The 51,638-nt window shown below is 62.8% G+C and carries 51 protein-coding genes and 1 tRNA gene; 38 read left to right on the plus strand and 14 right to left on the minus strand.

What is annotated here, in order from left to right; all coding sequences use genetic code 11:
• The coding region (locus F3J17_RS33885; RefSeq protein WP_167069871.1) for a DUF3619 family protein at positions 1-222 on the minus strand (222 nt) is incomplete at its 3' end.
• Positions 219-782: an RNA polymerase sigma factor gene (locus tag F3J17_RS33890; protein ID WP_167069951.1), complete on the minus strand. Its 564-nt coding sequence runs from the start codon at positions 780-782 to the stop codon at positions 219-221. The genes F3J17_RS33890 and F3J17_RS33885, both read right to left, overlap by 4 nt.
• Positions 783-1,312: 530 nt before the next feature.
• Between F3J17_RS33890 and F3J17_RS33895 the strand changes: the two genes are divergently transcribed.
• From F3J17_RS33895 to F3J17_RS33920, 6 genes are all read left to right on the plus strand, one after another.
• Positions 1,313-3,088, plus strand: a complete 1,776-nt coding sequence (locus F3J17_RS33895) for an acetolactate synthase 3 catalytic subunit (RefSeq protein ID WP_167069953.1) — start codon at positions 1,313-1,315, stop codon at positions 3,086-3,088.
• Positions 3,089-3,216: 128 nt separating this feature from the next.
• A complete protein-coding gene (ilvN, locus tag F3J17_RS33900) occupies positions 3,217-3,708 on the plus strand; it encodes an acetolactate synthase small subunit (RefSeq protein WP_027795483.1) in 492 nt (163 codons plus the stop codon).
• A gap of 124 nt (positions 3,709-3,832) precedes the next feature.
• Positions 3,833-4,849, plus strand: coding sequence for a ketol-acid reductoisomerase (ilvC, locus tag F3J17_RS33905; protein ID WP_167069873.1), 1,017 nt, complete (start codon positions 3,833-3,835; stop codon positions 4,847-4,849).
• Positions 4,850-4,997: 148 nt separating this feature from the next.
• Positions 4,998-5,651, plus strand: a complete 654-nt coding sequence (locus F3J17_RS33910; protein ID WP_167069875.1) for a phosphatidylserine decarboxylase — start codon at positions 4,998-5,000, stop codon at positions 5,649-5,651.
• Positions 5,652-5,662: 11 nt separating this feature from the next.
• Positions 5,663-6,538, plus strand: a complete 876-nt coding sequence (gene pssA, locus F3J17_RS33915; protein ID WP_167069877.1) for a CDP-diacylglycerol--serine O-phosphatidyltransferase — start codon at positions 5,663-5,665, stop codon at positions 6,536-6,538.
• A 314-nt stretch (positions 6,539-6,852) separates the two neighbouring features.
• Positions 6,853-8,400 carry a 2-isopropylmalate synthase gene (locus tag F3J17_RS33920; RefSeq protein ID WP_167069879.1) on the plus strand — a complete coding sequence of 516 codons (1,548 nt, stop codon included), beginning with the start codon at positions 6,853-6,855 and terminating at the stop codon, positions 8,398-8,400.
• Positions 8,401-8,493: 93 nt separating this feature from the next.
• On the opposite strand, the gene F3J17_RS33925 is transcribed toward F3J17_RS33920, so the two are convergent.
• Positions 8,494-9,006, minus strand: coding sequence for a hypothetical protein (locus tag F3J17_RS33925; protein WP_167069881.1), 513 nt, complete (start codon positions 9,004-9,006; stop codon positions 8,494-8,496).
• Between the two features lie 195 nt (positions 9,007-9,201).
• Between F3J17_RS33925 and F3J17_RS33930 the strand changes: the two genes are divergently transcribed.
• From F3J17_RS33930 to F3J17_RS34065, 28 genes are all read left to right on the plus strand, one after another.
• Positions 9,202-10,494: a branched-chain amino acid ABC transporter substrate-binding protein gene (locus tag F3J17_RS33930; protein WP_167069883.1), complete on the plus strand. Its 1,293-nt coding sequence runs from the start codon at positions 9,202-9,204 to the stop codon at positions 10,492-10,494.
• A 130-nt stretch (positions 10,495-10,624) separates the two neighbouring features.
• Entirely contained in the window at positions 10,625-10,894 is a 270-nt protein-coding gene (gene rpsO, locus F3J17_RS33935) for a 30S ribosomal protein S15 (protein WP_027795476.1), read from the plus strand.
• Positions 10,895-11,273: 379 nt separating this feature from the next.
• Positions 11,274-13,412 (plus strand): polyribonucleotide nucleotidyltransferase, encoded by a 2,139-nt coding sequence (pnp, locus tag F3J17_RS33940; protein ID WP_167069885.1) that lies wholly within the window; start codon positions 11,274-11,276, stop codon positions 13,410-13,412.
• Between the two features lie 140 nt (positions 13,413-13,552).
• Complete coding sequence (locus F3J17_RS33945) at positions 13,553-14,569, plus strand: NAD(P)H-quinone oxidoreductase (protein WP_167069887.1); 1,017 nt, start codon at positions 13,553-13,555, stop codon at positions 14,567-14,569.
• Positions 14,570-14,724: 155 nt separating this feature from the next.
• The gene (gene tpiA / locus F3J17_RS33950) at positions 14,725-15,507 is read left to right on the plus strand and encodes a triose-phosphate isomerase (protein ID WP_167069889.1); all 783 of its coding nucleotides are present in this window, start codon (positions 14,725-14,727) and stop codon (positions 15,505-15,507) included.
• Positions 15,508-15,601: 94 nt separating this feature from the next.
• Positions 15,602-16,027, plus strand: coding sequence for a preprotein translocase subunit SecG (gene secG / locus F3J17_RS33955; RefSeq protein ID WP_167069955.1), 426 nt, complete (start codon positions 15,602-15,604; stop codon positions 16,025-16,027).
• A gap of 110 nt (positions 16,028-16,137) precedes the next feature.
• A tRNA-Leu gene (locus F3J17_RS33960) sits at positions 16,138-16,222 on the plus strand.
• A 166-nt stretch (positions 16,223-16,388) separates the two neighbouring features.
• A complete protein-coding gene (gene ndhC, locus F3J17_RS33965) occupies positions 16,389-16,748 on the plus strand; it encodes an NADH-quinone oxidoreductase subunit A (RefSeq protein ID WP_027819583.1) in 360 nt (119 codons plus the stop codon).
• Between the two features lie 72 nt (positions 16,749-16,820).
• Complete coding sequence (locus tag F3J17_RS33970; protein ID WP_027819582.1) at positions 16,821-17,300, plus strand: NADH-quinone oxidoreductase subunit B; 480 nt, start codon at positions 16,821-16,823, stop codon at positions 17,298-17,300.
• A 23-nt stretch (positions 17,301-17,323) separates the two neighbouring features.
• Positions 17,324-17,929 carry an NADH-quinone oxidoreductase subunit C gene (locus F3J17_RS33975; protein ID WP_167069891.1) on the plus strand — a complete coding sequence of 202 codons (606 nt, stop codon included), beginning with the start codon at positions 17,324-17,326 and terminating at the stop codon, positions 17,927-17,929.
• 9 nt (positions 17,930-17,938) lie between these two features.
• Positions 17,939-19,192 carry an NADH-quinone oxidoreductase subunit D gene (locus F3J17_RS33980; RefSeq protein ID WP_167069893.1) on the plus strand — a complete coding sequence of 418 codons (1,254 nt, stop codon included), beginning with the start codon at positions 17,939-17,941 and terminating at the stop codon, positions 19,190-19,192.
• A gap of 153 nt (positions 19,193-19,345) precedes the next feature.
• On the plus strand, positions 19,346-19,831 hold the full coding sequence (gene nuoE, locus F3J17_RS33985; protein WP_167069895.1) for an NADH-quinone oxidoreductase subunit NuoE: 486 nt from the start codon (positions 19,346-19,348) through the stop codon (positions 19,829-19,831).
• On the plus strand, positions 19,828-21,156 hold the full coding sequence (gene nuoF / locus F3J17_RS33990) for an NADH-quinone oxidoreductase subunit NuoF (RefSeq protein ID WP_167069897.1): 1,329 nt from the start codon (positions 19,828-19,830) through the stop codon (positions 21,154-21,156). The genes nuoE and nuoF overlap by 4 nt, the downstream gene beginning before the upstream one ends.
• Positions 21,157-21,251: 95 nt before the next feature.
• A complete protein-coding gene (gene nuoG, locus F3J17_RS33995) occupies positions 21,252-23,585 on the plus strand; it encodes an NADH-quinone oxidoreductase subunit NuoG (protein ID WP_167069899.1) in 2,334 nt (777 codons plus the stop codon).
• Complete coding sequence (gene nuoH / locus F3J17_RS34000) at positions 23,586-24,650, plus strand: NADH-quinone oxidoreductase subunit NuoH (protein WP_167069901.1); 1,065 nt, start codon at positions 23,586-23,588, stop codon at positions 24,648-24,650.
• A gap of 14 nt (positions 24,651-24,664) precedes the next feature.
• The gene (gene nuoI / locus F3J17_RS34005) at positions 24,665-25,153 is read left to right on the plus strand and encodes an NADH-quinone oxidoreductase subunit NuoI (protein ID WP_027819575.1); all 489 of its coding nucleotides are present in this window, start codon (positions 24,665-24,667) and stop codon (positions 25,151-25,153) included.
• 174 nt (positions 25,154-25,327) lie between these two features.
• The gene (locus F3J17_RS34010) at positions 25,328-26,041 is read left to right on the plus strand and encodes an NADH-quinone oxidoreductase subunit J (protein WP_167069903.1); all 714 of its coding nucleotides are present in this window, start codon (positions 25,328-25,330) and stop codon (positions 26,039-26,041) included.
• 13 nt (positions 26,042-26,054) lie between these two features.
• Positions 26,055-26,360, plus strand: coding sequence for an NADH-quinone oxidoreductase subunit NuoK (gene nuoK, locus F3J17_RS34015; protein ID WP_006052894.1), 306 nt, complete (start codon positions 26,055-26,057; stop codon positions 26,358-26,360).
• Between the two features lie 11 nt (positions 26,361-26,371).
• Entirely contained in the window at positions 26,372-28,429 is a 2,058-nt protein-coding gene (gene nuoL, locus F3J17_RS34020) for an NADH-quinone oxidoreductase subunit L (protein WP_167069905.1), read from the plus strand.
• 13 nt (positions 28,430-28,442) lie between these two features.
• Positions 28,443-29,942: an NADH-quinone oxidoreductase subunit M gene (locus F3J17_RS34025; RefSeq protein ID WP_167069907.1), complete on the plus strand. Its 1,500-nt coding sequence runs from the start codon at positions 28,443-28,445 to the stop codon at positions 29,940-29,942.
• A 24-nt stretch (positions 29,943-29,966) separates the two neighbouring features.
• Positions 29,967-31,439: an NADH-quinone oxidoreductase subunit NuoN gene (gene nuoN / locus F3J17_RS34030; protein ID WP_167069908.1), complete on the plus strand. Its 1,473-nt coding sequence runs from the start codon at positions 29,967-29,969 to the stop codon at positions 31,437-31,439.
• The gene (locus tag F3J17_RS34035) at positions 31,439-31,741 is read left to right on the plus strand and encodes a DUF2818 family protein (protein WP_167069910.1); all 303 of its coding nucleotides are present in this window, start codon (positions 31,439-31,441) and stop codon (positions 31,739-31,741) included. Before nuoN ends, F3J17_RS34035 begins: the two co-directional genes overlap by 1 nt.
• Positions 31,742-31,866: 125 nt before the next feature.
• Positions 31,867-32,454: an NUDIX hydrolase gene (locus F3J17_RS34040; protein ID WP_167069912.1), complete on the plus strand. Its 588-nt coding sequence runs from the start codon at positions 31,867-31,869 to the stop codon at positions 32,452-32,454.
• A gap of 233 nt (positions 32,455-32,687) precedes the next feature.
• Positions 32,688-33,158: a DUF1178 family protein gene (locus F3J17_RS34045; protein WP_167069914.1), complete on the plus strand. Its 471-nt coding sequence runs from the start codon at positions 32,688-32,690 to the stop codon at positions 33,156-33,158.
• Positions 33,159-33,222: 64 nt separating this feature from the next.
• Positions 33,223-34,431, plus strand: coding sequence for an acyl-CoA dehydrogenase family protein (locus F3J17_RS34050; protein WP_167069916.1), 1,209 nt, complete (start codon positions 33,223-33,225; stop codon positions 34,429-34,431).
• 11 nt (positions 34,432-34,442) lie between these two features.
• Positions 34,443-35,564: an acyl-CoA dehydrogenase gene (locus F3J17_RS34055; protein ID WP_167069918.1), complete on the plus strand. Its 1,122-nt coding sequence runs from the start codon at positions 34,443-34,445 to the stop codon at positions 35,562-35,564.
• Between the two features lie 43 nt (positions 35,565-35,607).
• Entirely contained in the window at positions 35,608-36,069 is a 462-nt protein-coding gene (locus tag F3J17_RS34060; RefSeq protein ID WP_167069920.1) for a MaoC family dehydratase, read from the plus strand.
• 19 nt (positions 36,070-36,088) lie between these two features.
• Complete coding sequence (locus F3J17_RS34065) at positions 36,089-36,562, plus strand: MaoC family dehydratase (RefSeq protein WP_167069922.1); 474 nt, start codon at positions 36,089-36,091, stop codon at positions 36,560-36,562.
• An 82-nt stretch (positions 36,563-36,644) separates the two neighbouring features.
• On the opposite strand, the gene F3J17_RS34070 is transcribed toward F3J17_RS34065, so the two are convergent.
• Positions 36,645-37,361 carry a glutathione binding-like protein gene (locus F3J17_RS34070; protein WP_167069924.1) on the minus strand — a complete coding sequence of 239 codons (717 nt, stop codon included), beginning with the start codon at positions 37,359-37,361 and terminating at the stop codon, positions 36,645-36,647.
• Between the two features lie 202 nt (positions 37,362-37,563).
• On the opposite strand from F3J17_RS34070, the gene F3J17_RS34075 reads away from it, so the two are divergent.
• Positions 37,564-38,133, plus strand: a complete 570-nt coding sequence (locus F3J17_RS34075) for a hypothetical protein (RefSeq protein WP_167069926.1) — start codon at positions 37,564-37,566, stop codon at positions 38,131-38,133.
• Between the two features lie 18 nt (positions 38,134-38,151).
• Here the strand turns inward: F3J17_RS34075 and F3J17_RS34080 are convergent, their stop codons facing one another.
• The 4 genes from F3J17_RS34080 to F3J17_RS34095 all read right to left on the minus strand — a co-directional run bounded on the left by F3J17_RS34080 (position 38,152) and on the right by F3J17_RS34095 (position 42,173).
• Positions 38,152-39,411 carry an acyl-CoA dehydrogenase family protein gene (locus tag F3J17_RS34080; RefSeq protein ID WP_167069928.1) on the minus strand — a complete coding sequence of 420 codons (1,260 nt, stop codon included), beginning with the start codon at positions 39,409-39,411 and terminating at the stop codon, positions 38,152-38,154.
• A 76-nt stretch (positions 39,412-39,487) separates the two neighbouring features.
• Positions 39,488-40,609 (minus strand): phosphotransferase, encoded by a 1,122-nt coding sequence (locus F3J17_RS34085; RefSeq protein WP_167069930.1) that lies wholly within the window; start codon positions 40,607-40,609, stop codon positions 39,488-39,490.
• Between the two features lie 34 nt (positions 40,610-40,643).
• Positions 40,644-41,363: a histidine phosphatase family protein gene (locus F3J17_RS34090; RefSeq protein ID WP_167069932.1), complete on the minus strand. Its 720-nt coding sequence runs from the start codon at positions 41,361-41,363 to the stop codon at positions 40,644-40,646.
• 18 nt (positions 41,364-41,381) lie between these two features.
• Positions 41,382-42,173 (minus strand): enoyl-CoA hydratase, encoded by a 792-nt coding sequence (locus F3J17_RS34095; protein ID WP_167069934.1) that lies wholly within the window; start codon positions 42,171-42,173, stop codon positions 41,382-41,384.
• Between the two features lie 275 nt (positions 42,174-42,448).
• Between F3J17_RS34095 and F3J17_RS34100 the strand changes: the two genes are divergently transcribed.
• Positions 42,449-43,090: a glutathione S-transferase gene (locus tag F3J17_RS34100; protein ID WP_167069936.1), complete on the plus strand. Its 642-nt coding sequence runs from the start codon at positions 42,449-42,451 to the stop codon at positions 43,088-43,090.
• A gap of 123 nt (positions 43,091-43,213) precedes the next feature.
• Here F3J17_RS34100 and F3J17_RS34105 read toward each other — a convergent pair whose 3' ends face one another.
• Positions 43,214-44,404: a pyridoxal phosphate-dependent aminotransferase gene (locus F3J17_RS34105; protein ID WP_167069938.1), complete on the minus strand. Its 1,191-nt coding sequence runs from the start codon at positions 44,402-44,404 to the stop codon at positions 43,214-43,216.
• A 75-nt stretch (positions 44,405-44,479) separates the two neighbouring features.
• The gene (locus tag F3J17_RS34110) at positions 44,480-44,995 is read right to left on the minus strand and encodes a putative toxin-antitoxin system toxin component, PIN family (protein WP_167069940.1); all 516 of its coding nucleotides are present in this window, start codon (positions 44,993-44,995) and stop codon (positions 44,480-44,482) included.
• A gap of 65 nt (positions 44,996-45,060) precedes the next feature.
• On the opposite strand from F3J17_RS34110, the gene yaaA reads away from it, so the two are divergent.
• Both yaaA and F3J17_RS34120 read left to right on the plus strand, forming a co-directional pair.
• Positions 45,061-45,843 carry a peroxide stress protein YaaA gene (gene yaaA / locus F3J17_RS34115; protein WP_167069942.1) on the plus strand — a complete coding sequence of 261 codons (783 nt, stop codon included), beginning with the start codon at positions 45,061-45,063 and terminating at the stop codon, positions 45,841-45,843.
• 71 nt (positions 45,844-45,914) lie between these two features.
• The gene (locus F3J17_RS34120; protein ID WP_167069944.1) at positions 45,915-47,078 is read left to right on the plus strand and encodes a M14-type cytosolic carboxypeptidase; all 1,164 of its coding nucleotides are present in this window, start codon (positions 45,915-45,917) and stop codon (positions 47,076-47,078) included.
• A gap of 129 nt (positions 47,079-47,207) precedes the next feature.
• On the opposite strand, the gene F3J17_RS34125 is transcribed toward F3J17_RS34120, so the two are convergent.
• The 4 genes from F3J17_RS34125 to F3J17_RS34140 all read right to left on the minus strand — a co-directional run bounded on the left by F3J17_RS34125 (position 47,208) and on the right by F3J17_RS34140 (position 51,224).
• Entirely contained in the window at positions 47,208-47,906 is a 699-nt protein-coding gene (locus F3J17_RS34125) for a hypothetical protein (protein WP_167069946.1), read from the minus strand.
• 273 nt (positions 47,907-48,179) lie between these two features.
• Positions 48,180-48,854, minus strand: coding sequence for an energy-coupling factor ABC transporter permease (locus tag F3J17_RS34130; protein WP_167069957.1), 675 nt, complete (start codon positions 48,852-48,854; stop codon positions 48,180-48,182).
• Positions 48,855-48,864: 10 nt separating this feature from the next.
• The gene (locus tag F3J17_RS34135; protein ID WP_167069948.1) at positions 48,865-49,815 is read right to left on the minus strand and encodes a response regulator transcription factor; all 951 of its coding nucleotides are present in this window, start codon (positions 49,813-49,815) and stop codon (positions 48,865-48,867) included.
• Between the two features lie 194 nt (positions 49,816-50,009).
• Positions 50,010-51,224 carry a DUF2863 family protein gene (locus F3J17_RS34140; protein WP_167069949.1) on the minus strand — a complete coding sequence of 405 codons (1,215 nt, stop codon included), beginning with the start codon at positions 51,222-51,224 and terminating at the stop codon, positions 50,010-50,012.
• Positions 51,225-51,638 lie beyond the last annotated feature (414 nt).

A 51,638-nucleotide genomic window follows, 5' to 3' on the forward strand; every position in this document is an offset into this window, starting at 1 on the left:
GTCGGCGCCGGGCAGGGCGGCGATGCCCGCGCCAACCCCTGCTGCGGCCAGCGACGGCACGCGCACGAGCACCGGCTCGGCCTTCTTGCGGGCGAGCGCGGCCTTGCGGGCGGCGGTGAGGCGGGCAGTGGTGGCGGACGGCAGGCTGGCCGCGCTCTCGTCTAGCGCGCGGCGCATCCCCTGCACGAACTCTAATTCTTTGATTTCGAGAGCGGAGCTCATAGCGTGATTCCTTTGGCCTTGAGCGCCTGAGCCAGCGTGTGCGTAGCCCGCGAACAGTGCGTTTTCACGCTACCTTCGGAGCAGCCCATGGCGGCGGCGGTTTCGGCGACATCCATATCTTCCCAGTAACGCATCAGAAACGCCTCCCGTTGACGTGCCGGTAATTTCTGGATTTCTTCTTCGATCAGCTTGAGGACCTGTTCGCGCTCGAATTGCTGCTCGCTGCTCTCGACGCCGGGCGAACCCGATTCGGACTCGAAAGTTTCGAGGATGTCGAACTCCTCGTCGTCGGCACCGCCGAGGGACGAGAAAAGGCTCACCCACGTATTGCGTACTTTCTGCCGACGAAAATAGTCGTGCATCGTATTCTGCAAAATACGCTGGAAGAGCAGGGGGAGTTCGGCGGGCGGGCGGTCTCCGTATTTTTCCGCGAGCTTGATCATCGCGTCCTGCACGATGTCGAGCGACGCGTCGTCGTCGCGTACGGCGTAGACCGTCTGCTTGAACGCGCGTCTTTCGACGCCCGCCAGGAAATCGGCGAGTTCCTTGTCTGATGCCATCCGTTGCAGGCGCCGCCACCAGCGTACGCGTAATCGTTCGAAAAATGTCGTAAAACTGGCGGATCGTAGCAAATTTCCGCACGAGCGGGCTAGCAGTCCGGCCAGACGTTTGCGTTCGAGCTGGAAAAAACGCAGGCGCCGCTTTCTATTACCTTTTGACGGGATGTCGCGGGCCTTGTCTGCGTCTTTCAAATGGCTTGAGCGAGAAGCCAACCTGATTCTAGCGGATCGTGTTGTACCACCGGTCTGTAAGTGGTCTCTACGCTGGTTCTATGTGAATGCACGCAAATTCGTGGCGCTTGCAACGTTTATTCCCGATGCGGCGCGAATGAACCATGAATGCACAATAAGCGCTTGACCGAATGCTTTCGAGCCGCTATCTTCGACGGTTCGCAACATAAGTGACTTGTCTCAATTCGGATGTGGCCCAAGAAGCTCATCTGTCAACTGGACGCGCCGCTTGAACCCGAGCCACAAGCCCGGCAGAGAGCACCCGATCAAATTTTTGCCGAAATTTCGAAAGGTGAATGATGAATATGCCCAGCGCGGAATTCTCCACGTCGGTCCCCCCCTCGCAAGAATCTGACCCTCAAGCTGCAACCTCTATCGGCGGAACCGTGCTGATGAAGGCGCTCGCCGACGAGCAGGTCGAATTCATCTGGGGCTACCCCGGCGGCTCGGTACTCTACATCTACGACGAGCTGTACAAGCAGGACAAGATCCAGCACGTTCTCGTGCGCCACGAACAGGCAGCCGTGCACGCGGCGGACGCGTATGCGCGTTCGACCGGCAATGTCGGCGTGTGCCTCGTGACCTCGGGACCTGGCGTCACCAATGCGGTGACGGGCATCGCGACGGCCTATATGGACTCGATCCCGATGGTGATCATCAGCGGCCAGGTGCCTACCGCCGCGATTGGTCAAGACGCCTTCCAGGAGTGCGACACGGTCGGCATCACGCGTCCCTGCGTGAAGCACAACTTCCTCGTGAAGGACGTGCGCGACCTCGCCGCTACCGTCAAAAAAGCTTTCTACATTGCGCGCACCGGCCGTCCCGGCCCCGTGCTGATCGACATTCCGAAGGACGTGTCGAAGACGCCGTGCGCGTATGAACCGGTCAAGAACGTCACGCTGCGTTCGTATAACCCGGTCACGAAGGGCCACTCGGGGCAGATCCGCAAAGCGGTTTCGCTGCTTCTCTCGGCCAAACGTCCGTATATCTACACCGGCGGCGGCATCATCCTCGCGGATGCGTCGCGCGAACTGAACCAGTTCGCCGATCTGCTCGGCTACCCGGTCACGAACACGCTGATGGGTCTGGGCGGCTACCGCGCAAGCGACCGCAAGTTCCTCGGCATGCTCGGCATGCACGGCACCTACGAAGCCAACATGGCCATGCAGCACTGCGACGTGCTGATCGCCATCGGTGCGCGCTTCGACGACCGTGTGATCGGCGATCCGGCGCACTTCGCTTCCCGCCCGCGCAAGATCATTCACATCGACATCGACCCGTCGTCGATCTCGAAGCGCGTGAAGGTCGATATCCCCATCGTTGGCGACGTCAAGGAAGTGCTCAAGGAGCTCATCGAGCAGCTTCAGCACGCCGAACACGGCCCCGATACGGCGGCTCTGGCCGACTGGTGGAAGGACATCGAAGGCTGGCGTGAAAAGAACTGCCTGAAGTTCGACCGTTCGAGCGAAATCATCAAGCCGCAGTACGTGGTGGAAAAGGCGTGGGAACTCACGGGCGGCAACGCTTTCGTGTGTTCGGACGTCGGCCAGCACCAGATGTGGGCGGCGCAGTTCTATCGCTTCAACCAGCCGCGCCGCTGGATCAATTCGGGCGGCCTCGGCACCATGGGCTTCGGCCTGCCGGCGGCGATGGGCGTGAAGATGGCCCACCCGGACGACGACGTCCTGTGTATCACGGGCGAAGGCTCGATCCAGATGTGCATTCAGGAGCTGTCGACCTGCAAGCAGTACGACACGCCCGTGAAGATCATTTCGCTGAACAACCGCTACCTCGGCATGGTCCGCCAGTGGCAGCAGATCGAATACAGCAAGCGCTATTCGCATTCCTATATGGATGCGCTGCCTGACTTCGTGAAGCTCGCCGAAGCGTTCGGCCACGTCGGCATGCGGATCGAAAAGACGGCCGATGTGGAGCCGGCGCTCAAAGAAGCGCTGCGCTTGAAGGACCGCACGGTGTTCCTCGATTTCCAGACCGACCCTTCCGAAAACGTCTGGCCGATGGTTCAGGCCGGCAAGGGCATCACCGAGATGCTGCTCGGTTCGGAAGACCTGTAACGGTATTTGCACGGCGCCGTTTCGACCTCGCGCGGCGCGCGTCCACATAACGGGCGCGCGAGTTCGCGGGGGAGAACGGCAGCCACGGCATCTGAGAAAACGTCGCTGGATAAATCGCGGATCACATCATGAGACACATCATTTCCGTTCTGCTGGAAAACGAACCGGGCGCGCTTTCGCGCGTGGTCGGTCTGTTCTCCGCACGCGGCTACAACATTGAAACCTTGACGGTGGCGCCGACCGAAGACCGTTCGCTGTCGCGCATGACCATCGTTTCCATTGGCTCGGACGACGTGATCGAACAGATCACGAAGCATCTGAACCGCCTGATCGAGGTGGTGAAAGTGGTCGACCTTACCGAGGGCGCCCACATCGAGCGCGAGCTAATGCTGATCAAGGTAAGGGCGGTCGGCAAGGAACGTGAGGAGATGAAGCGGATGGCGGATATTTTCCGTGGCCGCATCATCGACGTCACCGAAAAGACCTACACGATCGAACTGACGGGCGCGAGCGACAAGCTCGACGCTTTCATTGAAGCGATCGACGCAACCGCCATTCTCGAAACCGTCCGTACGGGCGGCTCGGGCATCGGGCGCGGAGAGCGCATTCTGAAGGTGTAACCCCGACCACAGTCGATCTTGCACCGGAACTTGACCGGATGAAGCGGTAACGAAACGCAGCATCCGGCGCAGCAAAAGCTAATAGCAGTACCGAAATTCACCAGACTCTCGCCAAGGAACCAACATGAAAGTTTTCTACGACAAGGACGCCGATCTCTCCCTCATCAAGGGCAAGCAGGTCACGATCATCGGTTACGGCTCGCAAGGCCACGCACACGCGCTGAACCTGAAAGACAGCGGCGTGAACGTCACGGTCGGTCTGCGCAAGAACGGCGCATCGTGGAGCAAGGCTGAGAACGCCGGCCTGCAGGTCAAGGAAGTGGCCGAAGCGGTGAAGAGCGCCGACGTCGTCATGATGCTGCTGCCGGACGAGCAGATCGCTGACGTCTACGCGAAGGAAGTCCACGCGAACATCAAGAACGGCGCAGCACTGGCCTTCGCGCACGGCTTCAACGTGCACTACGGCGCAGTGATCCCGCGTGCGGATCTGGACGTCATCATGATCGCGCCGAAGGCTCCGGGCCACACGGTTCGCGGTACGTACTCGCAAGGCGGCGGCGTGCCCCACCTGATCGCTGTCCACCAGGACAAGTCGGGCGCAGCGCGTGACATCGCCCTGTCGTACGCAGCAGCGAACGGCGGCGGCCGTGCCGGCATCATCGAAACGAACTTCCGCGAAGAGACCGAAACCGACCTGTTCGGCGAACAGGCTGTTCTGTGCGGCGGTACGGTCGAGCTGATCAAGGCTGGCTTCGAAACGCTGGTGGAAGCCGGCTACGCGCCGGAAATGGCGTACTTCGAATGCCTGCACGAACTGAAGCTGATCGTCGACCTGATCTATGAAGGCGGCATCGCCAACATGAACTACTCGATCTCGAACAACGCCGAATACGGCGAGTACGTGACCGGCCCGCGCGTCGTCACGTCGGAGACGAAGAAGGTCATGAAGGAAGTCCTGAAGGACATCCAGACCGGCGAATACGCCAAGAGCTTCATCCTTGAAAACAAGGCTGGCGCTCCGACGCTGCAATCGCGCCGCCGTCTGGGCGCCGAGCACCAGATCGAAACGGTCGGTGCAAAGCTGCGCGCGATGATGCCGTGGATCGCCGCAAACAAGCTGGTCGACCAGTCGAAGAACTAATCTGACACAGCCTGTGTGACCGGCTGAGCGGTTTTGACGACCGGGCAGCCGTCATTCCTGAGTCAGACTCAACAAAAGCCGCCCAGGTGCGATGATGCCTGGGCGGCTTTTGCTATGCTACGGGTTTTAAAATAACAGCGAAGCCACTATGAATTACCCCCATCCGATCATCGCGCGCGAAGGCTGGCCGTTCATCGCCATTGCGGCCGTCGTGACGCTCTTGATCCATGCGGTCGCAGGCTTCGGCTATGCATGGCCGTTCTGGCTCATCACGATCTTCGTCGTTCAGTTCTTCCGCGATCCGCCGCGCCCGATTCCGACCCAGGCCAACGCCGTGCTGTGCCCGGCCGATGGCCGCATCGTTGCGGTCGAAACCGCGCACGATCCGTATGCCAACCGTGAAGCGCTGAAGATCAGCGTGTTCATGAACGTCTTCAACGTCCACTCGCAACGCTCGCCCGTGGACGGCGCCGTCGCCAAGGTCGAATACTTCCCGGGCGCGTACCTGAACGCCGCCATCGACAAGGCGTCGACCGAAAACGAGCGCAACGCCGTGGTGCTGACGATGGCCGACGGCACGACCGTCACCTCGGTGCAGATCGCCGGCCTGATCGCACGCCGCATTCTCTGCTACGTGCGCGCCGGCGAGCCGCTCTCGCGCGGCCAGCGCTATGGCTTCATCCGTTTCGGCTCGCGCGTCGACGTGTATCTGCCGGTGGGCAGCCGTCCGCGCGTGTCGATCGGCGAGAAGGTGTCCGCCTCGTCGACGATCCTTGCTGAACTGCCGACCCAATCGGCATAAGGAGGGTAGCGATGGCCGGACTCAAACCGCGTCGACCCCGTAATCCCGGCGGCGCGCCGCTGCCGCGCCCGTTCCGCCGCAACAAGGCCATGCAGGAATCGGTTGGCCCTGCGGCGAGCCGCCGGGCCGCGCGCCAGGAATTCCTGAAGAAGCGCGGCATTTATCTGCTGCCCAATGCGTTCACCACGGCCGCGCTGTTCTGCGGTTTCTTCGCTGTTGTGCAGGCGATGAACGTGCGCTTCGAGGTGGCGGCCATCGCCATCTTCGTGGCCATGGTGCTCGACGGCATGGACGGCCGCGTGGCGCGCATGACGCATTCGCAGAGCGCGTTCGGTGAGCAGTTCGACAGTCTTTCGGACATGGTGTCGTTCGGCGTCGCGCCGGCGCTTGTGATGTACGAGTGGGTGCTCAAGGACCTCGGGCGCTGGGGGTGGCTGGCGGCCTTCGTCTACTGCTCGGGCGCTGCGTTGCGTCTGGCGCGTTTCAACACCAATATCGCCGTGGTGGACAAGCGCTTCTTCCAGGGCCTGCCGAGTCCGGCTGCGGCTGCACTGATCGCCGGTTTCGTGTGGCTCACCACCGATAACCGCGTGCCGGTCAAGCTCTCGTGGCTGCCGTGGGTCGCGTTCGTGCTGACCATCTACGCGGGCGTGACGATGGTGTCGAACGCGCCGTTCTACAGCGGCAAGGCGCTCGACATACGCCATCGCGTGCCGTTCGCGGCCACGCTGCTGGTGGTGGTGGCGTTCGTGCTGGTGTCGTCCGATCCGCCGCTGATGCTGTTTGGCCTGTTCGTGCTGTATGGTCTGTCGGGTTATGTGTTCTGGGCCTGGCGGTCGGTGCGCGGACGTAACAATCCGGCGAGATCGTCGCCGAGAGAGCGATAGGGCGTTCGGTCGCCCAGGATGCAAAAAGGGCTGCGCATGAGCGCGGCCCTTTTTGTTTTGCGGCGCGCCACGACCGGGCGCATTCGGATTGCGCTATCACCAGAATCCGGCTATAGTCGGCTGATGGACACCATCCAGTTCCCCTTCTTCTCCCTTCAAGCCGGCGCGCCCCTACGCACGCTAGCGCTAGCGCGCCTGCCGCGCTGATCTCGCTCGCCCTCCGTAAGCCTCGTTCATTGTCAGCGTCGCCATCGGTGGCGCGAACACCCAAAATCCGTTTTTAGACACTGAACAAGTCCCCCCGGAGACCCAAAATGGCAGCAGACAAGCTCATCATTTTCGATACGACCTTGCGTGACGGCGAGCAGTCCCCTGGCGCGTCGATGACGAAGGAAGAGAAGATCCGCATCGCGAAGCAGCTCGAGCGGATGAAGGTCGACATCATCGAAGCCGGCTTCGCGGCCAGCTCGAACGGCGATTTCGACGCGATCCACACGATCGCCGGCATGATCAAGGACAGCACGATCTGTTCGCTGGCCCGCGCCAACGACAAGGACATCCAGCGCGCCGCCGACGCGCTCAAGCCCGCCGATCACTTCCGCATCCACACCTTCATCGCCACGTCGCCGCTGCACATGGAGAAGAAGCTGCGCATGTCGCCGGAACAGGTGCTCGAACAGGCAAAGCTGTCGGTGCGTTTCGCGCGCAAGTTCACCAACGACGTGGAGTTCTCGCCGGAAGACGGTAGCCGCTCGGACATGGACTTCCTGTGTCGCGTGCTCGAAGCCGTGATCGCCGAAGGTGCGACCACCATCAATATCGCCGATACGGTCGGCTACGGCGTGCCGGAACTCTACGGCAACCTCGTCAAGACGCTGCGCGAGCGCATTCCGAATTCGGACAAGGCCGTGTTCTCGGTGCACTGCCATAACGACCTCGGCATGGCCGTGGCGAACTCGCTGGCTGGCGTGCAGATCGGTGGCGCGCGTCAAGTCGAGTGCACCATCAACGGTCTGGGCGAGCGCGCGGGCAATACGTCGCTCGAAGAAATCGTCATGGCCGTGAAGACCCGCAAGGATTACTTCGGCCTCGATCTCGGCATCGACACCTCGCAGATCGTGCCGGCGTCGAAGCTCGTGTCGCAGATCACCGGTTTCGTGGTGCAGCCGAACAAGGCGGTGGTGGGCGCGAACGCGTTTGCGCACGCTTCCGGCATTCACCAGGACGGCGTGCTCAAGGCGCGCGACACCTACGAAATCATGCGCGCGGAAGATGTGGGCTGGACCGCGAACAAGATCGTGCTCGGCAAGCTCTCGGGCCGTAACGCGTTCAAGCAGCGTCTGCAGGAACTCGGCATTTCGCTCGACAGCGAAGCCGAACTCAACAGCGCATTCGCACGCTTCAAGGAACTCGCCGACCGCAAGGCCGAAATCTTCGACGAAGACATCATTGCGATCGTCACCGAAGAGTCGGCTGAAGCGCAGGAGAAGGAGCACTACAAGTTCGTCGCGCTGTCGCAGCGTTCGGAAACGGGCGAGCGCCCGCACGCACGCATCGTGTTCTCGGCGGATGGTTCGGAAGTCACGGGCGAAGCGGCCGGCAACGGCCCGGTCGACGCGACGTTCAACGCCATCGAAACCGAAGTGGGCAGCGGTTCGGAACTGTTGCTGTACTCGGTGAACGCGATCACGACCGGCACGCAGGCGCAAGGCGAAGTGACGGTGCGTCTGTCGAAGGCCGGCCGTATCGTCAACGGCGTGGGCACCGATCCGGATATCGTCGCGGCTTCGGCCAAGGCGTATATCTCGGCGCTCAACAAGCTGCATTCGGATAACGACAAGCTCAATCCGCAGCGTTCGTAAGCGTTCGCTCGCGCTTGACGCCAAGGCGTTAAAAAACCCCCGTGCTCGTGAGAGTGCGGGGGTTTTGTTTTTGGTCTGCTTGCGTCGCGGCGATCAGAACCGGTTGCGCAGATCCGGGTCGTGCAGCGGATCGGGCGTCTTCTGCGTCAGGCGCAGGATGCCTTGATCGTCGAAATAAAAGCTGTAGAGCATGTACCAGACGCCGTCTTCCAGATAGCGATAAGTCCACGCTTCTTTCTTCATCAACGGGAAATACGCGGTTTCTTCCGGGCGGCCGAAGTTCACGAGTACGTCCGTGCGCGTCCATTTGCCGATCTCGGCCTTGTAGAACTCGTTGGGCTGCAGCACCTGGCGCACGTTGAGCACCTTGCCGCTGCCGTCGATATCGGCGGCGATGGTGGTTTCGCCCATCGGCTGGGTGGGCCACATCAGGCGCTTGCCGCCGTCGGGCAGGTCATAGACTTCCTTGGGCTGACCGAAGCGGGCGATCACCGCCTGGCTGTCGTCGCCGGCGTGAAACTGCTGCCACGGCGGCACGCAGCCGGCCAGCGCGAGCGCGCCCAGCGCGGCGGCAATGAAACGAATGAGGGAACGGCGCTTGAACATGGCGTCTCCAGGGCGCGATTTCGTACTGGCCGAACGCGTTGCAAGTGCCAGCGCGCGTGCCAGTTATGGAACCGTTATTTTGACACGGCGCGTTCCCGCGAGGAGGGCCGATGAACGGCGTTGCGCTTGCCGCGCGACGTGCGTCCGTCCTATGATCCGCGCTTTCCGTGATGCATCCGATGAGGCAATGAGCGCATGAAAGGACGATACAGACACGCGGCGGTGGCGTTCGCGGCAACGCTGGGCCTGCTCGGCGCGAGTGCCCTGAGCACAAGCGCGCAGGCGGCCGACGCGCCCACCGGCAAGCCAATCCAGCTCGCGTTGATCGAAGGCATGTCCGGCCCGTTCGCCGATGCGGGCGCGGCGGTCGAGCGCAACCTGCGCTTCGGCGTGGAACGCGTGAACGCGGCGGGTGGCGTGGCGCTGGCCGATGGGCGGCATCCGCTGGAACTGGTCGTGCTCGACAGCAAGGGCAGCACCGAAGCCGCGCTGATGCAGTTGCGCGCGGCGCAGGATCGGCATATCGGCTTCGTCCTGCAGGGCAACAGTTCGGCGGTGGCGGCGGCGCTGATTGGCGCGATCGATCGCCAGAACGCGCGCGAGCCCGATAACCGCGAGCTGTTCCTCAACTATTCCGCCGACGATCCCGCGCTCACCAACGCGAATTGCAGCTTCTGGCATTTCCGCTTCGACGCGCACGCGGGCATGCGCATGGATGCGCTCGCCGATGTGATCGCCGCCGATAAGTCGGTGAAGAAGGTCTATCTGCTCAACCAGGACTACAGCTTCGGCCATGACGTGAGTGCGCTTGCGCGCGAGGCGCTGGGCAAGCAGCGTCCGGACATTGCCGTGGTGGGCGACGAGTTTCATCCGATCGGCCGCGTGAAGGACTTCGCGCCGTATATCGCCAAGATCCGCGCCTCGGGCGCCGATGCGGTGATCACCGGCAACTGGGGCAACGACCTCACGCTGCTGGTGAAGGCGGCGCGCGAGCAGGGCCTCGACACGCGCTTCTACACGTTCTACGGCAATAGCCTGGGCGCACCGGCGGCGCTCGGCGACGCGGGCGTCAAGCGCGTGATCGCGGTCGCCGACTGGCATCCGAACGCGGGCGGTGCGGCCTCTGACGCGTGGTATCAGGCCTTTCGCGCGCGCTATCCGGCGGCGCAGGACGACTATCCAGTGCTGCGCATGGAAATGCTGGTTGAAATGCTCGCGCAGGCGATCACCAAGGCCGGTTCCGCCGATCCCGCGGCGGTGGCGAAGGCGCTCGAAGGCATGCGTTTCGACAACGGCTTCCATCCGATGTGGATGCGCGCCGACGATCACCAGATGATCCAGCCCCTTTACGTGATGCAGATGGACAAGCAGGGCGCGCCGGGCGTGCGCTACGACAATGAGGGCTCGGGCTACGGCTTCCGCACGGTGCTGGCGCTGCCAGCTTCGCGCACCGTGCCCGCCACGACTTGCCGGATGAAGCGACCCTGATGGCCGGGCGGTCCGGCTGTGCTACAATGCCGGACTCGCCATATTTCATGGTGAGTAAGTTTTAGCAAAGAACCAAGCACGGCACGGCCTTTCTTCCGTGACCGCTCGTTTGTTTTAAAGGAAAAGCAAAATGTCCGTAGCAGATATCAAGAAGTCCGACATCGTCGCGCAATTCGCGCGCGGCACCGGCGACACCGGCAGCCCCGAAGTTCAGGTTGCACTCCTGACGTCGCGTATCAACGAACTGACTGGCCACTTCAAGTCGCACGCGAAGGACCACCACAGCCGCCGCGGTCTGCTGCGCATGGTGAGCCGCCGCCGTAAGCTGCTCGACTACCTGAAGGGCAAGGACGCTGATCGTTACCGCGCACTGATCGAGAAGCTGGGTCTGCGCAAGTAATCGCAAGGTCTTGCAAAAAGATGCCTGTGTCAGTTCCACTGATGCAGGCATTTTGTTTTTGAACGGTACGCTTCTCGCGATGCGTGCCGGATAGCGGTACAAGGCAGCACCACGCAGTAACCGGCAGTACAAGGGCAGCAAACAGGTAGCAAACAGGTAGCAAACCGGCAGTACAAGCAGCAGGGCCGGGCCACGGGGCAGAGTTTTGTGTCATTCCATCGCATCGTGCGGCGCGACAGTGCGCCGCAGCGCGTTCGCCGTCGCGCGATGCGCTGGAATGGCATAACACTCCTCTGACCTGCGCGGCATCGGAACCTGTCTTGCCGCGTCGTCCGCGTGTGCGGGCGGCGCATAACAAATGAGTAAGGAGTGAGTGACCATGACCATGTTCAATAAAGTCGTGAAGGAATTCAAATGGGGCCAGCACAATGTGCGCCTCGAAACCGGTGAAATCGCCCGTCAGGCGAGCGGCGCCGTCATCGTCGACGTCGAAGACACCGTCGTGCTCGCGACCGTCGTCGGCGCGAAGACGGCCAAGCCGGGTCAAGACTTCTTCCCGCTCACCGTCGATTACCTCGAGAAGACCTATTCGGCCGGCAAGATCCCGGGCGGCTTCTTCCGCCGCGAAGGCCGTCCGTCGGAAGGCGAAACGCTGATTTCGCGCCTGATCGACCGCCCGCTGCGCCCGCTGTTCCCGGAAGGCTTCTACAACGAAGTCCAGGTCGTGATCCACGTCCTGTCGATCAACCCGGAAGTCCCGGCTGACATCCCCGCGCTGATCGGCGCGTCGGCTGCGCTGGCGATCTCGGGTCTGCCGTTCAACGGTCCGGTCGGCGCTGCGCGCGTGGCCTACATCGACAACGAATTCGTTCTGAACCCGACGCGCTCGCAAAGCAAGCAGTCGCGCCTCGACCTCGTGGTCGCCGGCACGGAACGCGCAGTGCTGATGGTGGAATCGGAAGCTGACCAGCTGCCGGAAGACGTGATGCTCGGCGCGGTTGTGTTCGGCCACGAGCAGATGCAAACGGCGATCGACGCGATCCACGAACTGGTTCGCGACGGCGGCAAGCCCGAGTGGGACTGGCAGCCGGCCCCGAAGAACGAAGCGCTGATCGCACGCGTGACGGAACTGGCGCACGGCGACCTGCTCGCCGCGTACCAGCTGCGCGACAAGCAACAACGTTCAACCAAGCTGAAGGAAGTCTACGCAGCCACGTCGGCGAAGCTCGAAGAAGACGCGGCTGCGGCCGGCACGACGGCGGCCGACAAGGCGACCGTCGGCAACATGCTGTTCGACATCGAAGCGAAGATCGTCCGTTCGCAGATCCTGAACGGCGAGCCGCGTATCGACGGCCGTGACACGCGCACGGTTCGCCCGATCGAAATCCGTACGGGCGTGCTGCCGCGCACCCACGGTTCGGCGCTCTTCACGCGTGGCGAAACGCAGGCGCTGGTCGTTGCGACGCTCGGCACCAAGGGCGACGAGCAGATCATCGACGCGCTCGAAGGCGAGTACCGCGACCGCTTCATGCTCCACTACAACATGCCTCCGTTCGCCACCGGCGAAACGGGCCGTGTTGGTTCGCCCAAGCGCCGCGAAGTCGGCCACGGCCGTCTGGCCAAGCGCGCGCTGGTCGCGTGCCTGCCGAGCGCTGAAGAATTCGGCTACTCGATCCGAGTCGTCTCGGAAATCACCGAGTCGAACGGTTCGTCGTCGATGGCTTCGGTCTGCGGCGGCTGCCTCGCGCTGATGGATGCTGGCGTGCCGATGAAGGCGCACGTCGCCGGTATCGCGATGGGCCTGATCCTCGAAGACAACAAGTTCGCGGTGCTGACCGACATCCTCGGCGATGAAGATCACCTCGGCGACATGGACTTCAAGGTTGCGGGTACGGAAGCTGGCGTGACCGCGCTGCAGATGGACATCAAGATCCAGGGCATCACCAAGGAAATCATGCAGGTTGCGCTCGCGCAAGCGCACGAAGCGCGTCTGCACATCCTCGGCAAGATGACCTCGGCGGTGTCGGGCGTGAACACGGAGCTGTCGGCTTACGCTCCGCGCATGATCACCATCAAGATCAACCCGGAAAAGATCCGCGACGTGATCGGCAAGGGCGGTTCGGTGATCCGCGCGCTGACGGAAGAAACCGGCACGACCATCGACATCTCGGACGACGGCGTCGTGACGATTGCTTCGACGTCGAGCGAAGGCATGGCCGAAGCGAAGAAGCGCATCGAAAACATCACGGCTGAAGTCGAAGTCGGTCAGGTCTACGAAGGCGCGGTTCTGAAGCTGCTGGACTTCGGCGCGATCGTGAACCTGCTGCCGGGCAAGGATGGCCTGCTGCACATCTCCGAAATCGCCAACGAGCGCATCAAGGACATCAACGACTATCTGAAGGAAGGCCAGATCGTTAAGGTCAAGGTCATCCAGACGGATGAGAAGGGTCGCGTGCGTCTGTCGGCGAAGGCTCTGCTGAACGAAGGCAATGCACCGCAAGGCGAACCGCAGCAGTAAGGCGGCACGCTGAAACGGCCGGCTGCGCGATGAGCGCGCCGGCCGTTTTTTTATGAGAATGTAGGTGGGATTGCCGTGCGTTCCGCGTCGCGGGCGCAGCGCCATCCACACCTGGGCCAAGCCCCTTGGGAGACGCGAAAATGAAGGCAATCGAGATCACCGAATTCGGTGCGCCGGACGTGCTCAAACTGGCCGAGCGCGCCACGCCCGAGCCGAAAGCCGGCGAAGTGCTGATCAAGGTCAGCGCGTCGGGCGTGAACCGCCCCGATGTGTTCCAGCGCAAGGGCTCCTACGCGCCGCCGCCGGGCATTTCCGATCTGCCGGGGCTGGAAGTCGCGGGCGAAATCGTCGGCGGCAACATCGACGAAAAGAACAATCCGTTTGGCCTTAAGATCGGCGACCGCGTGTGCGCGCTGATCGCGGGCGGCGGCTATGCCGAATACGCGGTTGCGCCGCTCGGCCAGTGTCTGCCGGTGCCCAAGGGGCTGACCGATATCGAGGCGGCGTCGCTGCCGGAAACCTTCTTCACCGTCTGGAGCAACGTGTTCCAGCGCGCCCAGCTCGGCAAGGGCGAGGGCGGCGAGAACGAAACGCTGCTGGTGCAGGGCGGTTCGAGCGGCATCGGCGTGACGGCGATCCAGATCGCGCATGCGCTGGGTTTTCGGGTGTTCGCAACCGCTGGCTCGGACGACAAGTGCCGCGCCTGCGAAGCGCTCGGCGCGGAGCGCGCGATCAACTACCGCAGCGAAGATTTCGTCGAAGTCGTGAAGGCACTCACGCATGATCGTGGCGTCGACGTGATTCTCGACATGGTGGCGGGCGGTTATGTCGCGCGCGAATTGTCAGCGCTGGCGACGGGCGGCCGCATCGTGCTGATCGCCACGCTCGGCGGCGCCAAGGGCGAGATCAATATGGGCGAGATCCTGCGCCGCCGTCTGACGATCACGGGTTCGACCCTGCGCGCGCGTTCGGTCGAATTCAAGGCGCAGATTGCGGGGGAACTGCACGTACAGGTCTGGCCACTGCTCGAAGACGGGCGCATCAAGCCGGTCGTCTACAAGGTGTTTCCGGCCGCGCAGGCCGCCGACGCCCACGCGCTGATGGAAAGCAGCGAGCACATCGGCAAGATCATGCTCGACTGGAATCAGGCGGCTTGATCGACGGTTTGCCGGACGCTCTTGGGTTCGTGCTTGATTTTCCTGGCTTTTTCGACGCGAATTTTCGCGTGTGAGCGGCGGGGCGGTTTGACCCGCTTCAATTACACACAGTAAAATGATGTGTTTTGCGTCCGCTTTTAACAGCAACCGAAACAATGACGAAACAACGATCGAAGCTCGTAGTCGGTAACTGGAAGATGCACGGCCGCCTCGCGGCCAACGCTGCATTGCTCGAAGGCGTCGCACAGGGCGTTCAGGCGCTGCCTGCTGACGTGCGCGTTGGCGTGTGCGTGCCTTTTCCCTATCTCGCGCAGGCGCAGGCATTGCTCGGCGGCAGCCGCGTGGTGTGGGGCGCGCAGGATGTTTCGGCGCACGAGCAGGGCGCTTACACCGGTGAAGTCGCTGCGGGCATGATCGCCGATTTCGAGGCGGGCTTTGCGATCGTCGGTCACTCGGAGCGTCGCGCATATCACGGCGAAAGCTCGGAGCTGGTTGCGGTGAAGACGCAGCGCGCGCTGGCGGCGGGCGTCACGCCGATCGTCTGCGTGGGCGAAACGCTGGAACAGCGCGAAAGCGGCGCGACCGAGCAGGTGGTCGGTGCGCAGCTCGACGCGGTGCTGGCGGTGCTGTCGGTAGAAGAAGCGGCGCAGATCGTCGTTGCTTACGAGCCGGTGTGGGCGATCGGCACGGGCAAGAGCGCGACGTCGGAACAGGCGCAACAGGTGCACGCGTTCCTGCGCGCGCGTCTGGCAGCCAAGGGTGGAAATGTGGCGGACGTGCCGCTGCTGTACGGCGGCAGCGTGAAGCCGGACAATGCGGCGGAGCTGTTCCGTCAGGCCGATATCGATGGTGGCCTGATCGGCGGCGCGGCGCTCAAGGCACAGGATTTTCTCGCGATCTGCGCGGCCGCTGCGGCGGGCGCCAGCGTCGCGGGCTAAAGGATCGCGCACGGCGCCTCTGGCGAGGGTCGTGCCGTCTTAACATGCGCATTCCGGTCAAGGAATGCGTTCAACCAGGACTCAGGTGAGTGTGATGCTGTATTTGAAAACGTTGATTATCGTCGTTCAGCTTCTGTCGGCGCTCGGGGTGATCGGCCTCGTCTTGCTGCAGCACGGCAAAGGCGCCGACATGGGCGCGGCTTTCGGTAGCGGCGCGTCGGGCAGCCTCTTCGGCGCAAGCGGTTCCGCGAACTTTCTGTCGCGTACCACGGCAGTTCTCGCAACGGTGTTTTTCGTGTCGACGCTTGCATTAACCTACCTGGGGTCGTATCATGCGAAGCCTTCGGCGGGCGTGCTTGGCGCTTCGGCTCCAGCCCCGGTCGTCGCTTCCGCGCCGGTCGCAGCGAGTGTTTCCGCAGCGTCCAATGTCAGCGCTCCGGCAGTGGCTTCAACGGCTGGATCTGCTGCCGCTTCTGCTGGCGTAGCGTCTTCGGCACCGGGTAACGACGTTCCGAAATAAGTTTCAAAAATCTGTTTTTGTGCATTGAACAAATGACGGGAACGGGTTAGAATTTAAGTCTTGAAGCGATTCGCGGGTTGCAAAAATTGTTCTCCCGGATTGCATGTAGTGCCGACGTGGTGAAATTGGTAGACACGCTATCTTGAGGGGGTAGTGGCGAAAGCTGTGCGAGTTCGAGTCTCGCCGTCGGCACCAATGTATTCGATAAAATGCCAGCCGCTTGCTTCATCAGCTTCGGCTGGCATTTTTGCTTTATACGTCGTGTTTGTTTTGTTCGCAGCGCGAAAGATGTAAAGCAATTCCCGCGGAGCGACCAGAAGTTCTCCTGCGGAACCTCAGAACCAACCGATAGAGGATAGCCTTGAACCTCGCTACCTATTACCCCGTCCTGTTGTTCCTTCTTGTAGGTCTTGGTCTGGGCGTGGCGCTGGTCAGTATCGGCAAGATCCTCGGTCCCAATCGGCCAAACAGCGAAAAGAATTCACCGTACGAGTGCGGCTTTGAAGCGTTCGAAGACGCGCGCATGAAGTTCGATGTACGGTATTACCTCGTGGCCATTCTCTTCATCATCTTCGACCTCGAAACGGCATTCCTGTTTCCGTGGGGCGTGGCCCTGCGCGACATCGGCTGGCCGGGCTTCCTGTCGATGATGCTGTTTCTGCTCGAATTCCTGCTGGGCTTTGCCTACATCTGGAAGAAAGGTGGTCTCGACTGGGAATGACGGGTTAAATCGCCGGTTAGCATGGGCGGTACTGTGGGGACACTGCAGGCCGTCCGCTGGAGTGGAAAGCACATGAGTATCGAAGGGGTCTTGAAGGAAGGGTTTGTCACCACTACGGCTGACAAGCTGATCAACTGGACGCGCACTGGCTCCCTGTGGCCAATGACGTTCGGCCTGGCGTGTTGCGCGGTCGAAATGATGCACGCGGGCGCGGCCCGTTACGACCTCGACCGCTTCGGCGTGGTGTTTCGCCCAAGCCCGCGTCAGTCCGACGTGATGATCGTCGCCGGTACCCTCTGTAACAAGATGGCACCTGCATTGCGCAAGGTCTACGACCAGATGGCCGAGCCGCGCTGGGTCATCTCGATGGGGTCCTGCGCCAACGGCGGCGGTTACTACCATTATTCGTATTCTGTCGTGCGCGGCTGCGATCGTATCGTGCCCGTCGACGTCTACGTGCCGGGTTGCCCGCCTACCGCGGAAGCCCTCGTCTACGGGGTGATCCAGTTGCAGGCGAAGATTCGCCGCACTAGCACCATCGCCCGTCAATAAAGGCCAAACGCCTCCCCCACAATATGGCAAGCAAACTCGAGACCCTGAAAGCGAACCTCGAAGCGGCCCTTGGTGCGCGCGTCGTCAGCCTCACTGAAAAGCTCGGTGAGTTGACCTTGGTCATAAAAGCGGTAGATTACCTGAATGTCGCGACGGAATTGCGCGACAATCCGTCGCTGCGCTTCGAACAGTTGGTCGACCTCTGTGGTGTCGACTATCAAACCTATGGCGACGGCGCCTGGGACGGCCCGCGTTTCGCGGCTGTCTCGCATCTGCTCTCCATCACGAACAACTGGCGTCTGCGTCTGCGAGTTTTCGCGCCGGACGACGACGTGCCTATCGTTCCCTCCGTCGTGGAAATCTGGAATTCGGCCAACTGGTACGAACGTGAAGCGTTCGACCTGTTCGGCATCGTCTTCGAAGGCCACCCCGACCTGCGCCGTATCCTGACCGACTACGGTTTCATCGGCCATCCGTTCCGCAAGGACTTCCCGATCTCCGGCTATGTCGAGATGCGATATGACCCGGAGCAGAAGCGGGTAGTCTATCAACCGGTTACGATCGAGCCGCGCGAGATCACGCCGCGTGTGATCCGTGAGGATCGCTACGGTGGTCTGAGGAAACAATAAGAGGGTCGCATGTCAGAGATCAAGAACTACACGCTCAACTTCGGCCCGCAGCACCCGGCAGCGCACGGTGTGCTGCGCCTCGTGCTCGAGCTCGACGGCGAAGTGATCCAGCGCGCCGATCCGCATATCGGCCTGCTGCATCGCGCGACCGAAAAGCTCGCCGAAAACAAAACCTTCATCCAGTCGGTGCCGTACATGGACCGTCTCGACTACGTGTCGATGATGGTCAACGAGCACGGCTATGTGCTCGCGATCGAAAAGCTGCTCGGCCTCGAAGTGCCGATCCGCGCCAAGTACATCCGCGTGCTGTTCGACGAAATTACCCGCGTGCTGAACCACCTGATGTGGATCGGCTCGCACGGTCTCGACGTCGGCGCGATGGCGGTGTTCCTGTACGCGTTCCGCGAGCGCGAAGATTTGATGGACGTCTACGAGGCGGTGTCGGGTGCGCGTATGCACGCGGCGTACTACCGTCCGGGCGGCGTCTATCGCGATCTGCCCGACGCAATGCCGCAATACAAGGCGTCGAAAATCCACAACGAGAAGGCGCTCGCGAAGATGAACGAAGCGCGCCAGGGCTCGGTGCTGGACTTCATCGACGACTTCTTCACGCGCTTCCCGAGCTGTGTCGACGAGTACGAAACGCTGCTCACCGACAACCGTATCTGGAAGCAGCGTCTGGTGGGCATCGGCGTGGTGACGCCTGAGCGCGCCATGCAGCTGGGCCTGACGGGCGCGATGCTGCGCGGTTCGGGCATCGAATGGGATCTGCGCAAGAAGCAGCCGTACGAAGTCTACGACCAGCTGGATTTCGATATCCCGGTGGGCGTGAACGGCGACTGCTACGACCGCTATCTCGTGCGTATCGAAGAAATGCGTCAGTCCACCCGGATCGCGAAACAGTGCATTGAGTGGCTGCGCAAGAATCCGGGCCCCGTGATGGTCGACAATCACAAGGTTGCGCCGCCGTCGCGCGTGAACATGAAGTCCAACATGGAAGAGCTGATTCACCACTTCAAGCTCTTCACGGAAGGCTTCCATGTGCCCGAAGGCGAAGCGTATGCAGCCGTCGAACATCCGAAGGGTGAATTCGGCATCTACCTGGTGTCGGATGGCGCAAACAAGCCGTATCGTCTGAAGATCCGCGCGCCAGGTTATGCCCACCTGTCCGCGCTGGATGAAATGGCGCGCGGCCACATGATTGCCGACGCGGTCACGATCATCGGCACGCAGGACATTGTGTTCGGTGAAATCGACCGCTAGGTAGCAAACTGCCGGCGCGCCCGCAGGTGCGGTGCGCGCGGCGAAATACCGGGAACGCCACGTCTGTCGCAGCGAGCAGGAATGCACAACGCGCGGCAGGAGTTTGTCTGGCGGGAATTGAAACGGTAGGAATTGAAAGAGTCGTGTCTGAAAATGATCTCAGCTGAAGGCCTGAAAGAAATCGATCGCGCGCTGTCGAAGTACCCCGCCGATCAGCGACAGTCCGCCGTGATGGCGGCTTTGGCCGTTGCTCAGGAAGAGCATGGCTGGCTGTCTCCCGAACTGATGCAGTTCGTGGCCGACTACATCGGCATGCCGCCGGTCGCCGTCCAGGAAGTCGCCACCTTCTATACGATGTTCGAGACCCGGCCGGTCGGCAAGCACAAGATCACGCTCTGCACGAACCTGCCGTGTCAGCTCGGCCCGGATGGCGGCGCGGAAGCCGCCGCGGAATATCTGAAGCAGAAGCTCGGTATCGACTTCGGCGAAACCACGTCCGACGGCAAGTTCACCTTGAAAGAAGGTGAGTGCATGGGCGCGTGCGGCGACGCACCGGTGATGCTCCTGAACAATCACCGCATGTGCAGCTTCATGAGCCGCGAGAAGATCGACCAGCTGCTCGAGGAGCTTGCGAAATGACTGCGTTGCACGATCGTCACATCAAACCCCTGATTCTCGCCGGCCTCAATGGCGAGAACTGGCATCTCCAGGACTACGTTGCGCGCGGCGGTTACGCCCAGCTGCGCCGTATCGTCGAAGAAAAGATTCCGCCCGAGCAGGTGATCGCCGACGTGAAAGCGGGCGGTCTGCGCGGCCGTGGCGGCGCGGGCTTCCCGACCGGCCTGAAGTGGAGCTTCATGCCGCGTCAGTTCCCGGGGCAGAAGTACCTCGTCTGCAACTCGGACGAAGGGGAACCTGGCACGTTCAAGGATCGCGACATCCTGCGTCTGAACCCGCATGCGGTGATCGAAGGCATGGCCATCGGCGCGTACGCGATGGGCATCACCGTGGGCTACAACTACATCCACGGCGAAATCTTCGAGGTGTATCGACGCTTCGAAGCCGCGCTCGATGAAGCGCGCGCTGCGGGTTTGCTCGGCGACAACATTCTCGGCTCGGACTTCTCGTTCCAGTTGCACGCGCACCATGGTTATGGCGCGTACGTGTGCGGCGAAGAAACCGCGCTGCTCGAATCGCTCGAAGGCAAGAAAGGCCAGCCGCGCTTCAAGCCGCCGTTCCCGGCGAGCTTTGGCGTGTACGGCAAGCCCACCACGATCAACAACACCGAAACCTTCGCGGCCGTGCCGTTCCTGCTGACCGTCGGTCCGCAGGCGTACATGGAACTCGGCAAGCCGAACAACGGCGGCACCAAGATCTTCTCGATCTCGGGTGACGTGGAGCGTCCGGGCAACTACGAGATTCCGCTCGGCACGCCGTTCGCGACGCTGATGGAACTCGCCGGCGGCGTGCGCGGCGGCAAGAAGCTCAAGGCCGTGATTCCGGGCGGTTCGTCGGCGCCGGTCATTCCGGGCGACCTGATGATGCAGACGGACATGGACTATGACTCCATCGCCAAGCAGGGCTCGATGCTCGGCTCGGGCGCGGTCATCGTCATGGACGAAACGCGCTGCATGGTGCGCTCGCTGCTGCGTCTCTCGTACTTCTACTACGAAGAGTCGTGCGGTCAGTGTACGCCTTGCCGCGAAGGCACGGGCTGGCTCTATCGCGTGGTGAACCGTATCGAGCACGGCCTTGGCCGTCAGGAAGACCTGGATCTCCTGAACTCGGTGGCGGGCAACATCATGGGCCGCACGATCTGCGCGCTCGGCGACGCGGCGGCCATGCCGGTGCGCGGCATGCTGAAGCACTACTGGGACGAATTCGAATATCACGTTCACAACAAGCGTTGTCTGGTCGGCGGTCATGCCGGCTCGCACGCGGCGACGGAAACCGTGGCCGCCTGACTGGGCGAGTGAAGACAGCGCGTTGTGCGCGAACCGCGTGGCGGGGAATGCCGCTGTGCAATTGAGCGGTAACAGGTTAGGGACGATTAACCATCATGGTTGAACTTGAAATAGACGGCAAGAAGGTGCAGGTGCCCGAGGGCAGCATGGTGATCCAGGCTGCGCAGCGCGTGGACACCTACATTCCGCACTTCTGCTATCACAAGAAGCTGTCGATCGCGGCCAACTGCCGGATGTGTCTCGTCGATGTCGAGAAGATGCCGAAGGCCGTGCCCGCGTGCGCGACCCCGGTGTCGCAAGGCATGGTCGTGCGCACGACGTCGGACAAGGCCGTGCAGGGCCAGCAAGCCGTGATGGAATTCCTGCTGATCAACCACCCGCTGGATTGCCCGATCTGCGATCAGGGCGGCGAGTGCCAGCTGCAGGATCTGGCGGTGGGTTACGGCAAGTCGGCGTCGCGCTTCAGCGAAGAAAAGCGCGTGGTGTTCCACAAGAACGTCGGTCCGCTCATCTCGATGGAAGAGATGTCGCGCTGCATCCACTGCACGCGCTGCGTGCGCTTCGGCGACGAGATCGCCGGCGTGATGGAGCTGGGCATGCTCGGCCGCGGCATGCACTCGGAAATCAGCACCTTCCTCGGCCAGACCGTGGATTCGGAACTGTCGGGCAACATGATCGACCTGTGCCCGGTCGGCGCGCTCACGAGCAAGCCGTTCCGCTTCTCGGCGCGTACGTGGGAACTGTCGCGCCGCAAGTCGGTGAGCCCGCACGATTCGACCGGTGCCAACCTCGTCGTGCAGGTGAAGAACAACCGCGTGATGCGCGTGCTGCCGTTCGAGAACGAAGCCGTCAACGAATGCTGGATCTCGGACAAGGACCGCTTCTCGTACGAAGGCCTGAACGCCGAAGACCGCCTCACGCGCCCGATGATCAAGCAAGGCGGCGAGTGGGTGGAAACCGACTGGCAGACCGCGCTTGAATACGTCGTGAAGGGCATTCGCGGCATCAGCGACGATCATGGCGAGAACATGCTCGCCGCGCTGGTCAGCCCGCATAGCACCATCGAAGAACTGCATCTCGTCAAGCAGCTCGCGGACGCGATCGGCACGCCGAACGTCGACTTCCGCCTGCGCCAGAGCGACTTCTCGGCGCCGCTGGAAGGCGCGCCGTGGCTCGGCACGAAGATCGCCGATCTGTCGTACGCAGACTCCGCGTTTATCGTCGGCTCGTTCCTGCGCCGCGACCACGCGCTGTTCGCAGCGCGTCTGCGCCAGGCTGCGAAGGGCGGCGCTCAGGTGTCGTTCCTCAACGCAACGGCCGATGGCTCGCTGATCCCGAACGCACAACGCATCGTTGCCGCGCCTTCGGCATGGCTCGACGAACTGGCTGCGATTGCTGCAGCGGTGGCGGAAGCCAAGGGCGTGGCGCTGCCGGAAGGCTTCGCTGGCGCACAAGCCACCGACGCTGCCAAACAGGTGGCCGCATCGCTCGCAGCAGGCGAGCGCCGCTTCGTGCTGCTCGGCAACGCCGCCGTCCAGCATCCGGAATTCTCGCGTCTGCACGCCGCGGCCCAGTTCATCGCTGAGACCACGGGCGCAACGCTGGGCTTCCTCACGGAAGCGTCGAACACGGTGGGCGCGCATCTGGTTGGCGCACTGCCGGGCCGCGACGGTCTGAACGCACGCGAAGTGTTCGAGCAGCCGCGCAAGGGTTACCTGCTGTTCAACGTCGAACCCGAATTCGACACGGCCAACCCGGCTGCCGCGCGCGCTGCGCTGGCGCAAGCCGAAATGGTCGCGGTGTTCTCGCCGTTCAAGACCGGCCTCGATTACGCAGACGTGCTGCTGCCGGTCGCGCCGTACACGGAAACGTCGGGCACCTTCGTCAATGCCGAAGGCACCGTGCAGATCTTCAACGGCGTGGTGCGCCCGCTTGGCGATACGCGTCCGGCCTGGAAGGTCCTGCGCGTGCTCGGCAATCTGCTCGGCTTGCCGGGCTTCGAATACGACGCCGCCGAAGATGTGCGCCGCAAGGCCATCGGCGACGGCAGCTTCGAAGCGCGTCTGTCGAACAAGGCTGCAGCAACGGTTGCACGCGGCAGCGTGGCGAAGGCAGCGGAAGGCCGCTTCGAGCGTATCGCCGATGTGCCCATCTATCACGCCGATCCGATCGTGCGCCGCTCCGAAGCGCTGCACCTCACCACGGCCGCACGCGTGGCGAACACGGTCGGCCTGCCGGCTGCGCTGTTCGACCAGCTCGGCCTGAAGGAAGGCGACGCCGTGCGCGTGCGCCAGGGCGAGCTGTCGGTGACGGTGCCCGCGACGCGCGATGCGAATCTTGCGCCGACGGCGGTGCGTCTGTCGGCGGCCACGCCGGCCGGCGCGCAGCTCGGCAGCCTGTTCGGTGAACTGCTGGTGGAGAAGGCGTAAATGAGCTTGTTCGATACGATCAATGCAGGCGGCAGCCAGCTGCTCGGCGTGGCCTGGCCCACGGTGTGGGCGCTGGTGCGCATTCTCGTCGTCGCGGTGGTGATCCTGCTGTGCGTGGCGTACCTGATCCTGTGGGAGCGCAAGCTCATCGGCTGGATGCACGTGCGTCTGGGCCCGAACCGCGTCGGTCCTGGCGGCATGCTGCAGCCGATCGCCGACGTGCTGAAGCTGCTGCTCAAGGAAGTGATCCAGCCCGCCCAGGCGAGCCGCTGGGTCTATATGGTCGCGCCGATCATGGTGGTGGTGCCGGCCTTCGCGGTCTGGGCGGTGATTCCGTTCCAGGCGGGCGCGGTGCTCGGCGACATCAACGCCGGCCTGCTCTACGTGATGGCGATCTCCTCGTTCGGCGTCTACGGCGTGATTCTCGCCGGCTGGGCTTCGAACTCGAAGTACGCGTTCCTCGGCGCGATGCGCGCCGCGGCGCAGATGGTGTCGTATGAAATCGCGATGGGCTTCGCGCTCGTCGTGGTGCTGATGGTGTCGGGCAGCCTGAACCTGTCGGACATTGTGCGCCAGCAGATGCAGGGCATGTTCGCGAGCCACGGCATCACGTTCCTGTCGTGGAACTGGCTGCCGCTGCTGCCGATGTTCGTCGTCTACTTCATCTCGGGTCTCGCGGAAACCAACCGTCACCCGTTCGACGTGGTGGAAGGCGAATCGGAAATCGTGGCCGGTCACATGGTCGATTACTCGGGGATGGGCTTCGCGCTGTTCTTCCTCGCCGAGTACATCAACATGATCGTGATCTCGGCGCTCACGTCGGTGCTGTTCCTTGGCGGCTGGAGCGCGCCGTTCGCGTTCCTCGATTTCATCCCGGGCGTGTTCTGGCTGGTCCTGAAGACCTTCTTCTTCCTGTCGGTGTTCATCTGGGCCCGCGCGACGTTCCCGCGCTTCCGCTATGACCAGATCATGCGTCTGGGCTGGAAAGTGTTCATTCCGGTGTGCGTGGTCTGGCTGATCGTGGTGGGCTTCTGGTATATGTCGCCGCTGAGCATCTGGAAATAAGGGGCGAACGAAACATGACCGCTATTCAACAGTTTTTCAAGACGTTCTTCCTGACCGAACTGCTCAAAGGTCTGGCGCTGACGGGCCGTTATACGTTCAAGCGCAAGGTCACGGTGCAGTTCCCGGAGGAGAAGACCCCGATGTCGCCGCGTTTTCGCGGGCTGCATGCGCTGCGCCGCTATGAAAATGGCGAAGAGCGCTGCATCGCGTGCAAGCTGTGCGAAGCCGTGTGCCCGGCGATGGCCATCACCATCGAATCGGACGTGCGCGCCGACAACACGCGCCGCACCACGCGTTACGACATCGACCTGACCAAGTGCATCTTCTGCGGTTTCTGCGAAGAAAGCTGCCCGGTCGATTCGATCGTCGAAACGCACATTCTCGAGTACCACGGCGAGAAGCGCGGCGATCTGTATTTCACGAAGGAAATGCTGCTGGCCGTGGGCGATCGCTACGAAGCGCAGATCGCGGCAAACAAGGCAGCAGATGCACCGTACCGTTGATCTTCAGTTTGACGCTGCATCGGCCCGCGTTGCGGGCCGGCTGCGGGGCACGCCTGCGCCTGAAAATGCCGCGACTCCGTATGCCGCCCGCCGCGGCGCGACGCTCCCTGGTCTGGCCGCCAGTCTGCGCTGCGCAATCCGCCTTATGATGGCCTCAACGATGAACCAGTAATCATGGAATTCACGACCGTCCTGTTCTACATCTTCGCGCTGCTGCTCACGCTGTCAGGGCTGAAGGTGATCACCGCGCGCAATCCTGTCTCGTCCGCGCTTTTTCTCGTGCTCGCGTTTTTCAACGCGGCCGCGGTCTGGATGCTGCTGGAAGCCGAATTTCTCGCGATCCTGCTGGTCCTCGTCTACGTGGGCGCGGTGATGGTGCTGTTCCTGTTCGTCGTGATGATGCTGGACATCAACGTCGACGTGCTGAGCCGCGATTTCAAGCGCTTCATTCCGGTGGCGACTATCGTCGGCGCAATCATGGTGGTCGAAACCGCACTGATCCTCTGGCACGGCTACGGTGCGACCACCACGCCGGTGGCCGACGGCTCGCTGGCTGCGGCGCAGTCGGGTGCGATGTCGAATACGCATCTGATCGGCAAGATCATCTACACCGATTACATCTTCGCTTTCGAAGTCGCCGGCCTCGTGCTGCTGGTGGCGATCGTTGCGGCAATCGGCCTGACCGTGCGCGAGCCGAAAGACAGCAAGCGCCAGGACGTGTCGAAGCAGGTCGCCGTGCGTGCCAAGGATCGCGTGCGCATCGTCAAGATGGCGGCCGTGGTCGAAGTGCCGGAAGAACCAGAAGCCGCGCCGGCCGATGCCGCTGCAGCGGCTCCCGCTGCGCCTGCTGCTGCGCCGGCCCCGGCCGCGCCCGCAACGAAGAGCTAAGGAGCGAACCATTATGTTGACCCTGGCCCATTACCTTGTCCTCGGCGCGATCCTGTTTGCGATCTCGATCGTGGGCATCTTCCTGAATCGGCGCAACGTCATCATCATCCTGATGGCGATTGAACTGATGTTGTTGGCGGTGAACACGAACTTCGTTGCGTTCTCGCATTATCTTGGTGACGTTCACGGACAGATTTTCGTGTTCTTCGTGCTTACAGTTGCGGCGGCGGAAGCAGCAATTGGTCTGGCTATTCTTGTGACTCTGTTCCGCAGCCTCGACACGATCAATGTCGAGGATCTCGATCAGCTCAAAGGCTAAGGCAGGCGGTTATGGCTACGACACTCAACGAAAACTTGCTGCTGGCGATTCCGCTGGCTCCACTCGCCGGCTCGCTCATCGCGGGTTTGTTCGGCAAGACAGTGGGGCGCGCTGGCGCGCATACCGTCACGATTCTCGGCGTCGCCGTGGCGTTCGTGCTCTCGTGCATGACGTTCTTCGACGTGCTGAACGGCGCGAGCTTCAATGCGACCGTCTACGAATGGATGTCGGTGGGCGGCCTGAAGTTCGAAGTGGGCTTCCTGATCGACTCGCTCACCGCGCTCATGATGATCGTGGTGACCTTCGTGTCGCTGATGGTGCACATCTACACGATCGGCTACATGGCGGAAGAAGAGGGCTACCAGCGCTTCTTCTCGTACATCGCGCTGTTCACGTTCTCGATGCTGATGCTGGTGATGGCCAACAACTTCCTGCAGCTGTTCTTCGGCTGGGAAGCGGTGGGTCTGGTCTCGTACCTGCTGATCGGCTTCTACTTCAAGCGTGAAAGCGCCATCTACGCGAACATGAAGGCGTTCCTCGTGAACCGCGTGGGCGACTTTGGCTTCCTGCTGGGCATCGGTCTGCTGCTCGCGTACGGCGGCTCGCTGAACTACAACGACGTGTTCGCGAAGGGTCATGAACTCTCGGCGCTGACGTTCCCGGGCACCTCGTGGAACCTGCTGACGGTTTCGTGTATCTGCCTCTTCATCGGCGCGATGGGTAAGTCGGCGCAGTTCCCGCTGCACGTCTGGCTGCCCGATTCGATGGAAGGCCCGACGCCGATCTCCGCACTGATCCACGCGGCAACCATGGTGACGGCCGGTATCTTCATGGTCGCGCGCATGTCGCCGCTGTTCGAACTCTCGGACGCCGCGCTGTCGTTCATCGTCGTGATCGGTGCGATTACCGCGCTGTTCATGGGCTTCCTCGGCGTCGTGCAGAACGACATCAAGCGCGTGGTGGCTTACTCCACGCTCTCGCAGCTCGGCTACATGACGGTGGCGCTCGGCGTGTCGGCGTATCCGGTCGCGATCTTCCACCTGATGACGCACGCGTTCTTCAAGGCGCTGCTGTTCCTCGGCGCGGGTTCGGTCATCATCGGCATGCACCACGACCAGGACATGCGCAACATGGGCGGCCTGCGCAAGTACATGCCCATCACGTGGATCACGTCGCTGGTCGGTTCGCTCGCGCTGATCGGCACGCCGTTCTTCTCGGGCTTCTACTCGAAGGATTCGATCATCGACGCGGTGAAGCTCTCGCACCTGGCAGGTTCGGGCTTCGCGTACTTCGCGGTGGTGGCGAGCGTGTTCGTGACGGCGCTGTACTCGTTCCGCATGTACTTCCTCGTGTTCCACGGCGAAGAGCGCTTCCGCGGTCCGAAGCATCCGGAATCGCCGATGGCGATCGAAGCGGCTCATTCGGCTCAAAGCGGTCATGGCGACCACGGCCACGACGACCATCACGTGCACGTTCCGCACGAATCGCCGTGGGTCATCTGGGTGCCGCTCGTCCTGCTCGCGATCCCGTCGATCATCGCCGGTGCGTATGCGATCCAGCCGCTGCTGTTCGGTTCGTTCTTCCAGAACGGCGTGGCGTTCGACAAGGTGATCTTCATCGGCCAGAACCATCCGGGTCTGAGCGAGATGGCAGAAGAGTTCCAGGGCTGGGCCGCGATGGGCGCGCATGCGTTCTCGGGTCTGCCGGTGTGGCTTGCACTCGCAGGCGTGGTGGTGGCGTGGTTCTTCTACATGAAGCGCCCGGATCTGCCGGCTGTGGTGCAACGCACGTTCTCGCCGGTCTACAAGCTGCTGGCAAACGCGTATTACCTCGACAAGATCAACGAAATCGTCTTCGCTCGCGGAGCAGTCGCGATCGGTCGCGGTCTGTGGAAGGAGGGCGATGTCGTCGTGATCGACGGCGTCGTGAACGGGAGCGCCAAGTTTATCGGCTGGTTTGCAACTGTCATTCGTTTCCTGCAATCCGGCTATATCTATCACTACGCATTTGCCATGATTATTGGCATGCTTGGCCTCCTTACCCTGTTTGTAACGCTCAGCGGCAAATAAGGCGAGGAAACGCATGCACGCAACCCCGATTCTGAGTATTGCGATCTGGATGCCGATCATTTTCGGCGTCATCGTTTTAGTAGTGGGTTCCGACCGGAACCCGGGCCGAGCCCGCTGGCTCGCGCTCATCGGTTCAGTGCTTAGTTTCCTCGTTACCTTGCCGCTCGTTTCGGGCTTCGACACCACCACGGCTGCGCTGCAGTTCGAGGAGAAGTCGGTCTGGATCGACCGTTTCAACATTGCCTATCACCTGGGCGTCGACGGCATCGCAGTGTGGTTCGTGGTGCTTACGGCGCTCATTACCGTGATCGTCGTGATTGCGGGCTGGCAGGTCATCAAGGAAGACGTCGCGCAGTATTTCGCCGCCTTCCTTGTCCTGTCGGGTTTGATGATTGGCGTTTTCTGCGCCGCCGACGGCCTGCTGTTCTACGTGTTCTTCGAAGCCACCCTGATCCCGATGTACATCATCATCGGCGTGTGGGGCGGCCCGAACCGCGTGTACGCAGCCTTCAAGTTTTTTCTGTACACGCTGGCCGGCTCGCTGTTGATGCTGATCGCGTTGCTGTATCTGTACCGTGTGACGCACACGTTCGAACTCGCCGCCTGGCAGGACGCCAAGCTGTCGATGACACCGCAGATTCTGCTGTTCGTCGCCTTCTTCTTCGCGTTCGCCGTCAAGGTGCCGATGTTCCCGGTGCACACGTGGTTGCCTGACGCGCACGTCGAAGCGCCAACGGGCGGTTCGGTGGTGCTGGCCGCCATCATGCTGAAGCTGGGTGCGTACGGTTTCCTGCGTTTCTCGCTGCCGGTCACGCCGGACGCGAGTCACTATCTGGCGCCCGTCATCATCACGCTTTCGCTGATCGCGGTGATTTACATCGGCCTAGTGGCGATGGTGCAGTCGGACATGAAAAAGCTGGTCGCGTATTCGTCGATCGCCCACATGGGCTTCGTCACGCTCGGCTTCTTTATGTTCGGCCCGTCGAGCCAGCTCGCAGTCGAAGGCGGGATCATCCAGATGATTTCGCACGGCTTCGTCTCGGGCGCCATGTTTCTGTGCATCGGGGTGCTGTACGACCGCATGCATACACGCCAGATAGCCGATTACGGCGGCGTCGTCAACACGATGCCGAAGTTCGCGGCGCTGGCCATGCTTTTTGCGATGGCCAACTGCGGCCTGCCGGGCACCTCGGGATTCGTCGGCGAATTCATGGTGATTCTGGCAGCAGTGAAGTTCAACTTCTGGATCGCATTCGGGGCGGCGTTCACGCTGATCCTGGGCGCGGCCTATACGTTGTGGATGTACAAGCGGGTGTACTTCGGCGCCATCTCGAACGATCACGTTCGCGAGCTGAAGGACATCAACAGCCGTGAGTACGGGATTCTCGTGGTGCTCGCGCTGTTCACGCTTTTCATGGGCATCTACCCGAAGCCCTTTACCGATGTGATGCACGTTTCCGTGGAAAACCTCCTCTCCCACGTCGCAGTGTCGAAACTGCCGCTGTCACAGTAATACCGAGCGGAGGAACAAAAGATCATGCCAAACGCCCCTATGTACGCTCTGCTACCCGATGCGCTGGTTCTCGCCGGCATCATCGTCGCGTGGCTCAACGACACGTTCTCCGGTCCTTCGGGCCGGCGCACGACCTATCTCATCGCGCTGCTGACGACCATCGTCGCCGGCATCTGGTTCGCGGTGAACGCCTTCGACCCGCACGTGAGTTACTTCTTCACGCGCATGTATGTGGTCGATCCGTTCGCCAGTGCGATGAAGGCCGTCGTGACGCTCGGCTATGCCGTGTCGATCGTGTACTCGCGCAAGTACCTCGAAGACCGTGACCTGTTCCGGGGCGAGTTCTTCCTGCTCGGCATGTTCTCGCTGCTCGGCCAGATCGTCATGATCTCGGGCAACAACTTCCTCACGCTGTACCTCGGCCTCGAACTGATGTCGCTGTCGCTGTACGCGCTGATCGCGCTGCGCCGCGACGCCTCGCAGTCGAACGAAGCCGCCATGAAGTACTACGTGCTGGGCGCGCTGGCTTCGGGCTTCCTGCTCTACGGCATTTCGATGCTGTACGGCGCGACCGGCTCGCTCGATCTGTCCGACGTGTTCAAGGCGGTTGCCTCGGGCCACATCAACGACATCGTGCTGCTGTTCGGCGTGGTGTTCGTGGTCGCGGGCGTGGCGTTCAAGATGGGCGCGGTGCCGTTCCACATGTGGGTGCCTGACGTCTATCAAGGCGCACCTACGGCCATGACGCTGCTCACCGGCGGCGGCCCGAAGGTTGCAGCCTTCGCCTGGGCGGTGCGCTTCCTCGTCATGGGTCTGCTGCCGCTGGCGGTGGACTGGCAGGAAATGCTGATCATTCTCGCGGCGCTGTCGATGATCGTCGGCAACATCACGGGTATCGTGCAGCGTAACGTCAAGCGCATGCTGGCTTACTCGGCGATCTCGAACATGGGCTTCGTGCTGCTCGGCCTGCTGGCCGGCATCGTCGACAACAAGGCCACGGGCGCGGCCAGCGCGTACAGCTCGGCGATGTTCTACAGCATCGTCTACCTGATCACGACGCTCGGCGCATTCGGCGTGGTGATGATGCTTGCGCGCCGCGACTTCGAAGCGGAAACGCTGGACGACTTCAAGGGCCTGAACCATCGCAGCCCGATGCTCGCCTTCGTGATGATGCTGGTGATGTTCTCGCTCGCCGGCATTCCGCCGACGGTCGGCTTCTACGCGAAGCTCGCCGTGCTCGAAGCGACGATGAACGCCGGCCTCACCTGGCTCGCCATCCTCGCGGTGATCACGTCGCTGTTTGGCGCGTTCTACTACCTGCGTATCGTCAAGCTGATGTACTTCGACGCACCGCAGGACAGCTCGCCGATCGTGAGCCACGCAAGCAACCGCGCGATGCTGACGATCAACGGTGTGGCCGTGCTCGTGCTCGGCATCATTCCGGGCCCGCTGATGTCGCTGTGCCTGCAAGCCGTCACGCACTCGCTGCCCCTGTAATGTCGGCAGCCGGTTGGTTTATCGTGTTGTTGGCGCTCGCGGGCGCCAACCTGCCGTTCTTCAATCAGCGTCTGTTCGGGTTCGTGCCGCTGCGTGCAGTTAAAAAGAGCGCGTGGATCCGCATTGCTGAAATGATCGTGCTGTATTTTGTGGTCGGTGCGTTCGGCTTCCTGCTGGAAGCGCGCGCCGGTAACCGCTTCGACCAGGGCTGGCAGTTCTACGCCATCACGTTCAGTCTTTTTGTCGTGTTCGCGTTCCCCGGCTTCACCTGGCAATATCTCGTCAAGCGCCGTCCGGCGTAGACCGACAAAAAGCGCGCGCCTCGCCCGAAAGCGAGGCGCACGCTTTTCGATTTTCTTGATCGCATCGCGGGTTGACCGCGCCTCGCTGATCCCATTCCTTTTTCCGATCCTCCCGAGGTTGAACCATGGCTGCTGAAGATCAGAACCACGACCCGGCGCTAGCCGAGACGTGCGTGGAAAGCACGACGCTCCACGCGGGCAAATTCCTTACGCTCAAGTGCGACACGGTGGCCTTGCCCGACGGCAAGCACGCCACGCGCGAATACGTCCAGCATCCGGGCGCGGTGATGGTGATCCCGCTGTTCGACGACGGCCGCGTGCTGATGGAGCGCCAGTACCGTTATCCGCTGTCGCGCGTGATGACCGAATTCCCGGCGGGCAAGCTCGATCCGCAGGAAGGGGCGCTGGCCTGCGCGAAGCGCGAACTCAAGGAAGAGACCGGCTACGAGGCGCGCGAGTACATCTTTCTGGCAAAGATCCATCCGGTGATTTCGTACTCGACCGAGTTCATCGACCTCTATCTCGCGCGCGGTCTGATCGAGGGCGAGTCGAAGCTCGACGAAGGCGAATTCCTCGAAACCTTCACCGCGACGCTGCCCGAACTCCTCGAATGGGTGCGTGAAGGCAAGATCACTGACGTGAAGACCATCATCGGCACGTTCTGGCTGGAGAAGGCGCTGTCGGGCAGCTGGCCGCTCGGGCAACCGGCGTAAGGCAGCAGATGTGTTCTAAAGACGGCGGCCCGCGAGGCCGCCGTTTTCACATCCGCGCCACAGAAAGGCTTTAGGCAAAGGCAAGCGGGCCAACGCGCGCAGCGCTACAATCGACCACCGATCGATCACGGGCCCACCGGCGGCATCGGTGTTTTCCCCGCCCGGAAATTTTACGAACGGTCGTTCACAAATTTTCATTTTGCGATACACTCCAACGCAAGCCTCGATTCCCCATGAAGGTCCTCGATTTACAGTGCCCAGACGGCCATCGGTTTGAAGGCTGGTTCGCTTCCGCTGACGATTTCGAATCGCAGCTTGCGCGCAAGCTGGTCGAATGCCCGATGTGCGGTGTCACCAACGTGACGCGCGTGCCGTCCGCGCCCCGGCTGAATCTGTCGGGCGCGAGCGCGCCTGCTTCGGCTCCGTCCGCGCGTTCCGCGCAGTCGGGTTCCGCGGCGGGACAAGCCGGGCCGTCCGCGCAGTGGCAGGCGCAGGCGCTGCGCGCGATTCGCGAGGTCCTGGAGAAAACGGAGAACGTAGGTGACCGTTTCGCCGAGGAAGCCCGGCGCATGCACTACAACGAAGCACCGGCGCGCAATATTCGCGGCGTCGCTTCCGCGGAGGATGCGCGAGCCCTCGTCGAAGAAGGCATCGATGTGATGCCGCTGCCGGTGCCGGCCGCGCTGAAGGGTCCGCTGCAATAGCCATGCGGGTCTTCGCCGCGGTTCGGGTTCGCACCCAACCAGCCGCGGCCAGGAGACAAACCGCATGGATCTCGACTACACCCCTACCGACGACGCTTTCCGCGCCGAAGTCCGCACCTGGCTCGAAGCCAACGTGCCTCAGGACGTGCGCGCCAAAATCCTCAACCACAAGCGCCTGAGCCGCGACGACATCGCGAACTGGCACAAGCTGCTTGGCACCAAAGGCTGGTCGGCGCCTGCGTGGCCCGTCGAATGGGGCGGCCCCGGCTGGACCGAAACGCAGCGCCATATCTGGGACGCCGAGTGTGGCCGCATCGGCGCGCCGCCGGTCCTGCCGTTCGGCGTGTCGATGGTGGCGCCCGTCATCATGAAGTACGGCAATGAGGCGCAAAAACGCCGCTATCTGCCGCGCATTCTCTCGGGCGAAGACTGGTGGTGCCAGGGCTATTCGGAGCCGGGTTCGGGTTCCGATCTGGCTTCGCTGCGCACCAAGGCGGTTCGAGTCCAGGACAATTTGGGCGATCACTACGTCGTCAACGGCCAGAAGACCTGGACCACGCTCGGCCAGCATGCCGACATGATGTTCTGCCTCGTGCGCACCGATCCCGCCGCGAAGAAACAGGAGGGCATTTCCTTCCTGCTGATCGACATGAAGACGCCCGGCATCACCGTGCGCCCGATCATCACGCTCGACGAAGACCATGAGGTCAACGAAGTGTTCCTCGAGGACGTGAAGGTGCCGGTCGAAAACCTCGTCGGCGAAGAGAACCGCGGCTGGACCTACGCGAAGTATCTGCTCGGCCACGAACGCACCGGCATCGCCCGCGTGGGCGCGTCGAACCGCGAACTCGCGTTCCTCAAGCATGTCGCGCTCAACCAGAAGAAGAACGGCAAGCCGCTGCTGCACGACCCGGTGTTCGCGTCGCGCGTGGCCGCCGTCGAAATCGAGCTGATGGCGCTCGAAGTCACCGCCGAGCGCGTGATCGCGAGCAGCAACAACGGTCGCGGTCCCGGTCCCGAGGCGTCGATGCTCAAGATCAAGGGCACCGAAATCCAGCAGGCGCTTACCGAACTGATGGTCGATGCGGTCGGCCCGCTGGCTGCGCCATTCGATCCGGCCTTCCTCGAAGGCGAACACGCGCATTCGGCGGCCGGCGACGACGACGCGGCCCCGCTCGCGGCCTACTACTTCAACTACCGCAAGACGTCGATTTACGGCGGATCGAACGAAATCCAGAAGAACATCATCGCGCAGATGATTCTGGGGATTTGAGGAGCGGCGCAATGGACTTCAATTTCACCGAAGAGCAACAGCAACTCGCCGACGCGCTGCGTCGCTATCTCGACAAGAACTACGGCTTCGAAGCGCGCCGGGCGATCGTGAAGACGCCCGAGGGCGTGTCGGCGGCGCACTGGAATGCGCTCGTCGAACTGGGCCTGACCGCGTTGCCGGTGCCAGAAGCGCAGGGCGGCTTCAACGGTTCGACCTTCGACATGCTGGTGGTCATGCAGGAACTGGGCCGCGCGCTGGTGGTCGAGCCGTACTGGGCGACGGCCGTGGGCGTGGAAGCGCTCAAGCTCGCGGGTTCCGATAACGCCGAAAACGCTGCGTTGCTCGAGCGCGTCGCCACGGGCGAGATCAAGCTTGCGCCCGCGTTCCACGAACCCGGCGCGCGCTACGACCTCTTCACGCTTGAAACCACCGCGAAGGAAACCGGCGACGGCTTCGCGCTCAGCGGCGCGAAATCGGTCGTGCAGCACGGCGCGCAGGCCGATTACTGGATCGTCCCCGCGCGTCTCGCGGGCGAAGTGGCGCTTTTTGTCGTGGCACGCGACGCGCAGGGCGCGACGGTAAGCGACTATCGCACCATCGACGGCCAACGCGCCGCCACGGTCACGTTCGACGGCGCGAAAGCGCGACGCCTCGGCAAGACGGACGCGGCCACGTGGGAGCAGGTCGCCGATTACGCCACCTTCCTGCTGTGCGCGGAAGCCGTGGGCGCGATCGACGCGCTCAATCATGCGACGGTCGAATACACCAAAACGCGCCAGCAGTTCGGCATGCCGATCGCGCGTTTCCAGGCGCTCCAGCACCGTATGGCCGAAATGCTGATTCACGGCGAGCAGGCGCGCTCCCTCACGTATCTGGCGGCGGCGCGTTACAGTAGCGCATCGCCCGACGAGCGGCGCCGCGCCATTTCGGCAGCGAAGGCGCGCGTGGGGCAGGCGGCGCGCTATGTCGGCCAGCAGGCGGTGCAGTTGCACGGCGGCATGGGCGTGACCGATGAAGTGGCGGCGGCGCATCTGTTCAAGCGCCTGTCGATCATCGAAACCACGCTCGGCGACGTCGACTATCACCTCGAACGCTTCGCTGCGCTGCCGGGTTTCGCGCAAGTCGCCGCGTAATCGTGGGGTTTTAGTCGTATCGAGTTGAATCGGAGAGCCATCGATGGGTTTGAGTTACGAAGATCTCGAAGTGGGCAAGGCCTATGAAGTCGGCTCGCACACGTTCGGGCGCGAGGAGATCGTGGAGTTCGCGCAGAAGTACGATCCGCAGCCGTTCCACCTGAGCGAGGCGGGCGGCGAGGCGTCGATGTTCGGCGCGCTCGTGGCGAGCGGCTGGCATACCTGCTCGACGATGATGGGCATGCTGGTGCGCAACTTCTTCAAGGACTCGACTTCGATGGGCTCGCCGGGCATCGACGAGATTCGCTGGATCAAGCCGGTGCGCGTGGGCGATACGCTGTCGATGACCAATATCGTCGTGAGCAAGCGTGTCTCGCAGAGCAAGCCTGATCGCGGCATCGTCGAAACGCGCTGGGAAGGGCGTAATCAGGATGGCGAACTGGTTGTGACGGTCAGCTCGAAAGGCATGTTTGGGTTGCGGCATCCGGGCGCTTCGGGCGCATAAAAAACACGGGAGACACTGCATGAGCGAAGTCGCTGCAATATCGGAAATTGCCGATCTGGCCGCCTTGCGCGAGCGGGTCGGCGCGGAGCCTTTCGTCAGTCCCTGGCGCGAGGTGAGCGCGGCGAGCGTGCAGGGTTTCGCCGATGCCACCGGCGACCATCAGTGGATCCACATCGATGCAGAACGCGCGCGCCGCGAGTCGCCTTTTGGCGGCCCGATTGCGCATGGTTTTCTCACGCTTTCGCTGGTGCCGGTGCTGCTGGCGGGCACCGTGAAAATCCATCAGCGCATGGGCGTGAACTACGGCCTGAACCGCGTGCGTTTCACGTCGCCGGTGCCGGTGGGCGCGAAGCTGCGCGGGCGCTTCGGCGTGAAGGAAGTGAGCGATGTGGAAGGCGGCGGTGCGCAGGTGGTCTGGAACGTGACGCTGGAAGTCGAGGGAAGCGAGCGGCCCGTCTGTATCGCCGAGTTTATTTCGCGGCATTACTTCTGATTTCGCGCACGCGCTGCAAGCAAAAAGGGCGTCGGTTTTTCACCGGACGCCCTTTTTTTATCGACTTTAAATCAGCGAGCGCTTACGCCGCCTTCGAGTCGTGCTTCGCGTACTGCGTCGCACCGAACAGCATTTCCTTGGCCTTGTCGTCCATCAGCGGCTTGCGCGCGTCCGCGAGCACCTGAACGCCGCGCTGGACTGCCGGGCGTGCGGCAATCGCGTCATGCCAGCGCTTCACATTGGGCAGCGCATCGAGATCGACGCCCTGGTTCTGCCACGAGCGCGTCCACGGGAACGCGGCGATATCGGCGATGGTGTACTCGTTGCCGGCCAGATATTCGGTCTTTTCGAGCTGCGTTTCCATCACGTTATAGAGACGCTTCGCTTCGTTCGTGTAGCGGTTCACCGCGTACTCGATCTTTTCCGGCGCGTAGATGCGGAAGTGGTGCGCCTGGCCGAGCATCGGGCCGAGACCGCCCATCTGGAACATCACCCACTGCAGCACGTCGTAGCGCGCGGCCAGATCTTCGGGCAGGAATTTGCCCGTTTTCGCGGCCAGATAGACGAGGATCGCGCCCGACTCGAACAGCGAAAACGGCTTGCCGTCGGCGCGTACGGGGCCTTCGGAATCGGTGATGGCAGGGATCTTGTTGTTCGGGCTGATGTCGAGGAATTCGGGCTTGAACTGGTCGCCCGCGCCGATATCGACCGGATGCACGCGGTATTCGAGGCCGGTTTCCTCCAGCATGATGTGGACTTTGTGGCCGTTGGGCGTGGCCCAGCTGTAGACATCAATCATCGTGACTCCTCATCGTGTTTTATTCAGCACCAGGGAGGCGCTGCGTCGAAACGTACCGTCGCGCGCCGGATCTCGCGGACGTTAGCATAGTTCGATGCGCGCCGCTAAAGCCGCGCGAGTGACCTCAATGCCAGCGTGGAAATCGTCGCGCGGCGAGCGATGGCATCATGTCGGGCAACGTTCACGGAAGGCGATTTCGCCTATGGATGCGATGGTCGATCGAAACGCTTCACCAACCCCTTTTCTCGCGGATTACACGTTTTACGAGCGGCACGAAGCGGCGGTGGGAGACGCGCCGCCTTCGCGCATCATCGACGCGGTCGCGGCATTCGACATGCGCGACGATCCGGTGATCGACACGCTGCTGCGCGTGCGCGAATGGCCCGAGCGGCTGCTGGAGCGGCTGGGCGGCAAGCATCACGAGCCGTTCGATCTCACCGCGTTCACACCGCTTTATCGCGACGATCGGGAGTTGACGTTCGGACTGGCGGGACGGTTCTGGCGGCCCGATTTTGGCCTCATGAAAGTGGCCGATGCCGATGCGTTCATCGCGCTCACGCGCAAGGACATCGCGCGGCTCGTGCTGCGTTTTCGCGTGCAGGACGACGCAACGGGCGAAGCGCGCCTGGTGACCGAAACCTTCGTCGATTGCCCGTCGTTGGGCACCAAAGTGCTGATGACGCCGTACTGGTTCGCCATTCGCGTGGCGAGTGGCTGGATCCGCAAGCGCACGCTGGCCGCCGTGGCGAGAGAGCTCGACACGGCGCCATGAGCGCGCTTCAAGAACGCGTTAAGAGCGCGTGACCGGCATCTCCACGCGCGACGCCGCGCCCGCATCCATATAGCGCGAGAGTTCGAGCTTGGCGATGGCGTTGCGGTGCACTTCGTCCGGACCGTCGGCGAAACGCAGCGTGCGCGCCTGCGCGTAGGCGTAGGCCAGCGGGAAATCGCCGCTCACGCCGCCGCCGCCGTGCACCTGGATCGCCCAGTCCAGCACCTGGCAGGCCATGCTGGGCGCGACCACCTTGATCATCGCGATCTCGCCGCGCGCGCCCTTGTTGCCGACGGTGTCCATCATGTACGCGGTCTTGAGCGTGAGCAGACGCGCCTGTTCGATCATGCAGCGCGCCTCGGCGATACGTTCCTGGGTGACGGTCTGCTGCGCAATCGTCTTGCCGAAGGCGACGCGCGACAAAGCACGTTTCGACATGAATTCCAGGGCGCGTTCCGCCAGACCGATCAGACGCATGCAGTGGTGAATACGGCCCGGCCCGAGACGACCTTGCGCGATCTCGAAACCGCGACCTTCGCCCAGCAGAATGTTCGACGCCGGCACGCGCACGTTGTCGAGCTTGATCTCCATATGGCCGTGCGGCGCGTCGTCGTAGCCGAACACCGTGAGCGGGCGCTTGACCGTGATGCCGGCGGCGTCGGCGGGCACGAGGATCATCGACTGCTGCGCGTGGCGCGGTGCGTCCGGATCGGTCTTGCCCATCACGATATAAATCGCGCAGCGCGGATCGCCCGCGCCCGACGACCACCATTTCGTGCCGTTGATGACGTAGTCGTCGCCGTCGCGCTCGATGCGCGTCTGGATGTTGGTGGCGTCCGACGAAGCGACTTCCGGTTCCGTCATCAGGAACGCCGAGCGGATCTGGCCTTGCAGCAGCGGTTCAAGCCACTGGCGCTTGTGCTCGTCGCTGCCGTAGCGCTCGATGGTTTCCATGTTGCCGGTATCGGGCGCGCTGCAGTTGAACACTTCGGGCGCCCAGATCACACGGCCCATGATCTCGCACAGCGGCGCGTATTCGAGGTTCGTCAGGCCCGCACCGCGATGCGACTCGGGCAGGAACAGATTCCACAGGCCCGCTTCGCGCGCCTTCACCTTCAGTTGCTCGACGATTTCGGTGGCGACCCACGGGTTGCCGTTGGCGCGATTGCGCTCGACTTCCGCGTGGTAGACGGCTTCGTTCGGATAGATGTGTTCGTCGAAGAACGCGAGCAGTTTCTCGCGCAGCGCCTGCACTTTCGGGGTGTAATCGAAATTCATCCAGGACCTCGCAAATAAAGCGGATTGAGTACGGAATGACGCAACTGCGAAATGAGTGAGCCGATCAGTGAACCGGTCAACGAACCTTCTGCGCGTAGTGCCACGCGAGTTCGGCCATCGGTTTGGCGCGGCGGCCGGCGTCGGCGGCCTGGGCGCTGGCGGCGGTGCCATCGACCACGCGCTTCATGATTCCCTGCAGAATGGCCGCGATGCGGAACATGTTGTAGGCGAGATAGAAGTTCCAGTCGCCGTGGATCGTCAGGCCCGTGCGCTCGCAGTAACGGCGCACATATTCCTGCTCGTCCGGAATGCCGAGCGCGGCCCAGTCCAGGCCGCCGATGCCGCGAAACTGCCCCGGATCGACGTGCCACGCCATGCAGTGATACGAAAAGTCGGCGAGCGGATTGCCAAGCGTAGACAGTTCCCAGTCGAGCACCGCAAGCACGCGCGGTTCGGTGGGGTGGAAAATCAGGTTGTCGAGGCGGAAGTCGCCGTGGACGATCGAGACGCGCGCGCCGCCTTCTGCGCCTTCATCGGGAACGTGCTTCGGCAGCCACTCGATCAGGCGGTTCATCGCTTCGATCGATTCGGTTTCCGACGCTTGATATTGACGGCTCCAGCGATCGATCTGGCGCGCGAAGTAATTGCCCGGTTTGCCGTAATCGGCGAGGCCAATGGCGTTCGGATCGACGTTATGGAGCGCGGCTATCACGCGGCTCATTTCGTCGTAGATCGCGCCGCGTTCTTCTCGCGACATGCCGGGCAGCGCCTGGTTCCACAGCACGCGGCCTTCGACGAACTCCATCACATAGAACGCCCGGCCGATCACGGCTTCGTCCTCGCACAGCGCGAGCATCTTCGCGACCGGCACCTCGGTCGCGCCGAGCGCAGCCATCACGCGGTACTCGCGCTCAATCGCATGCGCCGAGGGCAGCAGCTTCGCCTTCGGGCCGGGCTTGGCGCGCATCACGTAGCTGCGCGAGGGCGTCACCAGCTTGAAGGTGGGATTCGACTGGCCGCCTGCGAACTGCTCGACGGTAAGCGGGCCTTCGAAGCCCGCGACGTGCGCCGCAAGCCAGGCGGCGAGCGCGTCAGTGTCGAAGCGCTGCCGCTCGGCGACGGGGCGCGTGCCCTCGAATGCCGAAAAGTCGGTCGAGCGATCGTTGTTGTTGTCTCCATCCGGGGTGGCTTGCGCCATGGTTGTCTCCGTTCTCCAGTATGGGTTTTCCGCGCTAGCGCTGTGGGCGATAGCGCAGATATTGCGCGTACAGCATCTCCATCGTTGTGTTGCGCACGTCGCGGTGCAGCGGCGTAGGCGGTGCATAGTTGAGCGTGCGCACCACCCAGTCGTGCGGCGCTGCGCCGACGTCGAGCGCATTGATACAGCCCGTCGTCTGCGCGAGGTGGCCGAAAAACGTGCGCGCGCCTGCCGTGATCGCGTGCGAGAGAATCGCGCGGTTGACGCCGCCGTGCAGGACCAGCAAGGCGGTGTCCCATGACGGATCGGCGCGCAGCGCAGCCACGGCGGGCAGCACGCGGTCGAGCAGTTCGCCGATCGATTCGCCGCCGAGAAAACGCGTGTCTTCCGGCACGACGCCGTCGAAGGCGCGCAGGAATGCGTCCTCGACATCGGCGGGTGGAATGTCGGCGAGACGCCCGCCGCGAATCTCCTGCCACGCCGGTTGCTCTTCCAGCGCGATCTTCTGGCCGGTGGCGGCGAGTACGCGCTGCGCCGTTTCGACCGTGCGCCGCAAGCCGCTCACGATCACGCGGTCGAAGCGCACGCCTTGCTGCGCAAACGCCTGGCCTGCTGCGCTGGCTTGCGCCTGGCCGGTTTCGTTGAGCGGCACGGTGTCGGGATCGATCGCGCGGCCGCTGTCGTCGAAGTAGGTGACGTCGCCGTGGCGCATCAGATAGAGGCGGCGGCGCGTTGGCATCTGGAAGTCGCTCATGGTCTCGTTATCGCTTGCTCATCGCTTATAGACCGGCGCGCGTTTTTCGAGAAACGCGGTGATGCCTTCGAGACCGTCGCGATGATGCAGCGAACTCACGAAGCTTTCGCGTTCGTCGACCAGTTGCGCGTCGAGCGTCTGCAACGGCGCGGCATTCGTCAGCGTCTTGATGCGCGCGGCGGAATTCGGCGAGATTTTTGCGAGTTCGTCGGCCCATTCGAGCGCCGCGTCGAGCGCGCTGTGCGGCTTGACCACGCGGTTCACCACGCCCAGATCGGCCAGACGCGGCGCGCCGATCGGCTTGCCTTCGAGCATCACTTCGAAGGCGAGGGCGCGCGGCAACGCCCGCGAGAGGAACCACGAGCCGCCGCCGTCGGGCGTGAGGCCCACGCGCGAATAGGCCATGACGAACTTGGCGTCTTCTGCTGCGACCAGCAGATCGGCGGCCAGCGCGAGCGAGAAGCCCGCGCCCGCCGCTGCGCCTTCGACGGCCGCGATCACGATCTTGCTCGACTGGCGCATCGCTGTGGCCCAGTGCGCGAGCATGTCGATGCTGGCGGCCTGCACCGACGGATCCTTGGCGCGGTTTTCCAGCAGACGGTTCAGATTGCCGCCCGCGCAGAAGAAGTTGTCGGCGCCGGTGAGGACGATGGCGCGCAGCGACTCGTCACGCTCGGCGGCATCGAAGGCTTCGATCGCGGCGGCGTACATGTCGGGATGCAGCGCGTTGCGCGCGCCGGGATTCGACAGCGTGAGCACGAGCGTCGATTCGTGGTTCTGCGGGCGGCTGGTACGGAGTTCGGCGCTCATTGCGATGCCTCGTTCGAAAGCGGATGCTCGGGAGACGTATCCATAACGGATGCGGGCTTGCCTTTTGCCGCGATCCTGGCGAAGGTGACGGCGCAGCGCACGCCGCCCGATGTCTCAATGTTGGAATGATGTGAATTCATTGGAAGCGTGGCTCCATGATTGGCCTAGAATAGCACGGTCGTACATTTTTATGAAAAAGGTTCTGCGTTTTGCGCCGTTGCTGCGGGTTCACCCGAAGCCGGCACGCAGGCCGTCGCTCCCAGGAGGAAACGAGGATGATCAAGCTGCATGGTTTTTCGCTGTCGAACTACTACAACAAGGTCAAGCTCGTGCTGCTCGAGCACGGTATCGAGTTCGAGGAAGTGACGGCGAAGCTGCCACTCGCCGAAGCGCAACTCGCCGAATCGGTCACGGGCAAGGTGCCGTTCCTCGAAACGGAACAGGGCTTCCTGTGCGAGTCGGAAGTGATCGTCGAATACCTGGCGGCGCGTTTTCCGGACAAGCACATTTTCTCCGCCGATCTCTGGCAGGCCGCCAAGGAGCGCGAGCTGATCACGGTGATCGACACGCATCTGGAACTGGCCGTGCGCGAGCTTTATGCGGAAGCGTTCTTCGGCGGCAAGGTGAGCGACGACATCAAGAAGAGCGTGGAGAAGCGCGTGGAGCGCTATCTCGGCAGCCTCAAGCGGCTGGTGAATTTCGCGCCCTATGTGCGTGGCGCGCAGTTCAGCATCGCCGATGCGGCGGCTTACGCGAGTCTGCCGCTCGTCGGCATGGCGACGCAGAAGATCTACGGCCGTGACATGCTCGCCGAGGCTGGCGTCGACTGGAAGGCGTATCTGAAGGTGATGGGCGAGCGTGCGTCGGTGCAGCGCGTGAACGCCGACCGCAAGGCGTATATGGAAGCGGCGGCCTGATTGATGGCCTGCGCGGTGACTTGATCGATGCACTGAAGCCCCGCGCGATGCTCGTGAACGACTGGACGTTCGCGGACGCATCGAGCGGGGCTTCGTGCGGGGTTTCGTTCGGATGCGCCGCGCTTACAGCCGCGCGAGACGTTCGAGTGCGCTGGCGAGCGTGCTTTCCTGCTTCGCGAAGCAAAAGCGCACCACGCCCGACTGATGCGCTTCGTGATAGAACGCCGACACCGGAATCGCCGCCACGCCGATCTCCGCGGTGAGCCACTTCGAGAACTCGGCTTCGGGCAGATCGCTGATCGCCGAGTAATCGACGCACTGGAAATACGTGCCTTCGCACGGCAGCAGCTTGAATCGCGAATTGGCGAGACCCGCGCGGAAGAAGTCGCGCTTCTTCTGGTAGAACGCGGGCAGGTCCAGATACGGCTGCGGATCGCGCAGATACTGCGCCAGACCCACCTGCATCGGCGTGTTCACCGTGAACACGTTGAACTGATGCACCTTGCGGAATTCCGCCGTGAGCGCGGCAGGCGCGGCCACATAGCCGACCTTCCAGCCCGTCACATGAAACGTCTTGCCAAAGCTCGACACGATAAAGCTGCGCGCGGCCAGTTCCGGATAGCGCGCCACGCTTTCGTGCGGCTGGCCGTCGTAGACCATGTGCTCGTAGACCTCGTCGGAGAGGATCAGCACGTTGGTGCCGCGCACGATCTCTTCGAGCTTGCGCATGTCTTCGGCGCGCCAGACGGTGCCGGTCGGGTTGTGCGGCGTGTTGACGAGGATCAGGCGCGTTTTCGGCGTGATCGCGGCTGCGAGGCGGTCGAACGGGATTGCGTAGTCGGGCGCTTCGAGCGTGACGAACACGGGCTTGCCGCCCGCGAGTTCGATCGACGGCAGATAACTGTCGTAGGTCGGCTCGACCACGATGACTTCGTCGCCGGGATGCACGGTCGCGAGGATCGTCGTGAGGAGGGCCTGCGTCGCGCCCGCCGTCACCGTGATTTCGCTGGCGGCGTCGTAGCGGCGGCCGTAGACGCGCTCGATCTTGTCGGCGATCGCTTCGCGCAGCGCGGCGACGCCCGCCATCGGCGGGTACTGGTTGTGACCGTCACGCATGGCCTGCGATACCGCATCGACGATGCGCTCGTCGCAGCCGAAATCGGGGAAGCCCTGGCCCAGATTCACCGCGCCTTTCTCGGCGGCGAGCGCACTCATCACCGTGAAGATCGTCGTGCCGACATTGGGCAGACGCGACGGAAAAGAGGGCGTGAGCAGGTTGTGCTGGGGCTCTTGCGAAGGATGCGGTGCGTTCATGGCGCGGACGGTAGAAGACGGTGGGACGGGAAGCCTGATTGTAGGGCAGGGCTGCTGGAGGCGCTTTGGTGCGATTCAGGCTGGTGAGGCTGAATTCGCGGCGCTCAGCCCGCATTCGGCCACGAACGTATCCGGCGTGCCGATGCGAAAGCCGAAATCGCGCGCGATGCGCTTCGCCATCTTGAGCACGGCGCGGTCTTTCGAGACCAGCCACGCCGCGCCGCTCGCGCGCGCCAGTTCCAGAAACTTCTGGTCATCGCGGTCGCGGCATTGGGGCAGCGGGCGGGCGTCGGCGGGCAGTTCGGGCGGCTCGATCGGGCGCACCAGCGTGGCCAGCACGGCGAGCGCGCCGGCTTTGTCGGTGCCGCGCCCCTGGAATTGCGGATAGTCGAGCACGTGGGCCAGTTCGCCCTGGCAGCGCGTGTCGATCAGCGCGGCCAGCGCGCCGTTTTCGAGCGCGGTGCGGATCGGCCGCGTGTGCGGGTCGTCGAAGATCAGGATGTCGAGCCAGACGTTGGAATCGAGCACCACGGTGAGCGGGCTGGGGGCGCTTTGAGAAGCGGCTTGGTCAAGGGGCGTGAAACCGGTCATTCGTGAATTCGCTACAATCGGGCTTTCGCCTTTGAACATCGGCACCTGTGTGCCCGCAAGCCTCTATGATAATCGTTCTGTCGCCGGCCAAATCGCTCGACTATGACACGCCGGCGCACATCGACACCCACACCATCCCCGATTTCGTCGACGATGCCGCCGAGCTGATCGACGGCCTGCGCCGCCTGTCACCGCAGCAGATCGGCACGCTCATGAGCATTTCTGACCCGCTCGCGCGCCTGAATTTCCAGCGCTACGCCGACTGGTCGACGCAGTTCAGCCGCGACAACGCCAAGCAGGCCGTGCTGGCCTTCAACGGCGACGTCTACGAAGGCTTCGACGCGAAATCGCTCTCGCACGCCGATCTCGGCTACGCGCAGAACCACGTGCGCGTGCTGTCGGGGCTCTATGGCGTGCTGCGTCCGCTCGATCTGCTGCAGCCCTATCGTCTGGAGATGGGCACGCGCTTCGAAAACCCGCGCGGCAAGGATCTCTACGCGTTCTGGGGCGAGCGCATCACGCACGCGCTCAACGCACAACTGGAGAGCAACCGGAAGGGCGCGCGCGTGCTGGTGAACTGCGCATCCACCGAATACTTCAAGGCCGTCAAGCCGAAGAAGCTGGCGGCGCCCATCATCACGCCCGTCTTCGAAGACTGGAAGGGCGGCCGCTACAAGATCATCAGCTTTCACGCGAAGCGCGCGCGCGGCCTGATGGCGCGTTATGCGGTCGAGAACCGCATCGCCGAGCCCGAAGCGCTCAAGAGCTTCGACGTCGAAGGTTATGCATTCGATGCCGACGCATCGAACGATTCCACTTACGTATTCCGCCGGCGCATTGCCGAATGAGCGGCCCGAAAACCAGCGCTCAAAAGGCGCTGCTACAACGATTTGATTGCTGACCCAGCGAAGGAAAAGTCATGACGATTTCCATTTCCAGCCAGTTCGACGCGGGTGCGATCGACGTGCTGTCGTGCGAAGAGGCCGACAAGATCCGCCTGCGCGTGCGTCCCGATAACCAATCGGAATTCGCCCAGTGGTTTTACTTCCGTGTCTCGGGCGCGCGCGGCGAACGCTGTGTGATGACGTTCGAGAACGCCGCCCAGTGCGCGTTCCCGGAAGGCTGGCGCAACTATGAAGCGGTGGCGAGCTACGACCGCGTGAACTGGTTCCGCGTGCCGACCTCGTATGACGGCAAGGTGCTCACGATCGATCACGTGCCCGATTTCGACAGCATCTATTACGCCTATTTCGAGCCGTACGGCGAAGAGCGCCATTCCGAATTCATCGGCATGATGCAGCAACTGCCGCATGCGATGCTCACCGAACTCGGTCAGACCGTCGAAGGCCGGCCGATGTCGCTGCTCACGCTCGCGACGCCCGGCGACGACACGCCCGCCGGCAAGCCCAAGAAGACCGTGTGGATCATTGCGCGCCAGCATCCGGGCGAGACGATGGCCGAGTGGTTCGTCGAAGGCCTCGTGAAGCGTCTCGCGGGCATGGGCGACTGGGCGGGCGATCCGGTTGCGCGCAAGATCTTCGATCACGCGGTGTTCCACATCGTGCCGAACATGAACCCGGACGGCAGCCGCCACGGCAATCTGCGCACCAATGCGGCAGGCGCGAACCTGAACCGCGAATGGATGGAGCCGGACGCGCAGCGCAGCCCCGAAGTGCTGCTGGTGCGCGAGGCGATCGAGGACACCGGCTGCGATCTGTTCTTCGATATCCACGGCGACGAAACGCTGCCGTACGTGTTCGTGGCGGGTTCGGAAATGCTGCCGGGTTTCACCGACCAGCAGCGCAAGGAGCAGACCGCCTTCATCGAAGCGTTCAAGATCGCGAGTCCCGACTTCCAGGACAAGCACGGCTACGAAGCGAGCCGCTATCGCGAAGACGCGCTCAAGCTGGCGTCGAAGTACATCGGCCACAAGTACGGCTGCCTGTCGCTCACGCTGGAAATGCCGTTCAAGGACAACGCCAACCTGCCCGACGAACGCGTGGGCTGGAACGGCGAGCGCAGCGCCGCGCTGGGCGCCGCGATGCTGCAAGCCATCCTGCATCACTGCGAGACGTTTGCTTAAGTCGCGTAGTGTCTGCCGCGTGGTGAGCGCGGCGGGATGAAAAAGGGGGAAGCGGTGTGAGCCGCTTCCCCCTTTGTGCTTTCATGCTGCGATCGCTTCATGGCGAAGCGCGCGATGAAGCGTGCAAACTTATTGCGTCGTCGACTTCTTTTTGGTGGAGGTCTTCTTCGCGGTGGACTTCGAGGATTTGGACGCGGACTTCGTGCTGCTCTTGGACGTCGCCGACGACTTGTGACTCGATTTGCCCGAGGTCGCTTTCTTCGAGCCCTTGCTCTTGCCCTTGCCGGTGGCCTTCTTCGACTTGCCGCCATGTCTGCTGCTCACGTGCGCGGCCGTACCGCCGGCTGCGGCGCCGCTTTCGCTATGCGCGCGCGACGGCGGAACCGGGTCGTTCCAGCTGAACGCGAGGATCTGCTGGCCGACATAGCCGCAGCGGAACTTGAGATCGTAGGGCTCGTGGCTGCTGTCCTGCGGAACGCCGACGCCATCGACGGTCACGATCGTATCGACCTTCACGCGCTGCTTGCCTTCGTCGAACGAATCGTTCCAAGGCGTCACGGTGGCGTGCGCGCTATCGAAGGAGCTGGGCGGAAAATCGACGTGATCGAGCACAGTCGACGTACTGGCGATGAACTTGCCATGCGCCGCGCAACTGGCGACGAGCGGATCGGCGTGCATCTGCGTGACGTAGGTATTGACGAGATCGTTTTGCTGTTCGAGCTGATCGGCCTGGGCGGGGAGCGAGCACATCAGCGCAAGGCTCGCGGCGCAGGCGGCCAGTCGGCCGAATACGGTCAGCAACTGGCGGGATGCGTTGTTGCGGTCCATCTGATTGTTCTGGATGACTGGATGAGGGTGGGACGTCAGGCACCGTAAGATGCCGCGGCGCGGGAATGAGTTCCGGGCCGGCAACAAATAATTCGTACAAACGGCTGATGCGATCGATACGCGCGCGGCTGGCGGACAAAACGAGCAGGCCGTGCGCGTTCCAACGCCGGGTCATTCTAGCGCAGGCTTACAGTGCGGCGTTCGAGGAATCTGTCGGAAGGAGCTGCGGCGCGGTCTGGATACACGTGCGCATGAAGGTGCGACGCGCGGCGATCAGGCGCGCGGGCCGCCAAGGCGATAGCGCCGCACATCGTAGGTCGTGACCCAGGCGGGGCGATAGACGGCGATCAGCGCGGTGGCCATGCCGGTGAACCACGCTTCGCCCGAGGCGAGCAGGAATACGCTGAACGCATAACCTGCGGGCACGGTAAGCATCGAACCATTGTTGAGCGCCATATGCGTGCCGAGCGCGAGATACGCAGCCGCCGAAACGGCAATCGCCGGAGAGACGAAACCCTGGCCGATGATAAACATGAAGAGGTTGCGTGGCAGCCAGGCGATGCAGGCGCGTTGCAGCAGCGTCGAAACCCCCACCGGAAACGCGCCGAATACGAGGAAGGTGAGGGCGACGCCATCCCACGGCGCGTCGAATACCACGGCGGCGAGCACGACCACAACGGCCATGGCCACGAGCGCGAGGCCCCAGTCGAACAGCGTGACGACGAGGGTCGCGCCGAGCAGGTGCAGCACAGTGCCGTCCTCAAGCCACGCGTTACTCGCCCACAGCACGGAAACGGCCACGATGATGGCGAGCCAGACGTGCTGGAGCGTCGCGTCCTGTAGACGCTTGAACGGGTTGTTCCATAACGCGAGCGCAAGTAATCCCGCCGATGCAATCCATGCAACGACGATCACCCAGAGCGGCAGCGGCGTGTAGAGGAATCCCATGTGCTTCATATTACTCGTTGGAGGGCAAAAGGTGTGCGCATCCGGGCGGCGCCTCCTGTTCTTCGCTCGTCTCAGGTTGCGATGCGGCGAGCGGCGCAGGCGGCGCGAGCGCGTCCGGCGAGGCGGTGCTGTAGGACGTGGCGGGTTCTGCGGCGAGTGGTAGCGCTTCGAGGGTGTCGTCTGTCTGCAACGGATAGAGGAAGGCCGTTTTGCTGCGCTTGCGTAACGGTACCTGACCGTGCTCGCCATAAGCAGGTTTGGGTGCGCTTTCGCGGCGCGCGCGCAGTACCTGCAACTGGCTGGACAGCAGGCCGTTGTAGATCGCTACGGCGGCCGCGCGGTTGGGCGCGCCGAGCTGCTGGAAGATGCTCGCCAGATGGACCTTGACGGTGCCTTCGCTGATGCCGAGCGCGCGCGCGATCATCTTGTTCGTACTGCCCATATGCACGCAACGCAGGATCTGCTCCTGGCGCGGCGAGAGTTCGATCTTGCGCGTGCCCTTGCGCCGCACAGCGGTGGCTCGCGAGTTGCGGCGCGGCGGCACCGGCCGGGGACCGGGCGGGCAAGACGACGGAGCGAAGATGTCGGCGGGCAGATGATCGCCACCAAGCATGATCAGTTCGAGCAGCTTGACGATAAGAATCGAATCCGTGGTGCGACGGATGATGCCGCGCGCGCCTTCGTCGAGAATCGCCCGTACGCGATGGGGCGGTTCGTTGCGGTCGACGAGCACGGCGATGGGCAGTGTCTTATGCCGGTTTGCGAAGTGGCGCAGTTCGCCGGGAAGGATGCCCTCGTGCCAGTCGATCACCAGAAGGTTCGGCGAAAAGCGTTGCATCGCGCGTTCTGCGCTGCGCCAGTCGGGTGCGTCGTTAAAGCGTGCGCGCCGGTCGATTTGTCGTAGCAGCGCCTTGAGCCCTTCGCGTCGTTCGGCGTCCGGATTGAATACTGCAAACCGCATGGGAATGCCCTCCTCTCGTATCAGGCCTCTGAAATTTTGGGTGCGACAGCGTGTGCGCGCCGTGTTAAAGCCGGGCCAACAGCACCATCATGACAAAAAGAAAGGCTTCCGACGGCCTGTCCAGATGGCGTAGGACGTAGGGCAAAAAAAAGTCCCGCACTCAGGCGGGACTCGGTAGGAAAACGTCAGTTTGCTTAGTGGAAGTGTGGCTGAACAGGCTCAGCATCTTCCGGCATCTCTGCATGAACAATCTCACCAAGGGGATCGGCATAGAGCGGCACACCGCAATCGTCGCAGTACTCCGGCTCGAAGCGGCCGGCGTGACGGCGGATATCGGTGATGCCCGATTCCTTCAGCAGTGCGACGATCTCCTCGATCGGACCGCCTCCTACATTTTCCTCGGACGGTTCTTCGTCGATGTCAGCGTCGCCATTCTCGCGGCCATAAAGCGGCCACACGACACCGTAGAGAACGTCATTGCTGCCGCGCTTGGTGAAGCCGACGCGGTATTCGTCGATGCGACGTTCGCCAAAGCCCGCGACGACCGCGCGCAGGTCCTGAGCGGTCGCGCCGATCGTATCGAGCAGGTAGCGCACGGCGGTACGGATCGTGTGTGGGCGCACGCGCTCGTCGGCGTCGCGGCAGGCCGAGTAATAGGCGTCCGGCAGCAGGCATTCGAATTCGCAGCCCGGCATGACGACGGCCAGGTTGGCGCCGCCTTGCGTGGCCCATTGTTCGAGGCATTGGCCGCGCTCGATGCGCGAGCCGTTTTCTTCCTCCTGCCAACGGAACAGCGGTGTACCGACGGGGGCAGCGACGACGGCCAGCAGAAAACGCGGATCGGCGAGGATCGGGGAGGTCTCCGGCAGCTCGCTCGCGCTGATCTTTGCCGCCGTGCCGTTGAGTGCGGCTTGCGTGAGTTGCTGGGCGAGACGCCAGGTTTCGACGTGGTGGCGCGGCAGTTGGTCGATGCTATAGAGATAGGGCGCCATCGCGACGCGCGAGCCGTTCGCCAGCACGTGAGCCTGCAGGTGCGTGCGCAGGGCGTCCGATGCTTCCGCTTTCAGCGGACCCGACGGAATCACGTAGCGCGTCCAGGCGAGCACGGGCGCGGCCACCAGCAGCGTCTCATATTGCACACCTTCGTGCTCGACCACGAACGACTCGCTGTGGGTCTCGGCCATGTCCGCGAGCGCGCCGTAGGCATCCGGATGGTTCTGCTGCAGATGATCGAGCGCGGCGTCGAGCGTAGTCTGATTGCCGTTGCGCACGACCTTCGCTAGCAGCGTGTCGAGCTTGGCCTCCCAGAAGCGGTCTTCGGTGCGGCTGCCCGAAGCGAACAGGGCGAGCGACAGGCCGACAAGTTTGTCGGCGTCAGGAGGGAGGCGTTTGGCGATTCGCGAGCGCATAAATCTTGTGAGTTTGGGATGCGGAGAACCCCATATTCTAGTCGGTTCCGCGCGGGCCATCGGTTTGGCCTACAGGAGGGCGCTGGCGGGCGTGTTGCGGCGTCGCAAGGGCGCGGTATTGAGATGGCTGCGGATTGGTTGGCGAGGGCGGTGCAAGAAAGCACTTGCAATGTGTCATCTGCGTGACTAGAATTGCGCTCCTTCGCTGTTCAGCCTGATCGGCAGCGAAGCCTGCCGCGAGAAACGGCGGGACGCTCCGGCGGCATCTTTTCCTGCTTTTAAGCAGTGACCTAAAAAAAGATGTTGACGGATCGGAAAAGAGTCTGCATAATCTCGTTTCTCTGCTGCAGACGCAGCAACGCAGAACCCGCCGGTAGCTGGATCGCTGGTGTGAAGTTCGCGGATCGATCTTTA

Origin of the sequence: Burkholderia sp. Ax-1719 (assembly GCF_011753055.1) — a bacterium.
GTDB lineage: Bacteria > Pseudomonadota > Gammaproteobacteria > Burkholderiales > Burkholderiaceae > Paraburkholderia.

Coding starts and splice junctions, on each gene's coding strand:
- F3J17_RS34055 (WP_167069918.1), top strand. CDS start 34,443: ATGGACTTCAATTTCACCGAAGAGCAACAGCAACTCGCCGACGCGCTG.
- pssA (WP_167069877.1), top strand. CDS start 5,663: ATGGCCGGACTCAAACCGCGTCGACCCCGTAATCCCGGCGGCGCGCCG.
- F3J17_RS34035 (WP_167069910.1), top strand. CDS start 31,439: ATGTCGGCAGCCGGTTGGTTTATCGTGTTGTTGGCGCTCGCGGGCGCC.
- F3J17_RS33930 (WP_167069883.1), top strand. CDS start 9,202: ATGAAAGGACGATACAGACACGCGGCGGTGGCGTTCGCGGCAACGCTG.
- nuoG (WP_167069899.1), top strand. CDS start 21,252: ATGGTTGAACTTGAAATAGACGGCAAGAAGGTGCAGGTGCCCGAGGGC.
- F3J17_RS34125 (WP_167069946.1), bottom strand. CDS start 47,906: ATGGACCGCAACAACGCATCCCGCCAGTTGCTGACCGTATTCGGCCGA.
- pnp (WP_167069885.1), top strand. CDS start 11,274: ATGACCATGTTCAATAAAGTCGTGAAGGAATTCAAATGGGGCCAGCAC.
- nuoK (WP_006052894.1), top strand. CDS start 26,055: ATGTTGACCCTGGCCCATTACCTTGTCCTCGGCGCGATCCTGTTTGCG.
- F3J17_RS33910 (WP_167069875.1), top strand. CDS start 4,998: ATGAATTACCCCCATCCGATCATCGCGCGCGAAGGCTGGCCGTTCATC.
- F3J17_RS33925 (WP_167069881.1), bottom strand. CDS start 9,006: ATGTTCAAGCGCCGTTCCCTCATTCGTTTCATTGCCGCCGCGCTGGGC.
- secG (WP_167069955.1), top strand. CDS start 15,602: ATGCTGTATTTGAAAACGTTGATTATCGTCGTTCAGCTTCTGTCGGCG.
- F3J17_RS34080 (WP_167069928.1), bottom strand. CDS start 39,411: ATGAATTTCGATTACACCCCGAAAGTGCAGGCGCTGCGCGAGAAACTG.
- F3J17_RS34060 (WP_167069920.1), top strand. CDS start 35,608: ATGGGTTTGAGTTACGAAGATCTCGAAGTGGGCAAGGCCTATGAAGTC.
- F3J17_RS34100 (WP_167069936.1), top strand. CDS start 42,449: ATGATCAAGCTGCATGGTTTTTCGCTGTCGAACTACTACAACAAGGTC.
- F3J17_RS34070 (WP_167069924.1), bottom strand. CDS start 37,361: ATGATTGATGTCTACAGCTGGGCCACGCCCAACGGCCACAAAGTCCAC.
- F3J17_RS34120 (WP_167069944.1), top strand. CDS start 45,915: ATGACGATTTCCATTTCCAGCCAGTTCGACGCGGGTGCGATCGACGTG.
- F3J17_RS34045 (WP_167069914.1), top strand. CDS start 32,688: ATGAAGGTCCTCGATTTACAGTGCCCAGACGGCCATCGGTTTGAAGGC.
- nuoN (WP_167069908.1), top strand. CDS start 29,967: ATGCCAAACGCCCCTATGTACGCTCTGCTACCCGATGCGCTGGTTCTC.
- F3J17_RS34050 (WP_167069916.1), top strand. CDS start 33,223: ATGGATCTCGACTACACCCCTACCGACGACGCTTTCCGCGCCGAAGTC.
- F3J17_RS34040 (WP_167069912.1), top strand. CDS start 31,867: ATGGCTGCTGAAGATCAGAACCACGACCCGGCGCTAGCCGAGACGTGC.
- nuoE (WP_167069895.1), top strand. CDS start 19,346: ATGATCTCAGCTGAAGGCCTGAAAGAAATCGATCGCGCGCTGTCGAAG.
- F3J17_RS33945 (WP_167069887.1), top strand. CDS start 13,553: ATGAAGGCAATCGAGATCACCGAATTCGGTGCGCCGGACGTGCTCAAA.
- tpiA (WP_167069889.1), top strand. CDS start 14,725: ATGACGAAACAACGATCGAAGCTCGTAGTCGGTAACTGGAAGATGCAC.
- F3J17_RS34130 (WP_167069957.1), bottom strand. CDS start 48,854: ATGGGATTCCTCTACACGCCGCTGCCGCTCTGGGTGATCGTCGTTGCA.
- F3J17_RS33980 (WP_167069893.1), top strand. CDS start 17,939: ATGTCAGAGATCAAGAACTACACGCTCAACTTCGGCCCGCAGCACCCG.
- F3J17_RS33895 (WP_167069953.1), top strand. CDS start 1,313: ATGAATATGCCCAGCGCGGAATTCTCCACGTCGGTCCCCCCCTCGCAA.
- F3J17_RS34110 (WP_167069940.1), bottom strand. CDS start 44,995: ATGACCGGTTTCACGCCCCTTGACCAAGCCGCTTCTCAAAGCGCCCCC.
- F3J17_RS34105 (WP_167069938.1), bottom strand. CDS start 44,404: ATGAACGCACCGCATCCTTCGCAAGAGCCCCAGCACAACCTGCTCACG.
- yaaA (WP_167069942.1), top strand. CDS start 45,061: ATGATAATCGTTCTGTCGCCGGCCAAATCGCTCGACTATGACACGCCG.
- F3J17_RS33975 (WP_167069891.1), top strand. CDS start 17,324: ATGGCAAGCAAACTCGAGACCCTGAAAGCGAACCTCGAAGCGGCCCTT.
- F3J17_RS34095 (WP_167069934.1), bottom strand. CDS start 42,173: ATGAGCGCCGAACTCCGTACCAGCCGCCCGCAGAACCACGAATCGACG.
- F3J17_RS33970 (WP_027819582.1), top strand. CDS start 16,821: ATGAGTATCGAAGGGGTCTTGAAGGAAGGGTTTGTCACCACTACGGCT.
- F3J17_RS34025 (WP_167069907.1), top strand. CDS start 28,443: ATGCACGCAACCCCGATTCTGAGTATTGCGATCTGGATGCCGATCATT.
- F3J17_RS34085 (WP_167069930.1), bottom strand. CDS start 40,609: ATGGCGCAAGCCACCCCGGATGGAGACAACAACAACGATCGCTCGACC.
- F3J17_RS34135 (WP_167069948.1), bottom strand. CDS start 49,815: ATGCGGTTTGCAGTATTCAATCCGGACGCCGAACGACGCGAAGGGCTC.
- nuoI (WP_027819575.1), top strand. CDS start 24,665: ATGACCGCTATTCAACAGTTTTTCAAGACGTTCTTCCTGACCGAACTG.
- nuoL (WP_167069905.1), top strand. CDS start 26,372: ATGGCTACGACACTCAACGAAAACTTGCTGCTGGCGATTCCGCTGGCT.
- rpsO (WP_027795476.1), top strand. CDS start 10,625: ATGTCCGTAGCAGATATCAAGAAGTCCGACATCGTCGCGCAATTCGCG.
- F3J17_RS34010 (WP_167069903.1), top strand. CDS start 25,328: ATGGAATTCACGACCGTCCTGTTCTACATCTTCGCGCTGCTGCTCACG.
- F3J17_RS34065 (WP_167069922.1), top strand. CDS start 36,089: ATGAGCGAAGTCGCTGCAATATCGGAAATTGCCGATCTGGCCGCCTTG.
- nuoF (WP_167069897.1), top strand. CDS start 19,828: ATGACTGCGTTGCACGATCGTCACATCAAACCCCTGATTCTCGCCGGC.
- F3J17_RS34090 (WP_167069932.1), bottom strand. CDS start 41,363: ATGAGCGACTTCCAGATGCCAACGCGCCGCCGCCTCTATCTGATGCGC.
- F3J17_RS34140 (WP_167069949.1), bottom strand. CDS start 51,224: ATGCGCTCGCGAATCGCCAAACGCCTCCCTCCTGACGCCGACAAACTT.
- F3J17_RS33920 (WP_167069879.1), top strand. CDS start 6,853: ATGGCAGCAGACAAGCTCATCATTTTCGATACGACCTTGCGTGACGGC.
- nuoH (WP_167069901.1), top strand. CDS start 23,586: ATGAGCTTGTTCGATACGATCAATGCAGGCGGCAGCCAGCTGCTCGGC.
- ilvC (WP_167069873.1), top strand. CDS start 3,833: ATGAAAGTTTTCTACGACAAGGACGCCGATCTCTCCCTCATCAAGGGC.
- F3J17_RS34075 (WP_167069926.1), top strand. CDS start 37,564: ATGGATGCGATGGTCGATCGAAACGCTTCACCAACCCCTTTTCTCGCG.
- ilvN (WP_027795483.1), top strand. CDS start 3,217: ATGAGACACATCATTTCCGTTCTGCTGGAAAACGAACCGGGCGCGCTT.
- F3J17_RS33890 (WP_167069951.1), bottom strand. CDS start 782: ATGGCATCAGACAAGGAACTCGCCGATTTCCTGGCGGGCGTCGAAAGA.